Genomic DNA, 55966 nt, shown 5'->3' on the forward strand with positions numbered 1-55966 from the left:
CGCCCAAACGCGTAGGCCATGTCGAAAATGGCGGTTTGCTCCTCGCTCAGCGCAAAGTCCATGGCGCTCCCTCCCGTCGATGCCGAATTGAACGGTTGTTTATTTCTCAATCGTTACAGAAGTTTTGCAGGCACAGCAATGCTGAGCGTCAGATTTGATCTCTGGGTTCCGAAAACTGAGATACGCTCAGAGGTCGGCGTGGAACTCTTCGATCAGATGACGGACCACCGCTTGGCCCGGGTCCTCACCCCGAGCCACGGCTTCGGCATGGGCGCGGCGCTGGCGGGTGGCGGAGGTTCCGTTTTCGGCGATCTGCCGCAAGCGGGCCAGTTCGGTCATTGTGCCCAAAGCCTCGGTGTCCTCGGCCAGCATTCCCATCAACTCACCCATCAACTCGGACATCGGCTTGATGGAGCGATCTCCGTAGTCGATCAAGCCTTCGCCGACACCGTAGCGCTGCGCGCGCCAGCGGTTTTCGCCGATGAGGAACCTGTCATATTGCCGCCAACGCAGGTTGCGGGCTTTGAGACGGCACAGCATGCGTGTCAGGGCCTGGACCATGGCCGCAAGGGACAATGTGTGTTCCAGCCGGGGCTGCACATCCATGATACGAGTTTCAAGCGTCGGAAAACGATGTGACGGGCGCAAGTCCCACCAGATTTTCGAGGTGTCTTCGATAACGCCCAGTTCAACCAGTGCACCTGTGGTCCGTTCATATTCGGACCAACTGCCAAAATCCGGGGGCAGTCCGGTGCGGGGCAGGTTGTCGAAGACGGTCAGCCGATACGACGACAACCCGGTGTCTTCGCCGTTCCAGAACGGAGAGGACGCCGACAGCGCCAGAAGATGAGGCAGGAAATAGCAAAGCTGCGGCATCAGATCGGCGCGCAGCGCAGGGTCCTCGACACCGACATGGACATGCATGCCGCAGATCAGCATCCGGCGCGCGACCCCGCCCAGCGCGTGTTGCAGCGCATCATAGCGTTCCTTGCGCGTATGATGCTGATCTTTCCAGTTCGCAAACGGGTGGCAGGACACGGCGATGGGGCTCAGGTTGTACTCGGCCGCCCGCTTGGACACGCAGGAGCGCAGGCGCTTGAGATCTTCGCGCGCGCCGTTGATGGTCGTGTGTGGCCGCGTTCCAACTTCGATCTGACATTGCAGGAATTCGGGGCTGACCTGTCCTTCGAAATCGGCCTGACAGGCATCCATCAGGGCCTCGGGCGCCTCGGTCAGGTGCAGGCTGTCGCGATCGACCAGCAGATACTCTTCTTCGATGCCAAGCGTGAAATCCTGCTGCATGCGCGGACCTCTCCTTTAGGTATCGGATCAGTGAATACGGAAATCGTCGTTTTGCCAAGGGTTTGAGGTTCTGGTTCTTGCACAGGCCCGGCAAGCACAGGTAAGGAGCGACCACGGATTGTCACCAGATCGGAGCCTGACGTGAAACCCAGAAAATTTCCCAGGACCAATGCAATTCTGGATCGGTTCGGTGTGAAACTGGTCGACAAAGTGACCGAGCGGGACGAACGCGCCCGGCTCGAAGCATTCGAACGGGCCGGGGGGCTGACCCGCCCGGCCTATGCCCTGTCGCCGGGAATGGACGGGTTCGATATTGCTCAATTGACGGATGACTACAGCCGCTATGCGGATGCGCTGGCTGCGCTAAAGGACCCGGCACGTAACCAGACCGGATACCGTGTCGGGAACGGGTATTACGACAGCCCGGACGCCGACGCCTTGTATTTGATGGTTCGCCGGTTTCAACCCCGGCGCGTGATTGAGGTCGGGTGTGGCAACTCCACCCGTGTCACGCGACAGGCGGCTATCGATGGCGGTTTGGAAACCCGGATCACTGCAATCGACCCTTATCCCCGCGCCGATATCGCGCATGTCGTCGATCACTTTGAGCAGAAACGGCTGGAGGATGTCGACCCGTCGGTGTTCTCAGAGCTGGCATCGGGCGACATTCTGTTCATCGATTCCAGCCATGTTGTTCGGATGAGCAATGATGTGGCGCATCTGTTCTGTCGCATCATCCCGGCGCTGAAACCCGGTGTTGTGATCCACGTGCATGACGTCTTTCTGCCCTATGAGTATCCCAAGCGCTTCTTTTACGATTGTCCTGGCTGGGGTGAACAGTACATGCTGCATGCCCTGCTGCAATCCGGTTCCTATTCAATGCTTTGGCCCGGATACTACCTGCAGCAGGCCCGCCCGGACGCGGTAGAGGCGCTGCCGTTTCTCAAGGACGGACGCGCCCAGAGCATCTGGGTGCAGGTGAAGGAAGACTGATCCAAAGTGATCCGGGTTCCAAGAATGCCCGTACCCCTTTCCATAACAAGCTGGAGAGGAGATGACAGCCATGTTCCGTCGTACCTTTATGGGGGCCGCCGCCGCACTTGCATTTGCAATGCCACTGAAAGCGCAAGCCGCTGACATTGTCGATACCGCGGTATCTGCCGGATCGTTCAACACACTGGTCGCCGCCGTTCAGGCCGCTGGTCTGGTTGACACGCTGAAGAGCCCGGGCCCGTTCACCGTATTTGCCCCAACAGACGAAGCGTTTGCCGCGTTGCCCGAAGGCACGGTTGAAACGCTGTTGCTGCCGGAGAACAAGGATCAGTTGGTAGAAATCCTGACCTACCATGTTGTGCCCGCCAAGGTGATGGCCGGAGATATCGCCGGTAAGCGCGCCAAGGTTCTGACGGTTCAGGGCGACCGCCTGAGCGTGAACGCCAGAAATGGCGTCAAGGTCAACGGTGCCGAAGTTGTTCAGGCCGATATCGAGGCCAGCAACGGCGTGATCCATGTCATCGACGCGGTCATTATTCCGGAATAAGAGATACCGCTTCGCCAACGAAAAGCCCCGGTCCATCTGGCCGGGGCTTTGTCTTCAGACCAGACGCACCTGAGTGCCGATCTTGACCAGAGGATACAGTTCCTCGACATGCTGGTTGTAAAGACCGATGCATCCGGATGAGCTTTGACGGCCGATTTTTCTTGTGTCGTGGGTGCCATGCACCAGATAGGCAGGCCAGTCCAGATACATCGCGCGGGTGCCCAGCGGGTTGCCGGGATCGCCGCCTTCCATCCGGACGGGCAAGGATGGATCGCGTTCACGCATCGAGGCGGTGGGTGTCCAGCTTGGGTACTCGGTCTTGCGGACAACCTTTGTGTAACCCCGTTTGGTCAGTTCCTCGCTCATGGGAACCGAACTTGGATACAGCTTGTAGGTGCCGTCCGCGCCCCAGTAATGCACCGCGCGGCTGGTGATATCGGCCAGCAGGCAGCCGACACCCAACTCGTCGAAATGATCCTGCCAGTTCTGCTGGGAAAAGGATGATACGTTGCGCCGCACCGGCAATTGCGTACTGATCGCGTCTTCGGTCTGCGGGAAGGCATCCAGGCTTTGCGCGCGCACCAGTGTTGGTGCGGCCAGAACCGATGCCACGCCCAACAGGGCCGCGCGGCGATTGATGCGAGAATTGGACACGTGCGCCTCCTCAAAGACTGCTCGGATTTTTGCGCAATTTAAGTCGTGTTTTCGTCCGGAACCAGATGCGTTGTCTGAATTTTTCGTGAGTTTGGCATGAAACTTACATGCACCGCCTATTCAGGCAGCGATTCAGCCCGCATTTCTGCAAAAAACGGATACAGGCGCGGTGAACTCAAAAGGCCGCTCGTCAGAGCGGCCTTTGGTGTTCGCGTGACTATAACCTTAGTCCATGGCTTTAAAGTTGAACTCGCCGCCTTCCTTGATGCCCGACGGCCAGCGGGCCGTGACGGTCTTGGTACGGGTGTAGAACTTGAAGCTGTCCGGACCATGCTGGTTCAGGTCGCCGAACATGGATTTCTTCCAGCCACCAAAGGTGTGGTAGGCCAGCGGAACCGGGATCGGAACGTTGATGCCCACCATGCCGATATTCACCCGGCTGGCAAAATCGCGGGCGGTGTCACCGTCGCGGGTGAAAATCGCGGTGCCATTGCCATACTCGTGGTCCATGGCAAGCTTCAGCGCCTCTTCGTAGGATCCGGCACGGACGGTCGACAGGACCGGGCCAAAGATCTCCTGACGGTAGATGTCCATGGCCGGGGTCACGTGATCGAACAGGTGCGGACCGACAAAGAACCCGTCTTCATAGCCTTGCAGGCTAAAGTCGCGGTTGTCGACAACCAGCTTGGCGCCTTGCTCAATGCCCGAGTTGATCAGGCCGAGGATCCGTTCCTTGGCGGCACCGGTCACGACCGGACCCATGTCCACGTCGTCGCCAGCGGTATAGGGGCCGACCTTCAGTTTTTCGATCCGGGGCACCAGTTTTTCGATCAGCGCGTCTGCGGTCTCTTCCCCGACCGGGACGGCGACAGAAACGGCCATGCAACGCTCACCCGCCGCACCGAACCCGGCCCCGACCAAGGCGTCTGCTGCCTGATCCATGTCGGCATCGGGCATGACGATCATGTGGTTCTTGGCACCGCCAAAGCACTGCGCGCGTTTACCGTTCGCGGTTGCACGGGAATAGATGTATTGCGCGATCGGGGTCGACCCGACAAATGACACACCCTGAATGATGTCACTGTCAAGCAGTGTATCGACGGCTTCTTTATCGCCGTTGACGACCTGGAACACGCCCTTGGGCAGACCGGCCTCGACGAACAACTCCGCCAGCATCAGCGGCACGGATGGATCACGTTCCGACGGCTTCAGCACAACGGCGTTGCCGCAGGCAAGGGCAGGGCCCACGTGCCAGAGCGGCATCATGGCCGGAAAGTTGAACGGCATGATCGAGGCAACCACACCCAACGGCTGGCGCATCGAATACATGTCGATGCCCGGGCCCGCGCTGTCGGTGAACTCGCCTTTCAGCATCTGAGGCGCGCCAATGCAGTATTCGATCACTTCCAGCCCGCGCTGCAGGTCACCCTTGGCGTCCGGCAGAGTCTTGCCGTGCTCGCGGCTCAGCGCATCGGCCAGCTTGTCCATGTCGCGATTCATCAGGTGGACCATGGCCATCATGACACGCGCCCGCTTTTGCGGGTTGGTCGCACCCCATGCAGGTTGCGCAATTGCGGCCTGTTCAATGGCAGCGGTGGTCTCTGCCGCGCTGGCCATTGGGCATTTGTACTGAACTTCGCCAGTTGCCGGGTTGAACACATCGTCGAACCGGCCGGATGCACCAGCCACGTTTTCGCCGTTGATGAAGTGCGTCAGGTCTTGCATCGAACTCTCCTCCGGTAGGTTTGCGCGCAGAATAGGCTTGCAGAAATCCCACGAACAGAGGCAATCTCTCAAAAGAGCTTTGCAAAAATGCAAAAGGAACCAGATGAACCCGAATTGGGACGATATGCGGGTCTTTCTGGCCGTCGCACGCGAAGAAAGCCTGTCATCTGCAGGGCGCATCCTCAAGATCGACCCCGCTACTGTTGGACGACGCATCGCGCGACTGGAAACAACGTTGGACGCGTCGTTGTTTACCAAGTCGCAGCAAGGTTATGTGCTGACGGCTGCGGGCGAACGTTTGCTGGAGCATGGCCAGCAGGCCGAAGAAGCGATGCGCGCCGCCGCAGGGGTTGTGACCGGCTCGACCAAGTCATTGAGCGGCCAGATCAGAATCGGTGCTCCGGACGGTTGTGCAAACTATCTGCTGCCGCAAGTTTGTGCCACGATCAGCGACGCCAATCCGGACCTGGACATCCAGATTCTGGCATTGCCCCGGATCATCAACCTGTCCCGGCGCGAGGCGGACATGGCGATTACGGTCAGCGCGCCAACGGCGGGCAAGCTGTTGGTGAAAAAGATCAGTGATTACAAACTTCACATGGTGGCCTCTCAGGATTACCTGGATCGCAATGGCCCCATTCGGTCGGTGGCGGACCTGAACGCACACCGGCTGATCGGCTACATCCCGGACATGATCTTTGACCGTGAACTGGACTATCTGAACGATATTGGCATCGACCGCGTTCCGCTGGCCTCGAATTCGGTCTCGGTCCAATTGCGGCAGGTTTCGGCCGGAACAGGGGTGTGTGTGGCGCATGACTTTACGCTGCCATTTCATCCGAATCTGCAGAGAATCCTGACCGATCAGGTCAGCCTGACCCGCAGTCTTTATCTTGTCCGGCATCAGGGGGATCAACGCAACGAACGGCTGAATCGCTTTGCCGAGGCCCTGACTCGCGGCATCCGCGACGAGGTGGCGCGGCTGGAAGCCGCCGCCGAAACTTGACAGGTCAGGACAATCGCGCAACGCTTTGGAAAACAGTACGATAATCCGGAGGTTTTTTGATAAATGCTAGTTCAGGCCATTCTGAAATCCAAAGCGACAGACAGCGTGGTAACGGTCGGTCCTTCGGCGACGGTCGCAGAAGCCGCAAAAATACTTGCAGAAAAACGGATCGGTACGGTCATCGTCTCGGATGACGGAGGCGAGACGGCGGCTGGTATCCTGTCGGAACGCGACATCGTGCGTGAACTGGCGGCCAGTGGCAGTGGCTGCCTGACCCAGCCTGTCAGCGCGTACATGACCCGGGATATTGTCACCACCACACGGCAGGCAACGGTTCAGGACATCATGTCCCGCATGACCGAGGGACGCTTTCGCCATATGCCCATTGTCGAAGAAGGCAAGCTGGTCGGCATCGTGACCCTTGGGGACGTGGTCAAAGCACAACTGGCCGAACTGGCAATGGAAAAGGACGCTCTGCAAGGCATGATTATGGGTCACTGACGGCCCTGTCTTGTCACAAGGTCACTTGCACCCCCGGTAAACTTATGTTTGCTTGCGCAGAAATTTTGTTGCGCAGGAGGGCGTGATGCGGGTTGGATTGTACCCCGGAACCTTTGATCCGATCACCCTGGGTCACATCGACATTATCCGTCGCGCCGCAGCCCTGGTCGACAAACTGGTGATCGGCGTGGCCATCAATCGTGACAAAGGACCGCTGTTTTCGCTGGAAGAGCGCGTCGCGATGATCGAGGCGGAATGCGCCCACCTCACCCAGCAGACCGGGACCGAGATTGTCGCCCACCCTTTTGAGAACCTGCTGATCGACTGTGCCCGCGATGTCGGCGCCCAGATCATCGTGCGTGGTCTGCGGGCCGTCGCCGATTTCGAATACGAGTTTCAGATGGTCGGCATGAACCGGGCGCTGGACGATTCGATCGAAACGGTTTTCCTTATGGCCGAGGCGCGCCACCAGGCCATCGCCTCGAAACTGGTCAAGGAAATCGCCCGGCTGGACGGGGACGTGTCCAAATTTGTCACGCCCCTCGTCAATACGGCCCTGCGTGACAGGTTAGGATAGCGCGCCCATCGCGGCGGCTGTGTCCAGCATCCGGTTCGAGAAGCCCCATTCGTTGTCATACCAGGCCAGAACGCGCACAAGCGTGCCATCTGTGACCTTGGTTTCGGCCAGCGACACGGTCGAACTGTGTGCATCATGGTTGAAATCGATGGAAACGAGCGGGCGGCTTTCGGCAGCCAGAACGCCGGGCCTCTTTGCCGCAGCGTCAACAAACAGCGCGTTGACTTCATCCTCGGTGGTTGGGCGCGAGACTTCGGCCACCAGATCGACGACGGACACATTGGGCGTGGGCACCCGAATGGCCTGACCCGTCAGCTTGCCAGACAATTGCGGCAGAACCAGTCCAACGGCCGAGGCCGCTCCGGTTGTGGTCGGGATCATCGACAATGCCGCTGCGCGCGACAGGTAGGGGTCTTTGCCGACCGTGTCGTGAACCGGCTGGCTGGCCGTGTAGGCGTGGATGGTCGTCATGTTGCCGTGCAGAATGCCCAGACCGGCGTCCAGAGCGGCCGCGACGGGCGACAAGCAGTTCGTCGTGCAAGATGCGTTCGACACAACCCTGTCCTCTGCCGTCAGCTCGTGATCGTTGACGCCAAAGACCACCGTCTTGACCGCACCGTCCCCCCGGGCAGGGGCAGAGATCAGAACTTTTCCCGACCCGTTCTTGAAATGCCGCTCGGCCGCCTCGCGGGTGCGAAACACGCCGGTGCATTCCAGAACCACATCGACATCGGACCAGTTCAGCGCTTCCGGATCCCGCTCGCTGCTCAGGCGGATCGGACCCGCGCCGACATCCAGACCCGCATCGGAAAGGGTCACCGGGTTCGGGTACCGGCCATGCACGCTGTCAAACTCAAACAGATGCGCGTTCATCTCGGGTTTGCCCAGATCGTTGATGGCCACGATCTCAACATCGGTACGGCCCGATTCCACGACCGCCCGCAAAACGCCGCGCCCGATCCGTCCAAAGCCGTTGATTGCCAGTTTCAGTGTCATGTTGCGCTCCGTCTGAGTGGCCATCTGGCCGCGATGGGAATGTAGTTAGCGCTAACAAGATCAGATGAGCGAAAATGTCAAGCAAAACATCCGTCAGCGCCAGAAAGCCAGCCAGTCCAGAAAAGCGTAGAGCTTCTTGCTCAGGAACAATAAATGTTCGGTTCCATACACCGCATAATCCAGCATGAATCCGCCGAGAATGAATATCCCAAGCCAGATGGCGATTTGGTTTGTCATCATGTCTCCGAACGAAAACGCCCGCCCAGATAACCTGAGCGGGCGTTAAGGTACAAGCAATGTGCGAAGGGTCAGTTAAGACGCCCCATGGCCACGGCCACATCGGCCATGCGCACCGAAAAGCCCCACTCGTTGTCATACCAGGCCAGAACGCGGACCATACGGTTGTCGACCACGCGGGTCTGGTCCGGCGCGAAGATCGAGCTTTCTTCGGTGTGGTTGAAATCGGTCGAGACCAGCGGCGCGGGTTCAAAGCCCAGAACGCGCTGCATCGGACCTTTGGCAGCCTCTTCCACGATGGCGTTGACCTCTTCGACGGTGACATCGCGCGCGGCGCGGAACGACAGATCAACGGCCGACACGTTTGGGGTGGGCACACGGATTGCCGACCCATCCAGACGGCCTTTGAGGTTCGGCAAAACCTCTCCCAACGCCGCAGCGGCACCGGTTGTGGTCGGGATCATCGACATCGCGGCAGCGCGCGCGCGATAGAGATCGCTGTGACGCCGATCCAGGGTTGGTTGGTCGCCGGTATAGGCATGGATCGTGGTCATGATACCATGTTCGATGCCGATGCCTTCATCCAGAACCTTGGCAAGCGGAGCAAGGCAATTCGTGGTGCAGGACCCGTTGGACACCATCCGGTCCTCGGAGACGAGGCTGTTGTGGTTCACGCCGAAAACGATGGTCTTGTCCACGTTCGTGCCGGGGGCCGACAGCAGAACCCGTTGCGCGCCGCGATCAAGGTGTGTCTTGGCCTTCAGTCCGTCATTGAACTTGCCGGTGCATTCCAGAACGACGTCGCAGCCGTCCCAGTCCAGCTCGTTCATGTCGTAGGTCGAGAACATCTCCATCGGGCCGCGGCCCAGATCCATGGTTTTGCCGTTGATTGAAACGTCACGGGGAAAGCGGCCGTGAATACTGTCGTACTTGAGCAAATGCGCAGAGGTTTCCAATGGTCCGGTTGCGTTGACCTTGATCACTTCAATGTCGTTTCGGGCTGACGCCGCAATGTGCGAAAGGGTACAGCGGCCAATGCGGCCAAAACCATTGATACCGACCTTTATGGTCATATGACGTCTCCGACTGCGCTTGCTTTGGGGGCCATATAGCGGCGAAAACGGAATCAAAAAAGGGCAAAAATGACATATTTTTAAGGTGTTAGCGCAAACCTGAGCCGATTGCGCTAACGCTTGCGCTATACGTCGGATCAGGTAGGGTCCGGATGCGACGGATGATAAGAGAGGACGCGTGATGAGTGGTCTTTTGGCCCTTTTGGACGATGTTGCCGGAATCGCCAAGGTCGCGGCTGCGTCGGTAGATGATGTGGTTGCGGCAGCGGGCAAGGCGGGGGCCAAAACAGCCGGCGTGATCATCGACGATGCGGCCGTCACCCCGAAATACGTTCAGGGGTTTGCACCGGCGCGGGAACTGCCGATCATCTGGCGCATCGCGCGCGGTTCACTGTTCAACAAACTTGTGTTGTTGCTGCCCGTTGCTTTGCTGTTGGCCAATTTTGCGCCATGGCTGATAACACCGCTGTTGATGATCGGGGGATCGTATCTGTGTTTCGAGGGGGCGGAAAAGATATTTCACGTGCTGTTTCCGCACGGCAGCCATGTGATCGAAGAAGACTTGAAGAACCCAGATCCCGGCCATCTGGAAGAACAGAAGGTCAGGGGGGCCATCAAGACCGATTTCATCCTGTCCGCGGAAATCATGACCATTGCTCTGGCGGCCATCGAAGCCCCGAACCTGTGGATGCAGGCCGCTACCCTGGCGGTTGTCGGAATCGGCGTGACGCTGGCCGTCTATGGCTCGGTCGGTCTGATCGTCAAAATGGATGATGTCGGGTTGTATCTGGCCAAGAACGCCCCAACACCCGTTGGCCGCGGCGTGGGTCGCGGCCTGGTCAAGGGCATGCCCGGTGTGATGAAGCTTTTGTCCATCATCGGAACCGCCGCAATGCTCTGGGTCGGCGGCTCGATCGTCATTCACGGTCTGGAGGTGCTGGGCTTCGGCTGGTTGGGCCATCACATCCACGATTGGGCCTATGCCATCGGACATTCGGTTTCGGAACAATGGGTTGGCGCGGTCGAATGGATATCCAAGGCGACGCTGGATGGCGTGTTTGGCCTTGCTTATGGTCTGGCGCTGATTCCGTTGGCAACGAAGGTGATCTCGCCCGCCATCGACGCGGTGGCGGGACGCGCAGACAAGCACTGAGCCCAAACGCTTTGGTGACGTGAGGTCGTCTCGGACCTCGCGAGAGTGTTGGGGTAAGCATTGCTGCAGCAACTTCCATTTGGAACCATCATGTCTTCACTCAGCTTGTCAGAAGTTTTGAACACCGCGGAACAGTTTGGGGATCGACTGCGCTTTCAAGTGCCGCGGAATTGGATGCAGGGACGCACGACGTTTGGTGGCTTTTCATCGGCGCTGATGCTGTCAGCAACTCGCACGCAACATCCTGACTTGCCGCCGTTGCGGTCTGCTTTGATCAACTTCACCGCGCCTATCGGGGCGCCAGCGACCATCGAAACGGAACTGTTGCGCAAAGGGCGTAACGTGACGACGATCAACGCCCGCGCCGAGGTCGAAGGTCGCGTAGCAGCCGTTGGAACCTTCAGCTTTGGCGTGGCACAGGACAGTCACGTGTCCTTTTCCTGCGCTGCCAAACCGTCGGGTGAACCCGAAACGACGGGCTACTATTTTCCACCGGACCTCCCCAAGCCGCCAATCGCCTTTCTGGAAAACTTCGACGTGCGCCTTGTGGAGGGTGCGCGACCCATATCAGGGGCAGAACGGGGTTACCTGCGTGTCTGGGCGCGGCACAACGATCCACACATGTGGGACAGCATCGAGGGTTTGATCTCGATTGCGGATTTGCCACCACCTGCGATTTATCCGACCCTGAAAATGCCGGGGCCGAATTCGTCGATGAACTGGATTTTCAATGTGTTGACCGAGACTGTCAAAACGCGGGACGGCTGGTGGTTGTTGGAACATCAACTGACCGCCGGGCATGATGGCTACAGCTCGCAGGTCATGCGGGTCTGGAACACCGACGGTGACCTTGTCGTTGACGGAATGCAGTCCGTGATCATTTTTGTCTGATAAAAAAAGCCCCGGTGAAATCCGGGGCTTTTCGGTTGGAAAGACGCAGGCCTTAGCCTAGCAGGTCTTTGACCTTGGCAACAGTTGCCTCAGCGGTAATACCGAAATGCTTGTACAGTTCACCTGCGGGCGCGGATGCACCAAAGCTCGACATGCCGATGAAACCTGCTTTGGACTCACGCCCTCGCTCGCCCAGAAGCCAACGATCCCAACCACCGGCGCGGACAGCGGCTTCGATGCCGACCCGAACGGCACCGCCGGGCAGGACGCGCTTGCGGTAGGTTTCATCCTGCTCGGCGAACAACTCCATGCAGGGCATCGAGACGACGCGGGTGCCGATACCCTCGGCCTCCAGCATCGTCTTGGCCTCCATCGCCAGCGACACCTCAGAGCCGGTCGCAATCAGGATGGCCTGACGTTTGCCTTGGGCTTCGGCCAGAACATACGCACCCTGCGCGGTCAGGTTTTTGGCCTTGTGCTGGGTGCGCACGGTCGGCACGCCCTGACGGGTCAGCGACAGCACAGAGGGGCTGTCCTTGAAGGTCAGTGCAAGTTCCCAGGCCTCTGCCGTCTCAACCGTGTCGGCGGGACGGAATACGTAAGTGTTTGGCGTCGCCCGCGAAATAGCCAGGTGCTCAACCGGCTGGTGGGTCGGGCCGTCCTCACCCAGACCGATGGAGTCATGGGTCATGACAAAGACGCTTGGGATTTTCATCAGCGCCGCCAGACGCATCGAGGGGCGCGCATAGTCGGTGAAGGCCATGAACGTCCCGCCATACGGGCGGATGCCGCCGTGCAGGGCCATACCGTTCATCGCTGCGGCCATACCGTGTTCGCGGATGCCGTAGTGAATGTAGCGACCCTTGCGGTTTTCCGGCAGAAACACGCCCAGATCGGCTGTCTTGGTATTGTTCGACCCGGTCAGGTCGGCCGAGCCACCCACGGTCTCAGGCATGATGGGATTTACGACGCTCAATACTTTTTCCGAAGATGCGCGGGTCGCCATCTTGGGTTGATCTTCCGAGATTTGCTTTTTCAGAGACCGTATTGCCCCGGCAAGTTTTTTTGGAGTTTCAAAGGCATAAGCGCGTTTGAACTCGGCCTGCTTACGCTCGGACAGCTGTGCGAACCGCTCTTCCCAGGCTGCGCGTTCGGCGGCGCCACGAGACCCGATGGCTTCCCATGCAGATTTCACGCTTGCGGGGACTTCGAATGAGGCATGCGGCCAGTCATACGCCTTTTTCGCGGCCTGCAGTTGGTCCTGATCCGTCAGCGCGCCATGCCCTTTTGAGGTATCCTGCGCGGCATGACCCAGAGCGATATGGCTTTCGCAGGCGATCATGGTTGGTTTGTTCGACTTTTTCGCTTGTACGATGGCGGCGTCGATAGCCTTGGGATCGTGACCGTCAATCTCGATCACGTGCCAGCCCGAAGCCGCAAAGCGGCGCACCTGATCGGTGCGATCGGCCATATCGACGGTGCCGTCGATGGTGATGTTGTTGTTGTCCCAGAACACGATCAGCTTGCTCAGCTCATGGCGACCGGCGAGGGTGAGGGCCTCCTGGCTGACACCCTCCATCAGGCAGCCATCGCCCGCGATGACATAGGTGTAGTGGTCGACAACCTTCTTACCGTAATGCGCGCGCTGGATTTCCTCGGCCATCGCAAAGCCAACGGCGTTTGAAATGCCTTGTCCCAGCGGACCGGTGGTGGTCTCGACACCATCGATCAGGAAGTTTTCGGGGTGACCCGCCGTTTTGGCGCCCAACTGACGGAAGTTCTTGATCTCTTCCAATGTGACATCTGCGTGGCCGGTCAGATACAGCAGCGAGTAAACCAGCATCGAGCCATGGCCTGCGGACAGAATGAACCGGTCGCGGTCCGGCCAGTCCGGATTGGACGCGTCAAATTTCAGGTGCTTTTCAAACAGCACTGTGGCCACGTCCGCCATGCCCATGGGCATACCGGAATGGCCGGAGTTGGCGGCGGCGACAGCGTCGAGGGTCAGGGTGCGGATGGCCGCAGCTTTGTCCCAGTGTTCGGGGTTGGCATTGCGCAGCGCAGTCAGGTCCACGGGTGCAGTTCCTTTGGGTTACGGGCAGATGGAGCGCTGAATATCATCCACCCCTCAAAGTGCAAGCGGAACCGCGCGGGACCCGTTCAGACAGCTTGAAGAGCGCGCTCCAAGTGGTTGAAACCTAAGAGTGGGTATTTTCTGTCACATTCCGTTAGACTGGCCACAGGCACGGTTTGTCTTTGATTCGGACGACCGACAACAGAACGATCCTTGATAAAGAGGTGACAGGGGCATGAGCCAGATCGAGGAACTACAGCATCGCATAATCGCAGCGATGGAACGCATCGGTACCGGCGTCGAAACTTTGCACAAAGCAGGGGGTGGCGGCGGTCAGGACGGTGGCCTGCAGGACGCGTTGGAGGATGAGCGCGTTGCAAATGCCCAACTTCAAGAGCGGTTGAAGTCCCTGAAAGAACGGCATGAACAGGAAGTCGATGCGTTGCGCGCTGATCTGGACAACTTGCGTTCCGGGGCCGGCGGTAATGACGACACACAAACGCTGCGCGAGCAACTGACCGAAGCAACCGAAAAGCTGGCCGCGGTCGAAGCGGCCCGGGCCGAATTGGCAGAGGCGAAAGCCGCATTGGAAAACCGCGAGGAGCTGGATGCGCTGAAGACCGAGAACGAAACGCTGCGAAGCGATCTTGAGACCCGCGTTGACCCGGCACCGCTGCACGACGAAATCGATCAGCTCAAGCGCCTGCTGACCAGGGCGCAGGATATCGAGGCGGAAAATGGCCGGTTGCGTTCAGAGCTGGCCGACAGCGAAAAGGTCGGTGATCTGAATGCCGAACTTGAGATGTTGCGGGCTGAACGGACCAGCCACGGTGCCGCGATGTCGCGTCTGGATGACGATCTGCAACGAATGCGCAAGGCGAACGAAGAGCTGCGCCTCTCAATGGACGAGCTGCGGGCTGCGGCGCAAGAGGGTGTAGCGGACGCGGAACTGCTGAACCGTGCCACCATCGCCGAGCTTGAAGCGACCCGCGCCGCTCAGGCAACAGACGCAGCCGAAGCGCATGCAGTGCTGGCACGGCTGGAGCCGTTGTTGTCTCAGGCGAAACTGACAGAAGGCGAGGTGGAGTGATGCCCGAATTGACCATTCATATCGGCGGGCGCGGCTTTGATGTCTCGTGCCAGAACGGCGAAGAGACCTTTCTGCAGGCGGCCGCCAAGATGCTGGACGACGAGGCGCAGGTTTTGTCCGATCAGATTGGTCGGATGCCTGAATCGCGGATGCTGCTGATGGCTGGCCTCATGCTGGCCGACAAAACGGCGGCAACGGATGACAAAGTACAACTGCTCGAAGCCAAGCTGGCCGAGGCCGAGGCAGAGCTGAAATCCCTGCGCAACGCGCCACCCCCAGAACCGGAACGGGTCGAGGTTGCAGTGGTTCCGCCTTCGGTCACCGATACCCTGGCCGAACTGGCCGCGCGGGCCGAAGCCCTCGCTGCGGTTGTTGAGGAGAAGTCTGCGACATGAAAACACTCTTTGGTGCGGCCTGCGGGGCACTGATGACACTTGCCGCGTCAGCGGCAGTGGCCGAGATCGACATCCTCTCGGTGACCTTCACCTGCGAAACAGGCGCGTCGGTCCCCGTCACCTATTTCAATGCATCCGATGGCTCTGGTGCCGCAGCGATGGTCGTCGACAAAAGGCTGGTCCCGATGCGCCAGACCGAAAGCGGGTCTGGCATTCGGTATGAATCCGTTGGCACAGGAGGCATGTATATTCTGCGCTCAAAAGGCTGGGACGCCAGTATAAGCTATCTGCCGAGCGGCAGCGCGGATGAGCAGGTCATCTATCAGGAGTGCACCAGCCGTTAAGAGGTGATCAGGCGTTTGCCTCGCGGATTTTGTCAGCGGCCTCTTTGTTATAGCCGACGCTGGCTTCGTCAAACAATGTGTCGAGCTCGCCGGACAGCGTCATCTCGGTGATGATATCGCAACCGCCGACAAACTCGCCTTTGACATAAAGCTGCGGCACGGTTGGCCAGTCGGAATAGTCCTTGATGCCCTGACGGACCTCTTCATCGGCAAGCACGTTCACGTCGGCATAGTCGACGCCCATATAGTTCAGCACACCGGCCACACGGGACGAGAACCCGCACTGCGGCATCTCCTTGGTACCTTTCATGTACAGCACCACGTCATTGGCTTTGACGGTTTCATCGATCTGGGTTTTCACGTCGGTCATTTCGCGTTTCCTTTGCTCTTCGGCATCATCGCTTTGGCGTATTCTTGTGGGTTTTGGGGGATGTGGGTCTGCGCCGAACTGATGGCACCGTCATGTGTATTGTAGGATGAATGGAGAAGGTGCTTTCCTCGCCCCGGCAGCGATCCTTTTCCATATCTGCGGTTTGACCTTGACGTGCTCCACGCTACAAGCGCGATCAACACAACAAAGACAGACACCGCAATCAAGATTACGATCGCATGCTCCATGTCACTCTGGCACCTTGGTGGTCAGGGCGAGGGCGTGCAACTCACCATCCGGCCCGTCCATTTTCCCTTTCAAGGCTGCATAGACAGCGCGCTGTTGCTGCACCCGGTTCTTGCCGCGAAAGCTTTCGTCCACGACCATGGCGGACATATGCACGCCATCGCTGCCGCCAACCTGAATTTCCGCATTCGGAAAGCTCTCGCGCAGCAGGGTTTCGATCTGGTGGGCGCTCATCGGCATGTAGGTTACTCCTGAAGGTCTTTCCCCAGATGTAGAGCGCCCGGTGGGAGCGCGCAAGATGTGGGTTGCGTACAAACTCTGACGTCGGTCTCTGACCGAGCCTGCGCAAGGTTCATCTTGTATCACAGGGACTAAACGACGTGATATCAGGCCACTGCGGCTGCAAAACTGCTGCGGAACGTCTCGGCCAATTCGGCAAGCGGCGCTTCGGACCCACCGATCTTGACCGTGTCACCTGTGAAGCGACCGACCGAAACCAGCGACACCCCGGCCTGACCGGCGGCGATCATCAGGGCTTCGGCCTGATCAAAGTTGCAGGCGACAAGGTAGCGGCCCTGATCTTCGCCAAACAGCACCTCGGTGGGGGCGTCCTCCAGGTGGATGCCAACGCCGGCTGCTTCGGCCAGTTCAAAGGCCGCCAGGGCAAGCCCGCCGTCACCCAAGTCGGTGCACGCCTTGATCATCCCGCGATTGGCGCGGATGAACTCTCCGTTGCGTTTTTCTGCGTCCAGATCGACATGCGGCGCGTCACCGTCCTCGCGGTTGAAAACTTCGGCCAGCAAGGCGGATTGGCCCAGATGGCCTTCGGTTTCACCAATGACCAGGGCGACATGACCTTCGCGCACCTCGTTGCCGATGATGTCATCGCTGTGCGTCAGCAGGCCAACCGCGCCGATGGTGGGTGTGGGCAGGATCGCCTGACCGTCGGTTTCGTTGTAGAGCGAGACGTTGCCGGACACGATGGGCATGTCCAGCGCCGCGACGGCAGCCCCGATGCCTTTGATGGCACCGACGAACTGGCCCATGATGTTGGGCTTTTCCGGGTTGCCGAAATTCAGGTTGTCCGTCGTGGCCAAAGGCGTTGCGCCAACGGCCGTCAGGTTACGGTAGGCTTCGGCCACGGCCTGCTTGCCGCCTTCTTCCGGATTTGCACGCACATAGCGGGGCGTCACGTCCGACGTGAAGGCCAGCACCTTGTCGGTGCCATGCACGCGAACCATGCCAGCCCCCAGACCCGGTGTTCGCGCGCTGTCGGCCATGACCATTGTGTCATATTGCTCGTACACCCACTGCTTGCCCGCGTAGTTGGGGCAAGAGAGCAGGGCGCGCAGACCATCAATCGGGTCGATCTGCGGGACGTCGGTCAGGTCTTCGGCCTCGGGTGTCGGCTCCCACGGGCGATCATATTCAGGCGCCGTCGAGGACAGTTTGGACAGAACCAGATCGGCTTTGACTTCGCCGTTGTGCATAATGAGGAAGCGGTCTTCGGCGATGGTTTCGCCGACGATGGCGAAATCCAGATCCCATTTCTCGAACACGGCGCGGGCCTCGGCCTCAAGTTCGGGCTTGAGGACCATCAACATCCGTTCCTGAGACTCGGACAGCATCATCTCATAGGCCGTCATATTCTCTTCACGCTGGGGTACGTTTTCCAGATCAAGGCGAACGCCCAGACCGCCCTTGTCGCCCATCTCAACGGCGGAACAGGTCAGGCCTGCCGCGCCCATGTCCTGAATTGAGATCACTGCGCCGGTTTGCATCAGCTCCAGCGTCGCCTCCATCAGGCGCTTTTCGGTGAAGGGATCGCCGACCTGAACGGTGGGGCGCTTTTCTTCGATCGTGTCATCGAATTCGGCCGAGGCCATGGTTGCGCCACCGACGCCGTCGCGTCCGGTCTTGGCGCCCAAGTAAACGACGGGCATACCAACACCCGAAGCGGCCGAGTAGAAGATTTTGTCGCTGTCCGCGAGCCCTGCCGCGAATGCGTTGACGAGGCAGTTGCCGTTATAGGCCGGGTGGAACCGCACTTCGCCGCCCACACATGGCACGCCAAAGCAGTTGCCGTAGCCGCCAATGCCCTCGACCACGCCATTGACCAGCTGGCGGGTCTTGTGGTGGCCGGGTTCCCCGAACGACAGCGCATTCATCGACGCGATGGGGCGTGCGCCCATTGTGAAAACATCGCGCAGGATGCCGCCAACACCCGTTGCCGCCCCCTGATAGGGTTCGATATAGGACGGGTGATTGTGGCTTTCCATTTTGAAAACAACGGCTTGCCCGTCACCGATATCCACAACGCCCGCGTTTTCGCCGGGGCCGCAGATGACCTGCGGGCCCGAGGTGGGCAGGGTGCGCAGCCATTTCTTGGAGGATTTGTACGAGCAATGCTCGTTCCACATCGCCGAAAAAATACCCAGCTCGGTGAAACTTGGTTCGCGTCCGATAATCTCGAGGATCATGTCGTACTCCTCGGGATTCAACCCGTGAGCGGCAATCAGATCCGGTGTGATGGCTGGCTCTTGCATCCTGTATTCATCCCCGAGATGGCAATCGTTTGCGCCTTTTAGGGGAAGGGGCCGCCGGGGGAAAGGGCAAAGGCGGATTGTCTGATTTGTATGGCTTTGGCAGGTGCCATCTTCCAACTTGTACAAAACAAAAAGGGACGCCCGTAGGCATCCCCTTGCTGAGTTCTGCAGCCCGGCAGGCGGCGCAATTACTTCTGCTGTTCCTGCTGTTGTTGGGCTTGTTGGGCGACCGCGTCGCCTGCGGCGGCAGCAACGGTCGTCTTCTGTTCCTCGGTCAGGTTTTCGGCTTCATCCAGCCCGGGTATCGCGACGCGCACCTCGCGACGGGCAAAGTCGATGCCGTTTTCCTTGAAGGACGTCTTGACGCGGTTGAAGATCTCTTTGCGCAGGGTGAACTGCTTGCCCGGCTTGGCCATGAATTTGCCACGGATAATCATGCCCACGTCATCGAAGTCGAACACGCCCTGAGACTTGAACGGCTGAAGGAACCCGTCCTTGTGGGTTTCATCCTCCATCATCTCGGCACCGATTTTCTTGAAGATCTTCTTGACCTTGTTCGGGTCGGTGTCGAAGGGCACGGTGAACTTGAGTTTCATGATGACCCAGTCGCGGCTGTAATTGGTCAGCTTCTGTATTTCACCGTAAGGGATCGTGTGAACCGGACCACGGTGATGGCGCAATTGCATGGATCGGATCGAGATTTTCTCGACCGTCCCGGTGGTGCCGCCGACATCAACATATTCGCCCACGCGGAACGCATCATCGATCAGGAAGAAGATGCCGCCGACGATGTCCGAAACCAGCTTTTGCGCGCCAAACCCGATGGCCAGACCCAGGATACCGGCACCGGCCAGAAGCGGCGTGATATCGAGGCCCAATGCCCCCAGAGCGAGCAGCACAAAAATGACGGCAATCGCGGCCTGAGCCGTCACCCGCAGCAGGGGCAGAACGGTGGCCAGACGCGAACCGCCCGAGCCTCCGCCTTCGCCAGCTTCTTCATCGGGGCTTTGCTCTGCCGCCGTCTGTTCCTTGGCAAGGCGCCGGTTGATCCAGAGCGATACGGCTTCGTTGATGATGTAGCCGATTGCGATGATGATGAAGAACTGGATGACCTTGCTGCCGGATTCCGATCCGCCGCCTGCGATCTCCTGAAGATCCAGATCCCACGCATTTGCGATCATCAGAATGACCAGTATGCCTGCCAGAACGCGGCCGATCCGGATATAGCTGCGTTTGGTGGACTTGTAGGCCTGTTCGGCGACGGGCCCGTCACCCATCATCGGGGGTTGCAAATGGCGCACCAGACCCCGGATCAGTGTATCCAAGGCAGGTGCGATCAGCAGCCAGAACATCGTGATGAAGTGAGCGCCGTGAGCCAAAACGGCAAACACAGCCGGATTCTGCTGCGCAGCCAGGTATTCAACCAACAGCCAGGTGCCCGCCGAAACGCCAATCGCGAGATAGGGGTACAGCCGGGCAACCTCTTCGTCGAACCTGGTGCGGTCGGGATCGGACCCGCGCATCATGTCCGACAGGCCATCGCGCGCTGTCCAAGCGATGACACCGATATAGATGTGAATGGCCGTGTTCAGCCAGAATCCCAGACGGGATTCACCCGGCGGCACGCCGTTGAGGAAGTTGAAATCCAGGATAAACATCGTGAAGCCGATCAGCAGGAACAAACCGATCAGGTTGCGATGCAGGTATTTTGCCCAGTGATCGTCGACATTGACCAGACGCAGGTTGGTCTGGTTCGGGGCCAGGATAAACCGCGAGATTGCAGCGCCCAGTCGCGGGAACCAGATCAGGTAAAACACAAACGGCGCGGCCTGTGATATCTGCTGTTCGTCCAGCAGTTGCCGCCCGACAAAGACCAGCGTGTAATAGAAGACCAATAGCCCCAGAAACTCGCCACAGAACCGTTTGAACAGATAGGTCACCGCACCGCGCAGATTGGTGGAGGAATCGCCGTCGACCACCCGGATCCAGCGACGGGTCCACAATCCGACGATTTTTTCGGCAGCATATCCAACGGCCAGAGCCAAAATGGTGAAGCCAAACAGCGTCATCAGCCCGTTCGCGCCAAATGTGTTGCCGAAATTGGTGAATGCCTCGACCTGAGCGGAGACAAGCACCGGAATTTTACGGATCACGTCCACCCAGGACGCCGCCATGCTGCTGACGGTTTCGGAGATTGTCTGGATCAACCCTTTTCTGGCGGCCGTAGTCTCAGCCGTTTGGGCGGCGACGGCATCCAGACGCTCCAGCAAAATGGAGCGGACCTGATCGTCGGACATGCGCGCGACGAGGTCATCCACCTGTTCCGGTGTCAGGTCATCAGGAATGGTGACGGTGGCTGCGGATTCCGACGTGCCGGGGACCTGGGCATGTATTGGTCCGGACAACAGCAGCACTGAAATCAACGCCATAAGCAGGCGGAGGGGATGGAACATCTGTTTTGTCCTCGATCGCAATTATTCGTTTTTCTCGGGATCATAGGCGCGAAGGTGTTTTTTTCCCAGAAGTTTCACCGGCTTGGTCGCGTGGGCGTGGCAAAACAGCAAAAAAAAAGGCCGAGCACGAAGCTCGGCCGTAGTCCAACAGGGAGGTATGAAGATGATGAGCGTTTCAGCATCACCGCCTTCGCATGCTCATTTAGGCGTCGGTTTGTGTACGTTCAAGAATTATAAGCCTGCCCATCGGTCATGTCCGATATGCGACTGGTGCATAGCTACAGTTTTCCCATCTGTTTCAACTGTTTGCGTTGAGCGATGATCTCGTCTTGAACAAAGTCCCGGAAGGCCGCAACGCGTTTGGATTGGCGCAATTCCTCGGGGAAGGCCAAGTAGACCGGGACATCGGCGCTTTCGATATCCGACAGAATGGGTACGAGATGCGGAAAGTCCTGGGTGACGTAGTCCGGCAGCACACCGATGCCCAAATTGTGCAAAACGCCCTGCAACACCCCGAAATAGTTGTTCACAGTCAAGAACGAGACAGGATTGTACGTCATCAGGTGGCGTACCATCGCGGCACTGGCCCCGACCTGAGGGGCGGCGGGCGTCTGGCAGATCAGCCGGTGGTTCTTGATTTCCTCGATCGATTTCAACATGCCGCCGTGGGTCTCGATATAGTCCTGCGTCGCATAAAGCTGCATTTTGACCGTCATCAGCCGCTTGCGGACCAGATCGGCCTGGCTTGGCTCCTTCATCCGGATGGCAACGTCGGCCTCACGCATCGGCAGGTCGAGAACCCGCTCTTCCAGCATGAGGTCAACATTCAGGTCTGGGTATTGTTCGTAGAGCTTGGGCAGGCGCGGGGCCAGCCACAAGGTGCCAAAGCCAAAGGTCGTGGTGACGCGCAGGACCCCAAAGACCTCTTCCTCGCTGTCGCGAATGCGGGCTGCGGCGGCGTCCAGACGTTTTGACATCGCCGAAGTTGCGTCGAACAGCAGCTCACCCTGTTCGGTCAGGATCAGACCGCGGGCATGACGGTGAAACAGGGTCGCGTCGAGTGATTCTTCCAGCGCGCGGATCTGGCGGCTGACCGCGGATTGAGACAGATTCAGCTTGTCACCCGCGTGAGTCAGGCTGCCGGCATCCGCAACCGCGTGAAATATTCTAAGCTTGTCCCAATCCATCGCCGCAACTTTCGTTATCCTCGGGATGGCCTATATGAAATAGGTAACAAGTTCTACATTCAAACGGTGAAATCGTTACGATTCAGGGCATAAAGCCTATACAGGTCAGAATTTATGACCTAAAATGCCTGCAGATGAAGCACACTGATCTGACGAGGGGAGGCGTCCGATGAGTCAGCCACAGATATCGCTAAACGACCGGTTCGATCTTACCAAAAACCCCGTTCTTCTGAACGGCACCCAGGCTTTGGTGCGGTTGATGCTGATGCAAAAGGCGCGCGACCGTCAGGCGGGGTTGAATACGGCCGGGTTGGTGACCGGGTATCGCGGATCTCCCTTGGGCGCGGTGGATTTGCAGATGACCCGCGCGCAAAAGCAGCTGGCGGAAAGCGACGTTACCTTTCAATACGGGTTGAACGAGGATCTGGCGGCAACGGCGCTCTGGGGCAGCCAGCAGGCCGGGCTGCGCGGGGATGGCCGCTTCGATGGTGTGTTTGGCCTGTGGTACGGCAAGGGGCCGGGTGTGGACCGGTCCGGCGATGTGATGCGTCACGCCAATATGGCGGGCACCGCACAACATGGCGGCGTGCTGATGGCCATGGGCGACGACCATACCGGCGAAAGCTCGACCGTTCTGCATCAGTCCGAATGGTCGCTGGTCGATATGTATATGCCGGTTGTCAGCCCGGCGGGCGTGCAGGAGATCCTCGACTATGGCATCTACGGGTTTGCGCTCAGCCGGTTTGCCGGGGTTTGGGTCGGCCTGAAGACAATGAAGGACACGATCGAGGTGACCTCGGTCGTGGATGGCAGCCCCGACCGTGTGCGGCTGATCAAACCAGAGTTCGACATGCCGGAGGGCGGACTGAACATTCGTCTCGGCGACACGCCCCACCTGCAAGAGACGCGGATCATCGATTACAAGCGCTTTGCGGCCGAAACCTTCTCGCGGGCCAACAAACTCGACAAAAGGGTCTGGGGTAAACCGGGCGCCAAGATCGGGCTGGTTGCAGCCGGCAAGAACTGGCTGGATCTGACCCATGCGCTGTCACTGTTGAACATCGACGAAGCCGAGGCCGAGCGGTTGGGGATCACCACCTACAAAGTGGGCCAGACCTTCCCGTTGGATATGACGGGTTTTCACGATTGGGCCGAAGGCCTCGATCTGATCGTGATCGTCGAAGAAAAACGCAAACTGATCGAGGTACAGGTCAAAGAGGCGATCTTTGACGACCGGCGGGGGCGTCGTGTCTATGGCTGGTACAAGGGCGGGGCGGGCACGCTGCACCGGGAGGAGTTGTTTCCGACGCGCGGTGCGCTCGATCCGATCATGATCGCCGAAAAGCTGGGCGGTATCCTGATCGAAGAAGGCCGGGAAACCGACGGCGTGCGCGCCGGGCTGGCCAAACTGTCCGAGGCACGCCGGGCCGACAACGCGCAGGAAATCGCGACTCGCTTGCCGTATTTCTGCTCGGGCTGCCCGCATAACAGTTCGACCAAACTGCCGGATGGCAGCCGCGCCTATGCCGGGATTGGCTGTCACTACATGGTCCAATGGATGGATCGCGAGACCACCGGGTTCACCCAGATGGGGGGCGAGGGCGCAAACTGGATTGGGGAGGAACCGTTTTCCACCACCAACCATGTCTTCCAGAACCTTGGGGACGGGACGTACAATCACTCGGGCGTTCAGGCGATCCGCGCGGCGTTGGCCGCCGGGACCAACATCACCTTCAAAATCCTGTTCAACGATGCGGTTGCCATGACCGGCGGACAGGAAAACGAAGGCGGCCTGACCGCCGAGCGAATTGTGAATGAAGTCAAGGCGATGGGCGTGAAAGACGTCGCGCTTGTCTATGACGAGAAGGAAGACGTGAACTTCAAGGGCTTGCCGCCCAGCGTCGAGACCTATGAGCGTGCGGACCTGATGAAAGTTCAGGAAAAGTATCGCGAGATCGAGGGCACCTCGGTCATTGTCTATGTTCAGACCTGTGCGGCTGAAAAGCGTCGTCGCCGCAAGCGCGGAACCTTCCCCGACCCCGACAAGCGGGTGTTCATCAACACCGACATCTGTGAGGGCTGTGGCGATTGCGGGGTGCAGTCGAACTGCGTGTCCATCGTGCCCAAGGAAACCGAACTGGGCCGCAAACGGGCCATTGACCAATCCAGTTGCAACAAGGACTTCTCGTGCCTCAACGGGTTCTGCCCCTCGTTCGTGACGCTGGAAGGCGCGCAGATCCGCAAGGAAGCGACCACCGAGATCGACCTGCCGGACCTGCCATTGCCAGTGCTGCCGGACATCAAGGGCACGCATAACGTGGTGATCACCGGGGTTGGCGGCACCGGCGTCGTGACCCTTGGGGCCGTTCTGGCACAGGCTGCACAGATCGACGGCAAGGGTGCCGGCATGATGGAGATGGCCGGATTGGCACAAAAGGGCGGGGCGGTGCATATCCACTGCCGACTGGCCGACACACCCGAGGATATCAGCGCCATTCGCGTGGCAACCGGCGAAGCCCATGCGCTAATCGGCGGCGATCTGGTGGTGTCTGCAGGGGCCAAAACCCTTGGTTTGACCCGCACCGGCCAGACCGGAGCGGTCGTGAACAACCATGAAACGGTTACGGGCGACTTCACCCGCGACACCGAGTTCCGCATTCCCAGCGATCAGCTGGAACTGGCGCTGCAGGCCCGGCTGAAAGACGGTGTGTCCCTGTTTGACGCAACCGAACTTGCACGGGCCGTGATGGGAGATTCGATCTATTCCAACATGATGGTCTTCGGCGGGGCCTGGCAGCGCGGGCTGTTGCCAGTCAGTCACGAGGCCATTCATCAGGCCATCGAGTTGAACGGCACGGCGATTGAGCGCAACAAACGCGCGTTTGACATTGGCCGCTGGGCAGTTCTGCACCCTGAGGAGGTGCAATCCATATTGTCGCCTTCTGTCGCCGAGATGCCGAAAACGCTGGATCAGGTGATCGAATTCCGGGCACAGCATCTGACGGAATACCAAGGCCCCCGTCTGGCCAAACGGTATCGTAAACTGGTGGACTCGGTCGACGATGCCGCGGTTCGCGAGGCGATCGCCAAAGGGTATCACAAGCTGTTGTCTTACAAGGATGAGTACGAAGTCGCGCGCCTGCTGCTGAGCAGTCGCGACAAAGCGGCAGCGGAGTTCGACGGCGATTTCAAAATGACCTTCCACCTGGCCCCACCGATCTTTGGCGGCGAAGGCAGCAATGGACGTCCGCGCAAACGGGCCTTTGGCGAGTGGATGCTGGGCCCGTTGAAGCTACTGGCGAAACTGAAGGCCTTGCGGGGCACACCGCTGGACATCTTTGGCTATTCGTCCGAACGGCGCATGGAACGGTCTCTGATCAAGCAATACGAAAAGGACATGAAAGAGGTTTTGCCGCGGTTGTCGCAGGGCACTCAGGATGCGATTGCGGCACTGGCGCGGTTGCCGCTGGATATCCGCGGCTTTGGTCCGGTCCTGCTGGAAAACGAGGCAAAAGCGGCCAAACGGCGCGAGGAATTGCTGGCCACGATCCGCAGTGGCGGGCCCGAATTGCAGGCCGCTGCCGAGTGATCCGTCACAAGCGCGTCACGATAGCTAGGCAAAACTGTTACCTGTAGCTATCTTCTCGGCAGCAAACCGGAGTAACCAATGCCCTCGCGCCGCCACGTCGTTCGTGACATTTCCTATGCCTATTCCGCCGAAACCAAGGGCGGGCAGATGGTCATCAAGCTGATGGAAAACACGACCGGACGGATGCGGCTGATCAGGCGCGCGAACGGATACGAGGCAGAGGTTGCCAAAGGGCGTGACTTCTGGTCCGTGATGGTTGATCGCTATGGGCTGACGCTGGATGTCGTTGGCGGGTCATTGGACAATATCCCGACGGACGGCCCGCTGATCCTGATCGCCAATCATCCCTACGGTATTCTCGACGGGCTGATGATGGGGCACATGCTGTCCGAGACTCGGGGCGATTTTCGCATTCTGGCCAACCGGGTGTTCCGCAAGGCCGAAGACCTGAATCGCATCATTCTGCCGATCTCGTTCGATGACACGAAAGAGGCGATGAAGCAGAACCTCGAAACCCGAAGAACGGCCCTGAACTATCTAGGTGAGGGCGGTGCAATCGGCATTTTTCCGGGCGGCACAGTCAGCACTGCGGCCAAGCCCTTCTCGTACCCCATGGATCCGGGCTGGCGCGGTTTTACGGCGCGGATGGTCGCGAAGTCCGATGCAACCGTGGTTCCGGTCTTCTTTGATGGCCATACCTCGCGCCTCTTCCAGATCGCCAGCCATCTGCACAACACGCTTAGGATGGGGCTGCTGATCAAGGAATTCAAAAAACGCGTCGATACTCCGGTCAAGATCGTGATCGGCGAACCGATTGGGCGTGATGTTTTGGACCCGCTGGGCAAGGATACGCGCAAGATGATGGATTTCCTGCGCAAAGCCACGTATGAGCTGTCTCCGAAGCCGTTGAAGTCCTATGACTACGGCTATGAATTCGAGGAACGGCATCGCGCCTGAAGGGGCAAATGGCAGTAGGCATCTTTGATTCCGGTTTGGGCGGTCTGACCGTCCTCAACGCCGCGCAGAAACGCCTGCCGGACGTTGATTTCCTGTATTTTGCGGACAGTGCGCATGCACCCTATGGCGTGCGCGATGCCCAGGATATATACCAGCTGACCCGTGCGGCCGTGCACGATCTTTGGGATCGCGGCTGCAACCTGGTGATTCTGGCCTGCAACACCGCCAGCGCCGCAGCCCTGCGCCGGATGCAGGAGGCGGGCGTGCCCGAGGGCAAACGTGTCCTCGGTGTCTTCGTGCCGCTGATCGAGGCCCTGACCGAGCGGCAATGGGGGGACAATTCCCCCCCGCGCGAGGTCGAGGTGCAGCATGTGGCGCTGTTTGCGACGCCAGCCACGGTCTCCAGCCGAGCGTTTCAGCGGGAACTGGCCTTTCGCGCCATCGGTGTGGATGTCGAAGCGCAGGCCTGCGGCGGCGTTGTGGATGCCATCGAAGACGGCGATATGATCCTGGCCGAAGCGTTGGTGCGGTCCCATGTGGATGCGCTGAAACGCAAGATGCCCGAGCCTCAGGCCGCCGTTTTGGGATGCACCCATTACCCGCTTATGGCGGAGACGTTTCAAAAGGCATTGGGCCCGGATGTTCAGGTGTACAGCCAGGGTGATCTGGTGGCTGAAAGCCTGGCAGATTACCTGCAACGGCACCCCAATATGCTGGGGGATGGCGCTGGCGGTTTTGTGACCACTGGCAAACCGAACTTCGTCAGCGACCGGGCGACACAGTTCCTCCGACGACAAATCGCATTCGAGGCGGCCTGACTTCGGTCAAGGATGCCGCCCTTCACTTTCCCTAAATCGAAGACCGTCACATCGGCGGTCGTGATATGTGACACACTATGAGACGAGAGGTCTGACATGACCCATAAAATCGCAATCCTCGGCGCCTCCGGCTATACCGGCGCGGAACTGGTGCGGCTGATCGCCGAGCACCCGAACATGGACATCGCCGCTTTGGCTGCTGAACGCAAAGCAGGCCTGTCGATGGCTCAGGTCTTCCCGCATCTGCGCCATATGGACCTGCCGGACCTGTGCAAAATCTCCGAGATCGATTTCTCGCAGATTGATCTGTGCTTTTGCGCCTTGCCGCACAAGACCAGCCAGGCGGTCATTCGCGATCTGCCAAAATCCCTGAAGATCATTGATTTATCGGCTGATTTCCGGCTGAGCGACCCGGAGGAATACGAAAAGTGGTATGGGAATCCCCATACTGCCCTCGACCAGCAGGAAGAGGCCGTCTATGGGCTGACCGAGTTCTATAGGGACGAGATCCGCGCCGCGCGTCTTGTGGCTGGCACCGGCTGCAATGCGGCCTCGGGCCAATATGTGTTGCGGCCCCTGATTTCGGCCGGTGTCATAGATCTGGATGACATCGTTCTGGACCTGAAATGTGCCGTGTCCGGGGCAGGGCGGTCGCTCAAGGAAAACCTGCTGCACGCGGAGTTGAGCGAGGGCGCCAATGCCTATTCAGTCGGCGGCGCGCATCGGCATTTGGGCGAGTTCGATCAGGAGTTCTCGAAACTGGCCGGTCGCACGGTGCATGTACAGTTCACGCCGCATCTGATCCCCGCCAACCGGGGCATTCTGGCGACGACATATGTGAAGGGCGACCCGCAGAGCATCTATGAAACGCTCGGCAAAGCCTATGAGAGCGAGCCGTTTGTCGAACTGCTGCCGATGGGAGAAACCCCCTCGACCCATCATGTACGTGGCTCGAATTTCTGCCATATTGGGGTTGTCGCCGACCGGATCGAACGCCGCGCCATTGTGGTCGCGGCACTGGATAACCTGACAAAAGGTAGCAGTGGGCAGGCCTTGCAGAACGCCAACCTGATGTTAGGTGAAGCTGAAACCACGGGGCTGATGATGGCCCCCTTGTTCCCATGAGGAAGTCATGAAATCGCTCAAGAAACGCCGTCGCGTCCAAATCATCCTGGTGGCCTTTGTCGCCCTCGCGGTGTCGACGGCCTTGATCGGATATGGCATGCGCGACGGCATCAACTTTTTCCGATCCCCCAGTCAGGTGATTGCCGAACCGCCTGTGGAGACCGAAGTCTTCCGCATTGGCGGCTTGGTCGAAGAAGGCTCCATCGTGCGCGGTCAGGGTGAAACCGTGCGGTTTGTGGTGACCGATGGCGGCGAAAGCGTGCCGGTGGCGTTTACCGGCGTCCTGCCCGATCTGTTTTCAGAAAATCAGGGCATGGTCGGCACCGGCAGCTATGTGAACGGTGTCTTTCAAGCTACGGAAATTCTTGCGAAACACGACGAAACCTACATGCCGAAAGAGGTCATGGACGCGCTCAAGGAACAGGGCGTCTACAAGGAGCCGGGCGAAAGCTGAACTTGAAGCGGCCGAAGTTTCAGGGCGTTGCGTGCAACAGGCAGGCAGCGCCCTGTTTCGTTTTATGGTTTTAAAGGTTTTGCGGAATCGATTGCTGCACCAGGTTTTGGAGGTGTCATGCAAACGGTTCGGCAGATTGCCAGGGAAATAGTCGCGCGCGAAGGCGGATTCGTGGACGACCCGGATGATCCGGGCGGGGCCACCAAGTACGGCGTCACTATTCACACAATGCGCAGGCTGGGGCTGGATTTGACCGCTGACGGTATCGTCGATCACGCGGATGTTCGCGCACTCAGTCGTCGACAAGCCGTTGATATCTTTATCAAATACTATTTCGAGCAACCCCGTGTCGCGGATTTGCCCGAGGCGCTGCAGCCTTCGGTGTTCGACATGCAGGTGAATGCCGGGGCTCAAGCGGTAAAAATCCTTCAGAGACTGTTGCGCGATATGGGCTGCGACGTTGCGGTGGATGGTTTGATCGGGCCGCAAACGACACAGGCCTGCAAACGAGCGGCGCATCCGGACCCTGTCGCGCTCCGGGATGCCTATGGCGTGGCGCGGCGCAACTACTATTTCCGGCTTGCGGATCGCAGGCCCGCCTCGCGAAAATATGCCCGCACCCGCGCCGGAGGTAAGGGTGGGTGGATACGCCGGGCCGAAGAGTTTCTGTCGCCCCGGTACCACCTGAGTGACGCCGATTTCAACAGGAGGGTTGCAGGATGGGACTGATCTCGGGCGTGTTGGCTTTGCTGTTTGGCGGTGGTCGCAATGTCGTGCGGGAAACCGCTGAAATCTTTCGGGAAAACTCCGAATCTGGTGCAGGACGAGCTGCGGCAGCTCAGGGTCAGGCCATGACCCAATTCGGCGCCGAGTTTCAGGTGGCGCGCAAGGGCTGGTTCGACCGTTTCATTGATGGCCTGAACCGTCTGCCACGCCCCTCCTTGGCGCTGGGGACGCTGGGTTTGTTTGTGGCCGCGATGGTGGATCCGTTGTGGTTTGCGTCGCGCATGCAGGGGATTGCCCTGGTGCCCGAACCGCTGTGGTGGCTGCTGGGCGTCATCGTGTCGTTTTACTTCGGCGCCCGCCATCAGGCCAAGGTACAGGACCTGCAACGCGAGATCACGGCCACGATGGCCCGCACCCCTGCCGTGATGGCCAATCTGAAGGCGCTGCAGAAAATGCGCAGCGACAGCCCTGGCGCAGCGGATCCGGGTCCGGACGCCCAGCTTTCCACGGAGGTGGCAGGCGCAGACCACAACCCGGCGCTGGAGGACTGGAAACGGTTGAGGTCCGCCTGAACCGCGACACTATGTGCCCAAGAAACAGGCGAAAGTTATTGGCGCTCGATCCGCAGGCAGAGTATATCTCGGTGCATGATTACAGAGCTAGGTCACTTCGCGCTAATTCTCGCCTTTTTTGTCGCCATCGTCCAAAGCGTGGTGCCTCTGATCGGGGCATCGAAACGCTGGTCCGGATGGATGCTGTTTGCTGAACCGGCGGCGATTTCACAATTCCTGCTGACCGCGTTTTCCTTTGGCGCTTTGGTCTGGGCGTTCACCACGTCCGACTTTTCGCTGCGGATCGTGGTTGAGAACAGCCATTCGGCAAAGCCGATGATTTACAAGATCAGCGGCACCTGGGGCAATCACGAAGGCTCCATGCTGCTATGGGTTCTGATTCTGACCCTGTTCGGCGCGATGGCCGCGTTTTTCGGCGGTGGCCTGCCACCCACGCTCAAGGCACGTGTTCTGGCGGTGCAATCCGCTGTTGCCGTTGCGTTTTTTGCGTTTATCCTGTTCACCTCCAACCCGTTTGACAGGCTGGCCATTGCCCCCTTTGACGGGCGCGATCTGAACCCGTTGCTGCAGGACCCCGGTTTGGCCTTTCATCCGCCGTTCCTGTATCTCGGTTATGTCGGTCTGAGCATGACCTTCAGCTTTGCGGTCGCCGCGCTGATCGAGGGGCGGGTGGATGCGGCCTGGGGGCGCTGGGTGCGCCCATGGACTCTGGCGGCCTGGGTCTTTCTGACCATCGGTATCGCGCTTGGGTCATGGTGGGCCTATTACGAGCTTGGCTGGGGTGGTTTCTGGTTCTGGGACCCGGTCGAGAACGCCTCGTTTATGCCATGGCTTCTGGCGGCGGCGCTGTTGCATTCCGCCATCGTGGTGGAAAAGCGCGAGGCGCTGAAAAGCTGGACCATCCTGCTGGCCATCATCGCTTTCGGGTTTTCGCTGATCGGCACATTCATCGTGCGGTCCGGCCTGCTGACCTCGGTACACGCCTTTGCAACCGATCCGGAACGCGGGGTGTTCATCCTGTTGATTCTGGTTGTGTTCATTGGTGGCGCGCTGACCCTGTTTGCTGCCCGTGCGCAGGCGATGGAGGCCAAGGGCGTGTTTGGCATGGTCAGCCGCGAGAGCGCGCTGGTTGTGAACAATGTCCTCCTGGCTGTGAGTTGTTTTGTGGTGTTCGTCGGCACCATGTGGCCGATGGTGGCCGAGATGGCATTTGACCGGAAATTGTCGGTTGGCGCGCCGTTTTTCAACGCCGCGTTCACGCCCTTCATGGTCTTGCTGGGGTTGGCTCTGCCGATCGGAGCGATGTTGCCGTGGAAAAGAGGGCGGATTGGCAAGGCCGCATGGTCGCTGCGCTATGCTTTTGTTCTGGCACTGGCGCTGGCGCTGTTGGTCTGGGCCATGCAAACCGGACGCAGCACGCTGGGACCGATTGGCCTGTTTCTGGGGGCCTGGGTCACGTTTGGCGCGCTGATCGATTTGTGGAGCCGGACGGGTCGCGATGGCAGCTTCAAACGGCTGCTGCGCCTGCCTGGCGCTGACTGGGGCAAGGCCGTGGCCCATACCGGGCTGGGGGTTACCATGTTTGCGGTGGCTGGACTGACCGCGTGGGAGGTTGAGGATATTCGGGTTGCACAACCCGGTCAGCCCTTTGACGTGGGTCAGTTCACACTGACGCTGGAGGATGTCCGCCAGGTCCAGGGGCCGAACTATATCTCGACCATGGCAGATGTACTGGTTCAGCAAGACGGGCGGACCATCGGTACGCTGCACCCGGAAAAGCGGAATTATCCCGTGGCGCAGATGCCCACGACCGAGGCGGCCATCGACTATCGCGTCTTCCGCGATCTCTATATCGTGATCGGAGATCAGCAACAGGACGGAGGCTGGGTGATGCGGACCTATATCAAACCGTTTGCCAACTGGATCTGGGCAGGGTGCATCCTGATGTCGCTCGGCGGCGTCCTCAGCCTGTGCGACCGCCGGTTCCGGGTTGCTGCCGGTGCCCGCAAGACCCCGGTTGGCGGAGTGCCCGCAGAATGAGGCGCCTTGCCCTGATCCTTGCCTTGCTGGCCTCGCCACTGATGGCGGTGCAACCCGACGAAGTGCTGGAGGACCCGGCGCTGGAACAGCGCGCGCGGGATCTGAGCACCGGGCTGCGCTGCCTGGTCTGTCGCAACGAAAGCATCGATGAAAGCAATGCCGATCTGGCCCGCGACCTGCGCCTGTTACTGCGGGAACGGCTGGTGGCAGGCGATACGGATGAAGAGGCCATCACCTTTATCGTTGACAGATATGGCGAATACGTCCTGCTGAGACCGACCATCACGGGGTCAAATCTGGTGCTGTGGCTGGCTGGTCCAATGATGCTGTTGATCGCGGCGGGTGTCGGGTGGAACTTTCTGCGTAACCGGGCAAAGGTGCATGAAACCGGTGCCACGGACTCCCTCAGCCAGGACGAGCAGGAGCGCCTGAAGCGAATTCTTGAAGACTGACGCGTGGTTCCACTTTCCCTTGCCGGGCATTTGAGTCAGGGTCGCGAAAACGCCGCGCGAGGGAGGTTCTTCATGGAATACGAAACGGTCCTGTTGGATATTGCGGATGATCTGGCGGTACTGACGTTGAACCGCCCGGACAAGATGAACGCGCTGACCACGCAGATGCGCGCCGAGATCACCCATGCGATGAAACACGCCGCCCGCAACGCGCGCTGCATTGTGTTGACCGGGTCCGGTCCGGCCTTTTGCTCGGGTCAGGATCTGGGGGATGCGTCCAGCACCGGCAAGATCGACCTGGAGCGGTCGTTGCGAGACGAATACGAACCCATGCTCGAGACTATCCATGACAGCCCGGTTCCGACCATTGCCGCCGTCAACGGACCCGCAGCCGGGGCAGGGGCCAATCTTGCGCTGTGCGCAGATATCGTGATTGCGACCGAAAGCGCCTATTTCCTGCAGGCCTTTGCCCGGATCGGGCTGGTGCCCGACGCTGGTGGCACGTGGTTCATGCCGCGCCAGATGGGGTTTGCCAAGGCGATGGGGGCGGCCCTGTTTGCCGACAAGATCAGCGCCCGGCAGGCGGACGATTGGGGCCTGATCTGGGAAGCCGTGGCCGACGATGCCTTTGAGGCGCAGTGGCGCAAACGGGCTGAGTATCTGGCCAAGGGGCCAACTGCTGCCTTTGGCGCCATCAAGCAGGCCATCCGTGGCACCTATGAAAAGACGCTGCCGCAACAACTGGCAGCCGAGGCGCACCTGCAAGGGGAATGCGGCCGGTCGCGTGACTTTGCGGAAGGCGTCGTAGCGTTTCTGGAAAAACGCCCTCCGAATTTCGAAGGACGCTGATCGGGTTCAGGCGCGGCGGCGGCGACGTGTGCGCCGTTCCGGCGCGGCATTGTCGCCTGTGCCATCCGATGCCGAGGAAAACGGCCCCAGCGCATCCGTGATCTGATCCAGCGTGGGACGGTCCGCCCGTGGCGTGCTGTCGAGCGCGGCGCGCATTTTCTCCAGATGTGCCGGCATCGTGCCGCAGCATCCGCCAACGATCGTGGCACCCGCATCCCGGGCCATGACCGCGTATTGTGCCATCAGATCCGGTGTGCCGTCATAGTGAATATGGCCATCCACATATTTCGGAATGCCCGCGTTACCTTTGGAAATCAAAGGCCGTTCCGTGCCTTGCGCGGCAAATCCCAGAACCGTGCGCAGGATGTCCGACGCGCCGGTGCCGCAGTTTGCACCGAAGGCAATCGGCGGATTGGGCAGGGTTTCAACCAGCAGCACCAAGTCCGCCGAGGTCACGCCCATCATGGTGCGCCCGGCGGTGTCAAAGCTCATCGTGCCGCACCAAGGCATATCCGCCAGTGCAAACGCCTCGGCGGCGGCGCGAAACTCTTCCGGCGCGCTGATGGTTTCCACCCAAAGAACGTCGGCCCCGCCTTCCTTGAGGGCCTCGGCCTGTTCATGAAACATCTCGACGGCCTCGGAATGCGACAGGCTGCCGACCGGCTCCATGATCTCGCCCGTTGGCCCCACTGAACCGGCCACAACCACGGGACGTCCGGCCTTGTCCGCAACCTCGCGGCCAAGCTCAGCGCCGATCCGGTTCAATTCGCCCACGCGGTTCTGCGCGTCGTGCAGCTTCAGCCGCGCCGCCGTGCCACCGAATGTGTTGGTAAGAAACAGATCGCTGCCCGCGTCCACCGAACCACTGTAAAGCGCGCGGATTTTGTCGGGGGCGTCCACATTCCACAACTCGGGTGCGTCGCCCGATTGCAGGCCCATGTTGAACAGGTTGGTTCCCGTCGCGCCGTCCGCCAGAATGGCGTCTGCGGTGCCCAGAAGTTTGCTCAGCGCATTTGTCATTGGGATAATCCGAAAATAGGCGCAAAACGCCGTTCAAAATAGAGACGCCCCGTGTCTCATGACCAGGGCGCCAATTCAATTTCATAAAACTCATGAAGATCATGAGGTATGCAGCAGTGAGTTAGTCAGTCTCGCTCAGAACCTGAGCTTTGGCTTCGGGCATCAGCTCGGCCATCTTGGCGCGGATCTCGTCATCCGTGGACAGATTGCCCAAATCCCCGGAAACCTTGCGCACGACATCCTCATGCCCGGCTTCTTCGAAATCAGCAATAACGACGGTTTTGGCATAGTCTTCCGCGTCCGCGCCGGTCTTGCCCAGTTTCTCGGCGGCCCACAGGCCCAGCAGCTTGTTTCGGCGGGCCTGCGCCTTGAACTGCATCTCTTCATCATGGGCGAATTTGGCCTCAAAAGCGCTTTCGCGTTCGTCGAATGTGGTCATCGTGTTGGGACCCCTTGGAGTAACAAGTTCTTTCCTGATGATATGACCATAGCGGAGGCCGGGTGCAAGGCATTTGCGCTGCGTCAAACCCTCCCGGCTGCATGAACTTGCGGGAAAGGGGGGCTTGGACTATGAGGACGCCAACGTGAGGGGACTCAATCCTTCGCAGTACTGTGGAAAGGTCGCTTATGGCGCGTCGCAAGAAAATCTACGAAGGCAAGGCCAAGATTCTGTACGAAGGCCCGGAACCGGGCACCATCGTGCAGTATTTCAAGGATGACGCCACCGCATTCAATGCGGAAAAGAAGGATGTGATCGACGGCAAGGGCGTGCTGAACAATCGCCTGAGCGAGTTTTTCATGACTGGGCTCAACCAGATCGGCGTTCCGACCCATTTTATTCGGCGTTTGAACATGCGCGAACAGCTGGTGCGCAATTGCGAGATCATTCCGCTGGAAATCATCGTACGCAACTATGCCGCCGGAACGCTGTCCAAGCGGTTGGGCATCGCCGAGGGGACACAGCTGCCTCGTCCGATCATCGAATATTGCTACAAGGATGACGCGCTGGGTGATCCTCTGGTTTCGGAAGAACATATCGCCGCCTTTGGCTGGGCCAGCCAGCAGGACATGGACGATATCCTCAGTCTTGCGCTGCGGGTGAATGATTTCATGAGCGGTGTCATGTTGGCTGTGGGCATTCGTCTGATCGATTTCAAAATCGAAATCGGTCGCGTGTTCGAAGGCGATTTTCAGCGCCTGATCGTCGCGGATGAAATCAGCCCGGACAGCTGCCGCCTTTGGGATATCGAGACCGGGCAGAAACTGGACAAGGACGTGTTCCGCCGGGATCTGGGCAATCTGGCCGACGCCTACTCGGAAGTGGCGCGCCGACTGGGTGTTCTGCCCAAAACCAATGTAACCAAGCCGACGCTTATCAACTGATCTGCGGATGGGAACAACTTGGATCAAAACGCCGTCTCGCAAGGGGCGGCGTTTTTAAGTTTGCGCGGCCGGACAGAACTGTGATCTAAAACAGGCAGGCGATCATCGCTCAATCCGGTTTGCTATCAAGGTGATACACGTCATGGCCGAGTTGTTTGATCAGGCAGTTTTCCTGAAATTCATGGCGGCCATTCTGGCGATCTTCAATCCGCTCTATAACATTCCGATCTTTCTGGGCATGACCAGGGGCTGCACAAAGCCCGAACGGCGGCGCGTCGCAATGATCGTCATGACATCGGTCACGGTCATCGCCCTGATCGCTGTTGTCATCGGAGAGGAAATTCTGGCCATCTTCGGTATCGACGTTCCGTCGTTCCGGATTGCCGGGGGGATCATCATTTTTGGTATTGGAATGGCAATGCTGAACGCCGAGGATCGCCCACCCGGCGATCAGGCGGCTGTTGCGGACGGACACGAGCGCAAGCTCAACTTTGCGGTTGTGCCCCTGGCGATTCCGCTGACCATCGGTCCCGGAACCATTGCCATTACAATCGTCTTTTCTCATCAGCTTTCGGACGGGGCTGAAATTGTGACGTTGGGATCGGCGGTTCTGATTGCGTGCGCCATCGTGGGGGTCGGCCTATTCTTTGCCGACCAGATCTCTCGGTTTCTGGGCGAGACCATGATCAACGTCCTGACCCGGATCATGGCGATATTGCTGGTGGCCGTTGCCGTGGAAATGGTTCTGACCGGAACGTTCAATGCCATCGATACGCACTATCCCGGTCTGGTGTCTGGCGGCGGGGGCTGAACCGGCCTCAAGAAGGGTTGTCCAATCAATTCAGGCGCGGTATCCCCCGCGCAACGCAATGGGTCCGATGCAGGCCCGCAGGTGGAGTTTCCAAGATGAAGGCACGGGTACATGTGATGCTCAAAAACGGGGTGCTGGACCCGCAGGGCGAGGCGGTCCGGCACGCGTTGGGCGCCATGGGCTTCGACAAGGTCGAAGGTGTGCGGCAGGGCAAGGTCATCGACCTGGAGCTGGCCGAGGGCGCGACCGAAGCGGACGTGACCGAAATGTGCGAAAAGCTGTTGGCCAACACGGTCATCGAACGTTACGAAATCGAACTGGTCTGAGGAATACACCAGATCTGACCTAGGAGGGTCCGCCATGCGCGCAGCCGTCATCGTCTTTCCCGGTTCCAATTGTGACCGCGACCTTGCCGTCGCCTTTGAGCAGGCCGGATTTGAGGTGGACATGGTCTGGCACAAGGACGCAGCGTTGCCGCGCGGCGTGGATATCGTCGGGGTACCGGGCGGGTTCTCATACGGTGACTACCTGCGTTGCGGCGCGATCGCTGCCCAATCGCCGATCTGCAAGGCCGTCGTCGAACATACCGAGCGCGGCGGTTATGCTCTGGGCGTCTGCAACGGCTTCCAGATTTTGACCGAAACCGGGGTTCTTCCCGGCGCGCTGCTGCGCAATGCCGGTCTCAAATACATCTGCCGGACGGTTGGTTTGAAGGTTGAGACCAGCAACAGCGCATTTACCGAGGGTTACAATGCAGGAGATGTGATCGGAATACCGATTGCCCATCATGACGGAAACTATTTTGCGGATGACGAAACATTGTCGACGCTGCAGGATCAGGACCGGATCGCGTTCACCTATACCGAGAATCCAAACGGCTCGGTCGGGGACATCGCCGGTATCCTGTCCGAAAACCGCCGGGTTCTCGGGATGATGCCTCATCCGGAGCGGGCCGCCGACGAAGGGCATGGCGGGACCGACGGGGTGGCACTGTTCCGCGCATTATCCGGGGTTCTGACGCCCGCGTGACTTGAGGTCGAGGCCCCGCAGGCGTAACTTCTGGAAATGAGTTCCGACGTTCGCTCAGGCTGGTCCAAGCTGACAACACCGTTTCGTGGCGCACCATTGGGATGGCGTCTGCGTTTGGCTGTGATCCTCCTGCTGATTGCAACGGTCGTGACCGTCTGGACAACCAATCGTCTGCTGACGGACCGATTTACCGAATCCACCCGCAATCGGGCCGAGTTACGCCTGGCGTTGTATTCCGGAAACCTGCTGAGCGAGTTGCGCCGCAATGCAATCGTCCCACAATTGCTGGCGCGCGATCCAACGCTGATCGCGGCGTTGCGGTCCAGCGATTACTCGCTGTCCACGCAGCGGTTGATATCCTTTGTCGAAGAAATCGGCGCGGCGTCGCTGATGCTGCTGGACCGGGACGGGCGGTCTGTTGCCGCCACCGACCGCAACAGGCTGGGCGAGGCGCACCGGAATTCGCCTTACTTCGTGGATGCCGTCCGGTCGAATTCAACGATCTTTTCCGTCATCCCAAGGGAATCCGGTGGGTACAGCTTTGTCTATTCCCGCCGCATCGACACGGGATCGGGCATCCTGGGCGTTATCGTTGTCGAAGTGGATCTGCAGAAGTTTGAACGGGCCTGGGCCGGGATTTCGGATGCGGTGATGGTCGTGGACAGCACCGGAACCATCATCTTGTCGACTGAACCGCAATGGCGCGGCGTGGATGAAAACGAGGCGATGCTGCGCCAGCCGCCGCAAAGCGCGATTCAGCGCGCCATCCGGGCCACCACCGATTGGACGGCGCTGCCGCCGGACGCCTATCTGCAGGGTGAGGCCGTGATGCGGATGGAAACGCGGATTCCGTTCCGGGGCTGGCAGATGACGTCCTTCACCACATATGCGTCGATCCGGGAACGGGTGAACAGCGTGCTGGCGCTGGAAATCATGGGATTTGCGATTCTTCTGGCGCTGGCCTTCTACGCCCTCAGCCGCCGGGCGACCCTGCGGATGACCTTGTTCCAGCGTGAGTCGGCAGAGCTTCGCGCATTGAACTCCAGGCTACAGCGGGAAATTGCTGAGCGGGAACGAGTTGAAAAGACGCTGGATTTGGCCGAGCAAACCCTTGCGCAAAGCTCGAAACTCGCGGCTTTGGGCGAGATGTCCGCCGCCGTCAGTCACGAACTCAATCAACCGCTGGCTGCAATGAAGACCTATCTGGCCGGCGCGCGGCTTTTGCTGCGCCGAAACCGGCCCGAAGAGGCCTTGGCCAGCTTTGGCCGCATCGACGGTCTGATCGAGCGGATGGGCGCGATCACGCGGCAGCTCAAGTCTTATGCCCGCAAGGGTGCAGACGCGTTTTCGCCAGTAAATCTTGGCGAAGCGCTGGCCTCGGCTCTGGCGATGATGGAGCCGCAATTGCGTCAGCGTCATGTCAAGATCACGCAGATCCTGCCGGAACAGCCGGTAATGGTAATGGGGGACCGGATGCGGATCGAGCAGGTGATGGTCAACCTCTTGCGTAATGCGCTGGACGCCACCAAGTCTGTTGCTGAGCCGGATGTTGAAATCATACTGGCAGCGGGTGACACGGCCGTGTTGACGGTGCGCGACAACGGGCATGGAATTGAAGACATCGAGAACCTGTTCGAGCCGTTCTACACCACCAAGCAGCCCGGCGACGGGGTCGGGCTGGGGCTTGCCATCTCGTCCGGGATCGTGAACGACCATGGCGGACGGCTGACCGCGCGCAACGCCCAACACGGCGGCGCGGTGTTCGAGATGCAACTGCCGATACTGGGAAGCGACGGCCTTGAGGCCGCTGAATAACGAGGAAGTACTATGGCACAAGCCATGAAAATCGCCATCGTGGACGACGAACAGGACATGCGCCAGTCGATCAGTCAATGGCTGGCACTGTCCGGATACGATACCGAAACCTTTGGCAGCGCAGAAGATGCGTTGAAGGTTCTGGGGCCGGATTATCCGGGGATTGTAATCTCGGACATCAAGATGCCCGGCATGGATGGCATCCAGCTTCTGAAAAAGCTGATGGGCGCAGACAGCACCTTGCCGGTGATCATGATCACCGGCCACGGCGACGTGCCCATGGCGGTCGAGGCGATGCGGGTCGGGGCGTTTGATTTTCTGGAAAAACCGTTCAACCCGGATCGGATGTCGGAACTGGCCAAACGCGCCAGCAATGCACGGCGCCTGACCCTCGACAACCGCGCCCTGCGGCGCGAATTGTCCGGCGGCACCCAGATCATGAACAAGCTGATCGGGGCCAGCCCGGTGATGGAGCGGTTGCGGGAAGATATCCTCGATCTGGGACAGGCCGATGGCCATGTGCTGATCGACGGAGAGACGGGCACCGGCAAGACGCTGGTGGCCCACGCGCTGCACGCTGTTGGCAGCAGGGCCGGTAAAAAGTTCGTTCTGGTGTCCTGTGCCGCGCTGGAAGAGGAGGCGCTGTCGAAACGCCTGTTCGGACCGATGATGCCGGAAGACGCGCAGTTGCCCGCGATCGAAGAAGCGCGCGGCGGAACGCTGGTGCTGGAAGATGTCGAGGCGCTGAGCGACACGTTGCAGGCACGCCTGCTGAGCGTGATGAACGAGCAGGGGACCCCGGCGGAAACCCGGATTGTCGCCATCTCCAATCTGCAGGAAGCGGGCAAGACCAGCGAGGACGTTCTGCGCCCCGACCTGTTTTACCGCCTGGCCGCTCTGCGCATCACGATGCCGCCGCTGCGACAGCGGGGCGAGGATATCCTGACGCTGTTCACGCGCCTGAGCGAGCAGTTTGCCGAGGAATACGGCTGCGAGGCGCCGCAGGTGAGCGCCCAGGAAGCCGCGCAACTGCTGCAGGCGCCCTGGCCGGGCAATGTGCGCCAGCTGATCAACATCGCCGAACGTGCCGTGCTGCAATCCCGGCGGGGATCCGGCACCATCGCGTCGCTGCTGATGTCGGATCACGAAGAAATGCAGCCGGTGATGACGACCGAAGGCAAGCCGCTCAAGGAATATGTCGAGGCGTTTGAACGGATGCTGATCGACAACACGATGCGCCGCCACAAGGGCTCGATCGCGTCCGTCATGGACGAGTTGTGCCTGCCGCGCCGGACGCTGAACGAGAAAATGGCCAAATACGGCCTGCAGCGGTCGGACTATTTGTGACGGTTCAAGGGGGCTCTGCCCCCGCCGCGCCTTTTGCGCGTCTCCCCCGAGGTATTTTTAGCCAGATGAAGAGATCCCGGTGGCCCGGAATGGGGACCGGTGCAGTTTGACCATTGTCTTTTCCACAGGACTGCTTTTATTGTGTCCGAACGGGCCGGGCTTTATGTGCCCTTAAGTCCCGAATCTTTGAGTTTCGCTGCAGTACCGCAGGTGATGATGTGTTCGTCACGGTACAGCAGACCGATTGTGCCCCGAACGGGGCAGTTGAATGCCTGAGCCCGGAACGCCCGGGTGAAAGGAATAAATGGGCAGGCGGCGCTCAGTCGCGCCTGTCGGAGAAGAACCGCGATGACGCGCGCGCAACGTTTGATTGACCGGACAGGGGGCCACAGCGCCAGACCCTGCCCAGCGCCGTCCGATATCGCCCAGACAAGACACCACCCCAAAAGCGCCTGTCCGCCCGGACGGGTCAGGACAACGCGTTTGGCGCGGTGCACCAAGGACACATGGCTAAGAAAATGCTTATCGATGCCACCCACGCGGAGGAAACCCGCGTTGTGGTGGTTGACGGAAACAAGGTCGAGGAGTTCGACTTTGAATCCGAAAACAAACGCCAGCTTGCTGGCAACATCTATCTCGCAAAAGTAACCCGGGTCGAGCCGTCGCTGCAGGCGGCCTTTGTCGATTACGGCGGGAACCGGCACGGGTTTCTGGCGTTTTCCGAAATTCATCCGGATTATTACCAGATCCCCGTCGCCGACCGTGAGGCGCTGATGGAGGAAGAGCGCGCCTATGCCGAGGCGATGCGCGCCCGCGATGAGGCCGAAGAGGCCAAGCCCAAGAAACGCCGGTCGCGGTCGCGGACCAAGGCTGCGGATGTGAAATCCGACGACGCCATTGAGTCGATCGAGGTGACCTCGGAACCGACCGGCATGGAGACCATTGATCTCGAAGACGGGAACGAGGTCGCAGATGGAGGTGTGCCGGAAGGCACGTCGCCGGTGGAACTGGTGGCCGACACTCCTGTCGAAGAGCCCGCTGAAGAGGCCGAAGAGGCCGCCGCTGAGGCACCTGAAGAAGAGACAACGGCCGCCGCCGAAGATCAGGGCGGCGAGGACACCACCGACGCGCCGGACACCGATACCACAGATCAGCAGACCGCTGCGGCCGAGGACGCCGATGCCTCCGAGGCCGAATCCGACGCAACAGAGGCGCAGGAAAACGCCGCTGAGACAGAGCGGCCGGAAGACGATAAAGCGGAGGCTGAGGAAGCCGACGCACGCTCGGACGCGGCTGAAAAAGACGATACGATTGAATCGGTTGCCGATGAGGATGACAGCGAGGACATCCGTCCGCCGCGCAAACCGCGCCCGCGCCGGTACAAGATCCAGGAAGTCATCAAGGTCCGTCAGGTCCTGCTGGTGCAGGTGGTCAAGGAAGAACGCGGCAACAAGGGTGCCGCGCTGACGACCTATCTGTCGCTGGCCGGTCGTTACTGCGTTCTGATGCCGAACACAGCCCGAGGCGGCGGGATCAGCCGCAAGATCACCAACGCGCCGGATCGCAAAAAACTCAAGGAAATCGCGGCGGAGATCGACGTGCCGACCGGCGCGGGCCTGATCATCCGCACCGCTGGCGCGAAACGGACCAAATCCGAGATCAAGCGCGACTATGAGTATCTGCAGCGAATGTGGGAGCAGATTCGCGAACTGACCCTGCAATCCATCGCGCCCGCCAAAATCTACGAAGAAGGAGACCTGATCAAACGGTCGATCCGCGATCTCTATAACCGCGATATCGACGAAGTTCTGGTCGAAGGCGAAGGCGGGTACCGTATCGCCAAGGACTTTATGAAGATGATCATGCCGTCCCACGCGAAAAACGTGAAACGGTACGAGGATGCGCTGCCTTTGTTCGCCCGCTATCAGGTGGAAAGCTATCTGGCCGGCATGTTCAACCCGACGGTTCAGTTGAAATCCGGCGGGTACATCGTGATCGGCGTGACCGAAGCGCTGGTGGCCATTGACGTGAACTCGGGCCGGGCCACCAAGGAAGGCTCGATCGAGGACACTGCGCTCAAGACCAACCTTGAAGCGGCGGAAGAGGTGGCGCGGCAGTTGCGGCTGCGGGACCTCGCCGGTCTGATCGTGATCGACTTTATCGATATGGACGAGCGCAAGAACAACTCGGCCGTCGAAAAGCGTATGAAAGACAAGCTCAAGACCGACCGGGCCCGCATCCAGATGGGTCGGATCTCGGGCTTTGGTCTGATGGAGATGAGCCGTCAGCGTCTGCGCCCGGGTATGCTCGAGGCGACGACCCAGCCGTGCCCGGCTTGTCATGGAACGGGCCTCATCCGGTCGGACGACAACATGGCGCTGACGATTCTGCGCCAGATCGAAGAGGAGGGCACCCGTCGCCGGTCGCGCGAGGTATTGGTGCGCTGCCCCGTCAGCATCGCCAATTTCCTGATGAATCAGAAGCGCGAGCATATCGCCCAGATCGAATCGCGCTATGGACTGTCGGTGCGGATCGAGGGAGACGTGCATCTTGTCAGCCCCGATTTCTCGATGGAGAAATTCAAGACCGCCAGCCGGATCGTGCCCGAGGCCACCGCGCCGGTCGTTTCGGTCGACGCGTCCCTGATGGATATGGTTGAGATCGCCGACGAAGAAGACGACACCGAAGACACGGTTCAGTCTGAAGAAGAGGCAAAGCCCAAGCGGAAACGCCGGCGGCGGCGGCGGAAGAAAAATGGCGGGTCTGCCGATGCGCAGGACGCGGCGACGGATGCCGAGGACACACCGGCCGAGGAGGGTGAGGCTGCGTCCGCAGAGCCTTCGGAAGACGCGCCGGCCGATGAGGCACCTGAAGCTGAGCAACCAGCCAAGCCAAAGAAACGTCGCGCACCGCGTCGCAGGAAGAAAGACGCTGACGCGGTTGCGACGGACGCGGACCCACAGGTCACGGAGTCAGCCGCTGATATCGCAGAAGAGGCAACGCAACCTGAGCCTGACGTCGCCGCCGAACCAGCGGAAGAGGCGCCTGAACCCTCAGGTACGCCCGAGCCTGCAGAAACTGTTGAGGCCGCCGAACCAGCGCCGGAGGTGACGCCCGAACCCGAAGCGGAACCAACCCCCACCGAGCCTGTACTGGAAGTCGTGGCACAGGAGCCGGAACAGCCCAGCGAACCGCCGAAACCCAAACGACGCGGCTGGTGGTCACTGGGCCAGTGAACGCAGCCGAACAGGAAAAGGCGGGGTAAAACCCCGCCTTAGGCTGCCGATTAACTCCGTCCTTTTGGTTGTGTGTCGACCGTTCAACCAACTGCCACGAATGTCAGAGAGGAGCGTTGCTGTTCATGTGGGCAAGTTTTGTCTGTAGCGGTTTCACGCGGGCGGGATCTCGCAGGCAGGCGCACAGACGGCTAAGGAGCGGCTTGGCGTCTGCAAGGGATCGGTCGGGTTTTTCTTTCTGGGCCTCAGGTTCAAGACGGCAAAGGAGACCGTGAGGTAAACATTGATCAGGCTTTGCGTAGCAGTCTCGTTGTTTGGATCGTCAATACTGTTCGGGATTGCCTATTACGAAGAATATTTCAAATGGCGCGACTGCTTCAACGCGTTGGGCAGATGTTTCAATCCAGAGACAGGTATCGTTCTTCTAGAGCAATCAGGTGAAGTTTTGTTCGCCATGACAGCGCTGACTTTCGCAGCGTCAGTATACAATTTCTGGACGTTCTGGACTCGCCGCCGACACTCTAAAACCTGAGCAAAATTTCAAGTTGGACGAGGTGTCGGGTGTGGAATGCGGCAAACCTCTGCCGGGAGCTGGGCGTGCGTCATTGGCACGCCTTTTTTCATATCGCGCGAGGCTACGCCGATTTTTCGATCAGGTAGATCTGGCGCCCTTCGACCTCTTCCTGCGACAACAGGCGGTGCCCGCTTTCGGCGCAAAAGTGCGGCACGTCGATGATGGCCGCAGGATCGTCGGCCAGAACGCGTAAAACGGACCCGGCAGGCATGGATTTCAGACGTTTGCGCGCCTTGAGGACCGGCAAGGGGCACAGCAGGCCCAAGGCGTCCAGGGTTTCGGTCGGGTTTGACATAAGGCTCAGATATTTCCACTTTGGCATGGTGTCCAGCGCGCAACCACGAGGATGTGACCGATTGGCCCCGTGACGAAGGCGCGCGCATACCATATGTGCTGATCTATGTTCGGAATTGATATCATCGACGCAGGTCTGTTGCCTGCCATGTTCATCGCCATGATCGGCGGGTTGATCAGCTTTCTGTCGCCTTGTGTGCTGCCGATCGTGCCGCCTTATCTGGCGTATATGAGTGGCGTCACGATCCACGAGATGCAGGATGAGGCCCGCGCGCGGCGCAAGGCGACCCTGTCGGCGCTATTCTTTGTATTGGGCCTGTCGACCGTATTCCTGCTACTTGGGTTCACCGCCTCGGCCTTTGGGGCGTTTGTGCTGCAGAACCAGGTGCTGTTTGCCAAGATTTCCGGCGCGGTGGTTATCGTCTTTGGTCTGCATTTCCTGAACGTTTTCCGCATTCCGCTGCTGGATCGCGAAGCGCGTGTCGAAACCGGTGATTCCGGCGGTTCGGTGTTTGGCGCCTACATTCTGGGTCTGGCCTTTGCCTTTGGCTGGACGCCCTGTATCGGCCCGCAACTGGGCGCGATCCTGTCGCTGGCCGCCTCCGAGGCATCGGTGGCGCGCGGCACGCTGTTGTTAGGCGTCTATGCCGCCGGGCTGGGCATTCCGTTCCTGCTCGCAGCCATGTTCCTGAACCGATCGATGACCGTGATGAACCGGATCAAGCCCTATATGGGCACGATCGAAAAGGTGATGGGTGGTCTGTTGCTGTTCGTCGGCATTATGCTCATCACCGGGCTTTTCACCGAATTCAGCTGGTGGTTGCTGGAAACCTTCCCGGCACTGGCCGTTCTGGGCTGATCGGCCAAACCATCTTACCTTGGCCGCAATGCTGCGTTAACCTGCGCGGCAGTAGGTAAGACGATGAGCAGTCAGACAAATCAGCCTCGGGTGCGCAAACGCCGGGTGTTCTATATCCCCGGCTACGACCCGATTCATCCGCGGCGGTACCGGGAACTGTACCGGAGCGAGGCCGCCAAACAGGCCGACATCTCCGACTACGACATCTCAATCTCTGCCAAACCGGGCAAGGGACCGTTTGGCTGGCACGTCAGCTCCTGTCAGGACGGCGAAGATGTGCAGGCGGTCGTCGAGGTTCTGGTCTGGTCCGACATCGTGCGCGACAGCATGTCCGCCTCGATCCCCGCGACTTACCTGCAACTGGCGCGAACGGCGTGGACCTACATGTCCACAGGCACGTTGCGCCGGTTGATGCGCTTGCGCAAAGGCCCGGTGATTGCCGCCTTGTATCCTGTGGGCATGCTTGTGCTGCAATTGGCCTTGGCGATCGGCGTCGCCACGGGGCTTGCAGTTCTGGTCTGGTCTTTTGCGGGCTGGTGGGGCGTTCTGCCGGGGCTGGCCGTGGGGTATGCGATGCTGCGCTGGTTTCGCAGAATCGACAATCGTCTGTTTGCTTACTACCTGATGCACGACTACGCCTATTCAGCGCGGCTGAAGGGGGAAACGTCAGCCGAATTACAGGCCCGGCTCGACACGTTTACGGACCTGATCGCCACTGCGCTGGACACGGACGCAGAGGAAGTTCTGCTGGTCGGGCACAGCTCGGGCGCGCATCTCGGAGTGTCTGTCTTGGCCGATCTGATCCGGGCCGGTCGTGTTCCGCATGACGGGCCGGTTCTGTCCTTCCTGACACTGGGACAGGTCGTTCCCATGGTCTCTTTTCTGCCCGAGGCGCACCAGTTGCGGGCAGACCTGCAGTATCTGTCAACGCAGCAGTGTGTGACCTGGGTGGACGTTTCGGCACCGGGCGATGGCTGTGCCTTTGCCCTGTGTGATCCGGTTGCCGTCAGTGGCGTTGCCGGGCCCAACAAACGCTGGCCGCTGGTGTTGTCCGCCGCGTTCACCAAGACCTTGTCACCTGAACGCTGGGACGAGTTGCGCTGGCAGTTCCTCAGGCTGCATTTCCAATACCTGTGCGCCTTTGACCGTCCGGGATCCTACGATTACTTCCGGATCACGGCAGGCCCCCAGACGCTGGGACAGAGGTTCCGGGACCGCGCGCCGTCGCAAACCCGGATCGAACATGCGGTGTCCAAATACAGCTCGGTCCACGCATGATCCCACCCAAACCAACCCCGCGCCCGGACAGAGTTTCGCTTTGGCGGTATCTCAGGCTGTTCCGGCAGGACCTGTTATCGGCGCAACCGCAACGCCTGTACCACGCGTGGATGGCCGAGTTCCGGACACCGTTCTTCCGGTCTTACCTGATCAATCAGCCGGACCTGGTTGATACGGTTCTGAAAAAACGACCTGGCGATTTTCCCAAATCGGCGCGGATCAGCGAGGGTTTACGGCCCTTGCTGGGCAACTCGGTTTTTTTGACCAACGGGCAAACCTGGAAACGCCAGCGGCGGATCATCGACCCGGCCTTTGCAGGCGGTCGGTTGAAGGACACGTTTCCGGCCATGCTGTCGGCGGCACAGGCCTGCGTGGATCGCTTGCATGCGCGCGCCGGGACAGAGGTTGAATGTGAACAGATCACTTCCCATGCCGCGGCTGACGTTATCTTTCGCACCCTGTTCTCGGTGCCCATCGAGAACGCAATCGCGGCACAGGTATTTGAGAAATTCCGAGCCTATCAGCGCGAGCAACCGCTGCTGAATCTGGCGGCCTTTGTCCCATTACCAGGCTGGGTGCCTCGCTTTTTCTCACGAAAAACGCGAAAAACGGCGCGTGAGATACGGGATCTGATAGGGCGCCTGACCGCCGAGCGGGCCGCTGCAATTGCGGCTGGCCAAGCGCCGGATGATCTGGCGACCAAGATCATGACAACACCCGATCCGGAAACGGGTCAGTGTTTCGACGCGGATGAAATGATCGACCAGGTCGCGATCTTTTTTCTGGCCGGGCACGAAACCAGTGCATCCGCGCTGGCGTGGACGCTGTATCTGATGGCGCTGTATCCGGAGTGGCAGGAGAAAGTGGCCGCCGAAGCGCAGATGCTGCAGACCCCGACTTTTGCCGACATGTCCCGGTTGCGGATCAGTCGCGACGTGTTTCGCGAGGCGTTGCGCCTTTATCCGCCGGTGCCGGCGATGGTGCGCCAAACGGCTTGCCCGGAACGGTTTCGGGAGCGTGACATTCCAAAAGACGCCCAGATCGTGATCAGCCCATGGCACCTGCACCGGCAGGACCGGCTGTGGGAAAAGCCGGATGAGTTTGACCCAACCCGTTGGGCCACTGAGAACGGCAAGGCCTGCCAGCGCGACGCCTACATCCCGTTTTCGGCAGGCCCGCGGGTCTGCACCGGGGCAGGGTTCGCGATGGTCGAAGGACCGCTGTTGCTGTCGATGCTGCTGCGTCACTTCAAATTCGAAACAATCCAAGGCAAAACGCCGGTTCCCGTCGCCCATCTGACGGTCCGATCCAAAGACGGCATATGGTTGCGGCTGGTTGAGCGCTAACAATCTACCATCCCCACGCGCCGTGCTGTATGCGGGTGAGGAAATCGGAATCAATATTGAATGGGAATGCATTATGTCCAGAGCAGAACAGCGCAAACAGATGACCAACGGCGCCGGATTCATTGCAGCACTGGATCAAAGCGGCGGCTCCACTCCCAAAGCCCTGGCGCTCTATGGTGTGCAGGCGTCGGATTACGGGTCGGACGAGGAAATGTTCGGCGAAATCCAGAACATGCGCGCCCGGATCATTCTGGCGGATGATTTCACCAAGGACAAAGTGATCGGTGCCATCCTGTTTGAACGGACGCTGGGCGAGGAAATCGAAGGCAAAAAAGTCGCCGATTACCTCTGGTCCGTCAAAGGCATTGTGCCGTTTCTCAAGATCGACAAGGGGCTTGAGGAGCAGGCTAACGGCGTTCAGATGATGAAGCCGATTCCCGGACTGGGCGAGACATTGTCCGAGGCCGATGGGGTGTTCGGGACCAAGGAACGCTCGGTCATTCACGAGGCCGACGCAGAGGGCATTGCCGCTGTCGTTGCGCAACAATTTGACGTGGCCCGCGAGGTGACGGATGCGGGCATGGTTCCCATCGTCGAACCCGAGGTAAATATCCATTCCGAAACCAAGGCCGAAGCCGAAAGCATTCTGAGATCAGAGCTTCTGAAGAACCTTGATCAACTGGACGAGGGGCAGGAGGTCATGCTGAAGCTGACCCTGCCAAGCCAGCCCAACCTGTATGACGACGTCGCCGATCATCCGCGCGTGTTGCGCGTTGTGGCCCTGTCGGGCGGGTATTCGACCGAAGAAGCCTGCGACCTGTTGGATCAGAATGCCAAAATGATCGCCTCGTTCTCGCGGGCCTTGACCGAAGGGCTGTCCAAGCAACAGTCCGAAGCCGAGTTCAACGCGGCCCTGGGTGGCAATATCGACAAGATCTTTCGCGCGTCTGTCTGATCCACATCGCGTCGCACGGCGTTTACATCATTCAGGTTTTACAAAATCGCGGCGCAGTTGCGCCGCCTTTTCCCGCATGATGCATCCCGGTGCGTGGTCGTTGACCAACCCCATGGCCTGCATGAAGGCAAAAACCGTCGTGGGACCGACAAATTTCCAGCCCCGTTTCTTGAGGTCTTTCGACATCGCAACCGATTCCAGCGAGGTTGAGGCGCTCTGCGGGGCCGGAGGCGTTTCGGCCTCATAGCGCCAGACATACGCCGCCAGCGATCCCTCATCCGCAATCAGCTCCTGCGCCCGACGGGCGTTGTTGATCACCGCTTCGATCTTGCCACGATGACGAATGATGCCCGCATCCTGCAGCAGACGCTCGACATCCCCCTGAGAAAACGCCGCCATCTTGTTGAAATTAAACCCATCAAAGGCTTTGCGGAAGTTTTCACGCTTGGATAGAATTGTCCGCCAGCTCAGCCCTGACTGAAAGCTCTCAAGGCACAGTTTCTCGAACAATCTCTGGTCATCGGCGACCGGGTAGCCCCATTCCTTATCGTGGTAGTCAAAGAACTCAGGTGCGGCCTGACACCATGCGCACCGGGGGTGCCCGTCTGGGCCTGAAACGGTTTTGCTCATCAATGTACCCTTTTTGTTCTTTTTAACCTACACGGTAACGAACCGGGTTAGCAAGATGTCACTTTGCGTTCCGATACCACTTCAGAACAAACACCCGGATGGCCGACGCCAGACCGGTTTCGGGGTCGCGGGAAACATCAATTTCGGCGGCTAGGACGTTGATTGGCATATCTTTTTCTTTTGCAATATCGCGGAAGGCTACCCAGAACTCATCCTCCAGCGATACCGAGGTGCGATGGCCCTTGAGTGTCAGGGACCGTTTGACGGGCCGACCACTCATTTGTCGATCTCGTGCCCATCCAGATCGCGGCGCTGTTTCGTCTGGCTCAGCTTGGTTGCCTGTTGTTCTGCCTTGGTTCGACCGAACTGAACTGCGTTCTGATCCGCGCGGGCCTTTTTCTCGGCCCGCGCCTTGTCCTTGCGATACCGGTTCAGGTTGACCGGCTTTGCCATCAGTCTTTGGGACCGATCATATGTTCAGGACGCACAACCGCATCAAAGGTTTCTTCGTCGACAAAACCCAGAGCAATAGCCTCTTCCTTGAGCGTGGTGCCGTTCTTATGCGCGGTCTTGGCCACCTTGGTCGCGTTGTCATAGCCGATAGTGGGGGCCAGCGCGGTCACCAGCATGAGCGATTCCTTCATCAGCTTGTCGATCCGCGGCTCATTGGCCTGAATGCCCATCAGCATACGCTCGGTAAAGCTGTCGGCGGCATCTCCCAACAGCTGGATCGATTGCAACAGATTATAGGACATCATCGGGTTGTAGACATTCAGCTGGAAATGCCCCTGAGACCCGGCGAACTTGATCGCAGCATCATTGCCCATCACATGGGCGGCCACCTGGGTAATGGCTTCGGCCTGCGTCGGGTTCACCTTTCCGGGCATGATCGACGATCCGGGTTCGTTTTCGGGCAGAACCAGTTCGCCCAGACCCGAGCGCGGGCCGGACCCCAGGAATCTGATATCGTTGGCGATTTTGTAACAGGACCCCGCAATCGTCGCCAGCGCACCGGACAGGAACACCATCGCGTCGTGGGCGGCCAGAGCCTCGAATTTGTTGGGTGCGGTGACAAAGGGGAGGCCGGTGATTTCGGCCATATTGGCCGCCACGGCCTCATCCCAACCGCCATGCGTGTTCAGACCTGTGCCGACAGCGGTGCCACCCTGTGCCAGTTCGTAGATGCCGGGCATGGCGGACTCGACCCGCGCGATGCCCTGACGGATCTGATGGGCGTAGCCGCCGAACTCCTGCCCCAGCGTCAGGGGCGTTGCGTCCTGTGTATGGGTTCGGCCAATCTTGATGATGTCACCGAATTCCCGGGCTTTCTGCTCCAGCCCAGACGCCAGTTTCTCCAGCCCCGGCAGCAGAACGTCGCGCACCGACATCGCGGTGGCGATGTGCATCGCGGTCGGGAATGTGTCGTTCGAGGACTGACCCATGTTGCAGTGGTCGTTGGGATGCACCGGATCCTTTGAACCGATCACACCGCCCAGAAGTTCGATGGCGCGGTTTGCGATGACCTCGTTGGCATTCATATTCGACTGGGTTCCGGACCCGGTCTGCCAAACGACCAGAGGGAAATTATCGTCCAGTTTGCCGTCGATCACATCCCCGGCGGCCTCAACAATCGCGTCCGCAATCCGCGCGTCCAGCTTGCCGATTGCCTTGTTCTCGATCGCGCAGGCCTTCTTGATCACGCCCAGAGCCCGCACGATCGCCACAGGCTGCTTTTCCCAGCCGATTGGGAAATTCATGATCGAACGCTGCGTCTGCGCGCCCCAGTATTTGTCGGCGGGAACCTCCAGCGGGCCAAAGCTGTCGGATTCGGTGCGGGTCTGAGACATCTGTCACTCCGTCTTGTATGCAATCGTATGCCGTTTAACCGCAGCGGTACTGAAGTGCAATCGGCCAGTTGCGCGCACCATAAACGCAAGGTCCTCAAAGGTATAGCGCAGGGGTGCGTCATTTTTCTTGCCTCAGTCGGGTGTTGGACCATTGTGTGCTTGGTCCGCACGGCTACAATGAAGAGGCTGCGGTTGTGGAGGCATCAATGCACGTATTCGGTCGAATAACCCGTTTGAGACTACCCATATTTGCAGCAGGTCTCGCGGCGCTTGTGTCACTGCTGAGCGTTTCTGCGCGCGCCACTGAAATCGCGCCCTTTGTGGGCGACTATGTCGGGTCGGCAAATCTGGTTGATGTGGATGGCACAACCACTCCGAGGGACATGAGCGTTTCGATCCAGGAGATTGACAGAGGCTTTAATGTCAGTTGGAAAACAACGACATATAAACTGGACGGTCGTGTAAAAGAACAGAAATTCTCAATCGACTTCCAGCCATCGGATCGCCCGGACGTGTATTCAGCGGCCATGAAACGAAATGTTTTCGGGCATGAAGTTCCCCTGAACCCGATGAAAGGCGAACCCTTTGTCTGGGGCCGCATCGAAGGCCCAACCCTGACGGTGTTTTCCCTGTTCATCAGCGAAAATGGCGGCTACGAGCTGCAACAATACGACCGGACCCTCACCGATGGCGGGTTGAACCTGTCCTTTTCGCGGTTCATCAACGGCGAAAAATCCCGATCTGTTGAGACGTTTCTCAGGAAAAAATGACGCCTGCACCGTGCAGGGCGCTATTTGCGAAAACTGTCCAGGGACACAACGTCCGCATCATGCTGTTCTTCCGCCTCTTCGACTTCGATTGACTCTTCGACAATGTGATCGTCGTCCTGTTCGTCCTCTGGGCTTTCGAACCGCAGGCCAAACTCGACAGACGGGTCAACAAAGGTCTTGATGGCCACGTAAGGTATGTACAGAGTTTCGGGCGCGTCGCCGAAATTCAGCGTGATGGCAAAACCCGCATCGCCAACCTCAAGACTTTCGAACCAGTGCTGCATGACGATCGTCATCTCTTCGGGATAGCGTTCCCGCAGCCAGTCGGCCAGTTCAACACCATCCTCACGTGTGTCGAAGGTGATGAAGAAGTGATGCGCGCCGGGCAGCCCGGTTTCGGAAATACCGGTCAGGACGGTTTTGATCAGCCCGCGCATGGCGGTGTGCATCAGGTTTCCATAGTCGATGTCTTGCGACATGTGTCATCCTCGAAAGTGGTGGCCTTCAGCATAAGGGTTTTGTGCGGAAACGAAAGGGCACGAATCGCCTGATTGATCAGATAAAATGCGCGACCATTCCGGCGGCGGCCATCAGGGCCAGAACCGACGCCATCCCCATTTTGAAGCGGAAAATCAACACAGCCGCCGCGAGTGTCAGGACAAGGGCCGTGACATCAAGCGTGCCGAGGTCCGGGACTGGGAGGCTTGCAAAGCCCAATGTTGCCTGCGGGACAGAGCCAAAAAGAACATTCAGCCCGAACCACACGGATAGGTTGAGAATCACGCCAACAACGGCGGCGGTGATCCCGTGCAGAGCCGCCGACAGGCGCGGGCGGGTGGCAAGCCGGTCCAGATAGGGGGCCGACAGAAAAATCCACAAGAAACACGGAACAAATGTGGCCCAGAGCGCGACCGCACCTGCCGCCAGCGCCATTGTGACCCCGCCGGTCATCTGACCGGTCAGCATGGCGACGAATTGAGTAACCAGAATCAGGGGCCCCGGCGTTGTTTCCGCAAGGCCCAAGGCGTCGATCATCTGGTTGGTGCTGATCCACTGGTATTGATCCACAACGGTCTGAGTCATGTAGGCGAGAACGGCATAGGCTCCGCCAAAGGTGACAACCGCCAGACGTGCGAAAAACCAGCCCAGATCGCTAAGCAGCGTCTGACCGGTCACGCTGAGCAGAATCAACGGACCCAGCCAAAGCGTCAGCCAGACAGCGGCCGTTCGGAACGGGCGCGCTATAGTTGCGGCTGAAGGGGCTGCGTCGCCGGAGGCAGCGCCCGTGAATGTGATGTATCCCCATATCGCAGCCGTTAGAATGATCAGGGGAAACGGCAGGTTCAACAGAAAGATCGCAAGAAAACCCAGCCCCGCGATCACACGGTGCTCGACATCCGTCAAAGCCCTGCGCGACAAATTCAAAAGCGCCTGCAGGACGATCACGATCACCGTCGCCTTGACCCCCAGAAACGCGGCCTGAACCAAGGGCAGATCACCAAAGGCGGCATAAAGCAGGACCAGCACAGCGATCACCAGCGCGCCCGGCAGCACGAAAAGTCCACCCGCGATCAGGCCTCCGGTCACGCCTCGCAGGCGCCACCCGGCATAGGTCGCCAATTGCATGGCCTCCGGACCCGGCAGCAACATGCAGAGGGACAAAGCACGCAGATAGGTTTGCTCTTCCAGCCAGGGGCGGCGCTCGACAAGCTCCTGATGCATAAGCGAGATCTGGGCGGCTGGCCCGCCAAAGGACAACAGTCCGATCCTGCCGAACACCCGGATCAGATCCTTGACTGTCGGCGTCATGATTTGCGGTCCGTCGGCCAGTCGTGACCCTCGTTGGCTCCATCGCGCGCCCAGCGATACAGGGCGTCATAGAGATGCAGCCCGGCTTCGAGGTTGTCGTGATCATCACGGTACTGGCGCGACAGGCCAACCGAGACGGCCAGCAACCCGGCAGCCTCGGGCGCCAGGTCATGTCGGTTTGTATCCGCTGCCCGAATGACCGTGGCCAACCGGTCCAACGCGGGGGATTGCAAACTGAACTCCTCCAACATGGTGTCAAAGGTGCATCTGTCTCCGCGGTGGCTCCAGAATGTGTTTTCAATGTCGAACGGGACTGCTCCGAACCTGTCGGCGACGCTTTCGACCTCCGCTGGCGCCACGAACAGAAATTTGGCCTTTGGGTCCACGAATCTCCGGATCAGCCAGGGGCAGGCGATCCGGTCGATCTTGGGGCGGTGGCGCGTCACCCAGAGTGTGTGGCCGGACACAGGCGCGGGCAGGGCGGATACGGGAATACGCAGGCTCTCGGGCAACTCCCGCCACGCGTACATCCCACCTTCCAGATACTCGGCTGCGTGCCCTTCGCTGCGCAGCCATGAGACGAGACCCTGGCTCAGTTTCTTGCCTTTCTGGCAAATAATGACGCTGGGACGATCTGTCAGCAACCTTAGAAGCCCATCAATGTCGTCGGCGGGATGACGAATGGACCCCGGGATCAGATAGGGATCGGCCTCAAAATCCGGGTCCAGACACACGTCAATCAGGGCCGGGGCCTGCGGTGTGCCGATTAAACGCAAGAGTTGTCGTGGGGTAATAGAGGTTGGCGACGCCATGGCATGTTTCCTCGCAATCTCGGATACATGCGAAACTTGGGCAGTTGCCTCACGGGGTGTCCGCAATGTTACCCCATGGCACTTGCTACCGCGCAAGCGCCTTGGGGGTCAAGAATGGTTTGCACCCGATCAGGCCCAGTCGAGCCTTTGCCCGGTCATGCAGACCGGCAACGTGTCCTGCGGAAACTGTCCCAGCTGTTCGAACAGTG

The 55966-nt window shown here is 59.5% G+C and carries 57 protein-coding genes (2 of these 57 cut by a window edge); 32 read left to right on the plus strand and 25 right to left on the minus strand.

Annotated features, from left to right (window positions below; translation table 11 throughout):
* Both ACR3E0_RS10625 and ACR3E0_RS10630 read right to left on the minus strand, forming a co-directional pair.
* Positions 1 to 62, minus strand: partial view of an acyl-CoA dehydrogenase family protein gene (locus ACR3E0_RS10625; RefSeq protein WP_480478740.1) — the beginning only. It extends 1081 nt beyond the left edge of the window; the window shows 62 of its 1143 coding nt (coding positions 1-62); its start codon is at positions 60 to 62; the stop codon falls past the left edge of the window.
* A gap of 124 nt (positions 63 to 186) precedes the next feature.
* Complete coding sequence (locus tag ACR3E0_RS10630; RefSeq protein ID WP_480478741.1) at positions 187 to 1302, minus strand: carboxylate-amine ligase; 1116 nt, start codon at positions 1300 to 1302, stop codon at positions 187 to 189.
* A gap of 141 nt (positions 1303 to 1443) precedes the next feature.
* On the opposite strand from ACR3E0_RS10630, the gene ACR3E0_RS10635 reads away from it, so the two are divergent.
* Positions 1444 to 2295 carry a class I SAM-dependent methyltransferase gene (locus ACR3E0_RS10635; protein ID WP_480478742.1) on the plus strand — a complete coding sequence of 284 codons (852 nt, stop codon included), beginning with the start codon at positions 1444 to 1446 and terminating at the stop codon, positions 2293 to 2295.
* 70 nt (positions 2296 to 2365) lie between these two features.
* Positions 2366 to 2842: a fasciclin domain-containing protein gene (locus ACR3E0_RS10640; protein WP_480478743.1), complete on the plus strand. Its 477-nt coding sequence runs from the start codon at positions 2366 to 2368 to the stop codon at positions 2840 to 2842.
* A gap of 54 nt (positions 2843 to 2896) precedes the next feature.
* On the opposite strand, the gene ACR3E0_RS10645 is transcribed toward ACR3E0_RS10640, so the two are convergent.
* Together ACR3E0_RS10645 and ACR3E0_RS10650 are read right to left on the minus strand one after the other, a co-directional pair.
* Positions 2897 to 3496, minus strand: a complete 600-nt coding sequence (locus ACR3E0_RS10645; protein ID WP_480478744.1) for a L,D-transpeptidase — start codon at positions 3494 to 3496, stop codon at positions 2897 to 2899.
* Positions 3497 to 3721: 225 nt separating this feature from the next.
* Entirely contained in the window at positions 3722 to 5221 is a 1500-nt protein-coding gene (locus ACR3E0_RS10650) for a CoA-acylating methylmalonate-semialdehyde dehydrogenase (protein WP_480478745.1), read from the minus strand.
* A gap of 103 nt (positions 5222 to 5324) precedes the next feature.
* Between ACR3E0_RS10650 and ACR3E0_RS10655 the strand changes: the two genes are divergently transcribed.
* From ACR3E0_RS10655 to coaD, 3 genes are all read left to right on the plus strand, one after another.
* The gene (locus ACR3E0_RS10655; RefSeq protein WP_480478746.1) at positions 5325 to 6227 is read left to right on the plus strand and encodes a LysR family transcriptional regulator; all 903 of its coding nucleotides are present in this window, start codon (positions 5325 to 5327) and stop codon (positions 6225 to 6227) included.
* 63 nt (positions 6228 to 6290) lie between these two features.
* Entirely contained in the window at positions 6291 to 6728 is a 438-nt protein-coding gene (locus ACR3E0_RS10660; protein WP_480478747.1) for a CBS domain-containing protein, read from the plus strand.
* Positions 6729 to 6813: 85 nt separating this feature from the next.
* On the plus strand, positions 6814 to 7305 hold the full coding sequence (gene coaD / locus ACR3E0_RS10665) for a pantetheine-phosphate adenylyltransferase (protein ID WP_480478748.1): 492 nt from the start codon (positions 6814 to 6816) through the stop codon (positions 7303 to 7305).
* Here coaD and gap (ACR3E0_RS10670) read toward each other — a convergent pair.
* The 3 genes from gap (ACR3E0_RS10670) to gap (ACR3E0_RS10680) all read right to left on the minus strand — a co-directional run bounded on the left by gap (ACR3E0_RS10670) (position 7297) and on the right by gap (ACR3E0_RS10680) (position 9611).
* Positions 7297 to 8301, minus strand: a complete 1005-nt coding sequence (gap, locus tag ACR3E0_RS10670; RefSeq protein ID WP_480478749.1) for a type I glyceraldehyde-3-phosphate dehydrogenase — start codon at positions 8299 to 8301, stop codon at positions 7297 to 7299. The two genes, coaD and gap (ACR3E0_RS10670), sit on opposite strands and share 9 nt — an antisense overlap.
* A gap of 93 nt (positions 8302 to 8394) precedes the next feature.
* Positions 8395 to 8538, minus strand: coding sequence for a hypothetical protein (locus ACR3E0_RS10675; protein WP_480478750.1), 144 nt, complete (start codon positions 8536 to 8538; stop codon positions 8395 to 8397).
* A 71-nt stretch (positions 8539 to 8609) separates the two neighbouring features.
* Positions 8610 to 9611 (minus strand): type I glyceraldehyde-3-phosphate dehydrogenase, encoded by a 1002-nt coding sequence (gap, locus tag ACR3E0_RS10680; protein ID WP_480478751.1) that lies wholly within the window; start codon positions 9609 to 9611, stop codon positions 8610 to 8612.
* 181 nt (positions 9612 to 9792) lie between these two features.
* Between gap (ACR3E0_RS10680) and ACR3E0_RS10685 the strand changes: the two genes are divergently transcribed.
* Positions 9793 to 10764 carry a DUF808 domain-containing protein gene (locus ACR3E0_RS10685; RefSeq protein WP_480478752.1) on the plus strand — a complete coding sequence of 324 codons (972 nt, stop codon included), beginning with the start codon at positions 9793 to 9795 and terminating at the stop codon, positions 10762 to 10764.
* Between the two features lie 90 nt (positions 10765 to 10854).
* Complete coding sequence (locus tag ACR3E0_RS10690; protein WP_480478753.1) at positions 10855 to 11655, plus strand: thioesterase family protein; 801 nt, start codon at positions 10855 to 10857, stop codon at positions 11653 to 11655.
* Between the two features lie 52 nt (positions 11656 to 11707).
* Here the strand turns inward: ACR3E0_RS10690 and tkt are convergent, their stop codons facing one another.
* The gene (gene tkt / locus ACR3E0_RS10695; RefSeq protein ID WP_480478754.1) at positions 11708 to 13729 is read right to left on the minus strand and encodes a transketolase; all 2022 of its coding nucleotides are present in this window, start codon (positions 13727 to 13729) and stop codon (positions 11708 to 11710) included.
* Between the two features lie 235 nt (positions 13730 to 13964).
* On the opposite strand from tkt, the gene ACR3E0_RS10700 reads away from it, so the two are divergent.
* The 3 genes from ACR3E0_RS10700 to ACR3E0_RS10710 are packed head-to-tail and all read left to right on the plus strand — an operon-like array spanning position 13965 to position 15558.
* Complete coding sequence (locus ACR3E0_RS10700) at positions 13965 to 14819, plus strand: hypothetical protein (RefSeq protein ID WP_480478755.1); 855 nt, start codon at positions 13965 to 13967, stop codon at positions 14817 to 14819.
* Positions 14819 to 15214 (plus strand): cell division protein ZapA, encoded by a 396-nt coding sequence (locus ACR3E0_RS10705; protein ID WP_480478756.1) that lies wholly within the window; start codon positions 14819 to 14821, stop codon positions 15212 to 15214. The genes ACR3E0_RS10700 and ACR3E0_RS10705 overlap by 1 nt, the downstream gene beginning before the upstream one ends.
* The gene (locus ACR3E0_RS10710; protein WP_480478757.1) at positions 15211 to 15558 is read left to right on the plus strand and encodes an MliC family protein; all 348 of its coding nucleotides are present in this window, start codon (positions 15211 to 15213) and stop codon (positions 15556 to 15558) included. Before ACR3E0_RS10705 ends, ACR3E0_RS10710 begins: the two co-directional genes overlap by 4 nt.
* A gap of 7 nt (positions 15559 to 15565) precedes the next feature.
* On the opposite strand, the gene grxD is transcribed toward ACR3E0_RS10710, so the two are convergent.
* From grxD to ACR3E0_RS10735, 5 genes are all read right to left on the minus strand, one after another.
* Entirely contained in the window at positions 15566 to 15928 is a 363-nt protein-coding gene (grxD, locus tag ACR3E0_RS10715) for a Grx4 family monothiol glutaredoxin (protein ID WP_480478758.1), read from the minus strand.
* 249 nt (positions 15929 to 16177) lie between these two features.
* The gene (locus ACR3E0_RS10720; RefSeq protein WP_480478759.1) at positions 16178 to 16414 is read right to left on the minus strand and encodes a BolA/IbaG family iron-sulfur metabolism protein; all 237 of its coding nucleotides are present in this window, start codon (positions 16412 to 16414) and stop codon (positions 16178 to 16180) included.
* 146 nt (positions 16415 to 16560) lie between these two features.
* Positions 16561 to 18720 (minus strand): phosphoribosylformylglycinamidine synthase subunit PurL, encoded by a 2160-nt coding sequence (purL, locus tag ACR3E0_RS10725; RefSeq protein WP_480478760.1) that lies wholly within the window; start codon positions 18718 to 18720, stop codon positions 16561 to 16563.
* Between the two features lie 188 nt (positions 18721 to 18908).
* Positions 18909 to 21173 carry a mechanosensitive ion channel domain-containing protein gene (locus tag ACR3E0_RS10730; RefSeq protein WP_480478761.1) on the minus strand — a complete coding sequence of 755 codons (2265 nt, stop codon included), beginning with the start codon at positions 21171 to 21173 and terminating at the stop codon, positions 18909 to 18911.
* Between the two features lie 278 nt (positions 21174 to 21451).
* Positions 21452 to 22360, minus strand: a complete 909-nt coding sequence (locus tag ACR3E0_RS10735) for a LysR family transcriptional regulator (RefSeq protein ID WP_480478762.1) — start codon at positions 22358 to 22360, stop codon at positions 21452 to 21454.
* Between the two features lie 169 nt (positions 22361 to 22529).
* Between ACR3E0_RS10735 and ACR3E0_RS10740 the strand changes: the two genes are divergently transcribed.
* From ACR3E0_RS10740 to ACR3E0_RS10785, 10 genes are all read left to right on the plus strand, one after another.
* Positions 22530 to 25949, plus strand: a complete 3420-nt coding sequence (locus ACR3E0_RS10740) for an indolepyruvate ferredoxin oxidoreductase family protein (RefSeq protein ID WP_480478763.1) — start codon at positions 22530 to 22532, stop codon at positions 25947 to 25949.
* Between the two features lie 78 nt (positions 25950 to 26027).
* Entirely contained in the window at positions 26028 to 26906 is an 879-nt protein-coding gene (locus ACR3E0_RS10745) for a lysophospholipid acyltransferase family protein (RefSeq protein ID WP_480478764.1), read from the plus strand.
* A gap of 8 nt (positions 26907 to 26914) precedes the next feature.
* Positions 26915 to 27724, plus strand: a complete 810-nt coding sequence (locus ACR3E0_RS10750; RefSeq protein ID WP_480478765.1) for a glutamate racemase — start codon at positions 26915 to 26917, stop codon at positions 27722 to 27724.
* 96 nt (positions 27725 to 27820) lie between these two features.
* A complete protein-coding gene (argC, locus tag ACR3E0_RS10755) occupies positions 27821 to 28849 on the plus strand; it encodes an N-acetyl-gamma-glutamyl-phosphate reductase (protein WP_480478766.1) in 1029 nt (342 codons plus the stop codon).
* Between the two features lie 7 nt (positions 28850 to 28856).
* On the plus strand, positions 28857 to 29303 hold the full coding sequence (gene ccmE / locus ACR3E0_RS10760) for a cytochrome c maturation protein CcmE (protein ID WP_480478767.1): 447 nt from the start codon (positions 28857 to 28859) through the stop codon (positions 29301 to 29303).
* Positions 29304 to 29420: 117 nt separating this feature from the next.
* A complete protein-coding gene (locus ACR3E0_RS10765) occupies positions 29421 to 30032 on the plus strand; it encodes a holin-associated N-acetylmuramidase (RefSeq protein WP_480478768.1) in 612 nt (203 codons plus the stop codon).
* The gene (locus tag ACR3E0_RS10770) at positions 30023 to 30601 is read left to right on the plus strand and encodes a holin family protein (protein WP_480478769.1); all 579 of its coding nucleotides are present in this window, start codon (positions 30023 to 30025) and stop codon (positions 30599 to 30601) included. Before ACR3E0_RS10765 ends, ACR3E0_RS10770 begins: the two co-directional genes overlap by 10 nt.
* A gap of 75 nt (positions 30602 to 30676) precedes the next feature.
* Positions 30677 to 32641, plus strand: a complete 1965-nt coding sequence (locus ACR3E0_RS10775; protein ID WP_480478770.1) for a heme lyase CcmF/NrfE family subunit — start codon at positions 30677 to 30679, stop codon at positions 32639 to 32641.
* Positions 32638 to 33093, plus strand: coding sequence for a cytochrome c-type biogenesis protein (locus ACR3E0_RS10780; protein ID WP_480478771.1), 456 nt, complete (start codon positions 32638 to 32640; stop codon positions 33091 to 33093). The genes ACR3E0_RS10775 and ACR3E0_RS10780 overlap by 4 nt, the downstream gene beginning before the upstream one ends.
* A 72-nt stretch (positions 33094 to 33165) precedes the next feature.
* Positions 33166 to 33942: an enoyl-CoA hydratase-related protein gene (locus tag ACR3E0_RS10785; protein WP_480478772.1), complete on the plus strand. Its 777-nt coding sequence runs from the start codon at positions 33166 to 33168 to the stop codon at positions 33940 to 33942.
* A gap of 6 nt (positions 33943 to 33948) precedes the next feature.
* Here the strand turns inward: ACR3E0_RS10785 and bmt are convergent, their stop codons facing one another.
* Together bmt and ACR3E0_RS10795 are read right to left on the minus strand one after the other, a co-directional pair.
* Positions 33949 to 34962, minus strand: a complete 1014-nt coding sequence (bmt, locus tag ACR3E0_RS10790; RefSeq protein ID WP_480478773.1) for a betaine--homocysteine S-methyltransferase — start codon at positions 34960 to 34962, stop codon at positions 33949 to 33951.
* Positions 34963 to 35083: 121 nt separating this feature from the next.
* On the minus strand, positions 35084 to 35401 hold the full coding sequence (locus tag ACR3E0_RS10795; RefSeq protein ID WP_480478774.1) for a DUF1476 domain-containing protein: 318 nt from the start codon (positions 35399 to 35401) through the stop codon (positions 35084 to 35086).
* Between the two features lie 188 nt (positions 35402 to 35589).
* On the opposite strand from ACR3E0_RS10795, the gene purC reads away from it, so the two are divergent.
* The 6 genes from purC to ACR3E0_RS10825 all read left to right on the plus strand — a co-directional run bounded on the left by purC (position 35590) and on the right by ACR3E0_RS10825 (position 41347).
* The gene (gene purC / locus ACR3E0_RS10800; protein ID WP_480478775.1) at positions 35590 to 36345 is read left to right on the plus strand and encodes a phosphoribosylaminoimidazolesuccinocarboxamide synthase; all 756 of its coding nucleotides are present in this window, start codon (positions 35590 to 35592) and stop codon (positions 36343 to 36345) included.
* Positions 36346 to 36487: 142 nt separating this feature from the next.
* Complete coding sequence (locus tag ACR3E0_RS10805) at positions 36488 to 37156, plus strand: MarC family protein (protein WP_480478776.1); 669 nt, start codon at positions 36488 to 36490, stop codon at positions 37154 to 37156.
* Between the two features lie 95 nt (positions 37157 to 37251).
* Positions 37252 to 37482 (plus strand): phosphoribosylformylglycinamidine synthase subunit PurS, encoded by a 231-nt coding sequence (purS, locus tag ACR3E0_RS10810; protein ID WP_170430345.1) that lies wholly within the window; start codon positions 37252 to 37254, stop codon positions 37480 to 37482.
* A 34-nt stretch (positions 37483 to 37516) separates the two neighbouring features.
* Entirely contained in the window at positions 37517 to 38185 is a 669-nt protein-coding gene (purQ, locus tag ACR3E0_RS10815; RefSeq protein ID WP_480478777.1) for a phosphoribosylformylglycinamidine synthase subunit PurQ, read from the plus strand.
* Positions 38186 to 38221: 36 nt separating this feature from the next.
* Positions 38222 to 40000, plus strand: coding sequence for a sensor histidine kinase (locus ACR3E0_RS10820; RefSeq protein ID WP_480478778.1), 1779 nt, complete (start codon positions 38222 to 38224; stop codon positions 39998 to 40000).
* 12 nt (positions 40001 to 40012) lie between these two features.
* Positions 40013 to 41347: a sigma-54-dependent transcriptional regulator gene (locus tag ACR3E0_RS10825; protein ID WP_480478779.1), complete on the plus strand. Its 1335-nt coding sequence runs from the start codon at positions 40013 to 40015 to the stop codon at positions 41345 to 41347.
* Between the two features lie 161 nt (positions 41348 to 41508).
* On the opposite strand, the gene ACR3E0_RS10830 is transcribed toward ACR3E0_RS10825, so the two are convergent.
* A complete protein-coding gene (locus tag ACR3E0_RS10830) occupies positions 41509 to 41886 on the minus strand; it encodes a hypothetical protein (protein WP_480481106.1) in 378 nt (125 codons plus the stop codon).
* On the opposite strand from ACR3E0_RS10830, the gene ACR3E0_RS10835 reads away from it, so the two are divergent.
* Positions 41854 to 44583: an Rne/Rng family ribonuclease gene (locus tag ACR3E0_RS10835; protein ID WP_480478780.1), complete on the plus strand. Its 2730-nt coding sequence runs from the start codon at positions 41854 to 41856 to the stop codon at positions 44581 to 44583. The genes ACR3E0_RS10830 and ACR3E0_RS10835 overlap by 33 nt on opposite strands.
* Before the next feature lie 635 nt (positions 44584 to 45218).
* On the opposite strand, the gene ACR3E0_RS10840 is transcribed toward ACR3E0_RS10835, so the two are convergent.
* A complete protein-coding gene (locus tag ACR3E0_RS10840) occupies positions 45219 to 45452 on the minus strand; it encodes a sulfurtransferase TusA family protein (protein WP_480481019.1) in 234 nt (77 codons plus the stop codon).
* Between the two features lie 105 nt (positions 45453 to 45557).
* Here ACR3E0_RS10840 and ACR3E0_RS10845 point away from each other — a divergent pair, with 105 nt between their 5' ends.
* The 4 genes from ACR3E0_RS10845 to ACR3E0_RS10860 all read left to right on the plus strand — a co-directional run bounded on the left by ACR3E0_RS10845 (position 45558) and on the right by ACR3E0_RS10860 (position 49889).
* Positions 45558 to 46310 carry a cytochrome c biogenesis CcdA family protein gene (locus ACR3E0_RS10845; protein ID WP_480478781.1) on the plus strand — a complete coding sequence of 251 codons (753 nt, stop codon included), beginning with the start codon at positions 45558 to 45560 and terminating at the stop codon, positions 46308 to 46310.
* A 63-nt stretch (positions 46311 to 46373) separates the two neighbouring features.
* Positions 46374 to 47588: a hypothetical protein gene (locus ACR3E0_RS10850; protein ID WP_480478782.1), complete on the plus strand. Its 1215-nt coding sequence runs from the start codon at positions 46374 to 46376 to the stop codon at positions 47586 to 47588.
* Positions 47585 to 48934 (plus strand): cytochrome P450, encoded by a 1350-nt coding sequence (locus ACR3E0_RS10855; protein WP_480478783.1) that lies wholly within the window; start codon positions 47585 to 47587, stop codon positions 48932 to 48934. The genes ACR3E0_RS10850 and ACR3E0_RS10855 overlap by 4 nt, the downstream gene beginning before the upstream one ends.
* Positions 48935 to 49007: 73 nt before the next feature.
* Positions 49008 to 49889 carry a fructose bisphosphate aldolase gene (locus tag ACR3E0_RS10860; protein ID WP_480478784.1) on the plus strand — a complete coding sequence of 294 codons (882 nt, stop codon included), beginning with the start codon at positions 49008 to 49010 and terminating at the stop codon, positions 49887 to 49889.
* Positions 49890 to 49916: 27 nt separating this feature from the next.
* Here ACR3E0_RS10860 and ACR3E0_RS10865 read toward each other — a convergent pair whose 3' ends face one another.
* From ACR3E0_RS10865 to fumC, 4 genes are read right to left on the minus strand one after another with little or no spacing between them, the layout of a single operon-like run.
* The gene (locus ACR3E0_RS10865; RefSeq protein ID WP_480478785.1) at positions 49917 to 50519 is read right to left on the minus strand and encodes a DNA-3-methyladenine glycosylase I; all 603 of its coding nucleotides are present in this window, start codon (positions 50517 to 50519) and stop codon (positions 49917 to 49919) included.
* Between the two features lie 58 nt (positions 50520 to 50577).
* Positions 50578 to 50799 (minus strand): ribbon-helix-helix domain-containing protein, encoded by a 222-nt coding sequence (locus ACR3E0_RS10870; protein WP_480478786.1) that lies wholly within the window; start codon positions 50797 to 50799, stop codon positions 50578 to 50580.
* Positions 50796 to 50972 (minus strand): DUF4169 family protein, encoded by a 177-nt coding sequence (locus ACR3E0_RS10875; protein WP_480478787.1) that lies wholly within the window; start codon positions 50970 to 50972, stop codon positions 50796 to 50798. Before ACR3E0_RS10875 ends, ACR3E0_RS10870 begins: the two co-directional genes overlap by 4 nt.
* Positions 50972 to 52366, minus strand: a complete 1395-nt coding sequence (fumC, locus tag ACR3E0_RS10880; protein ID WP_480478788.1) for a class II fumarate hydratase — start codon at positions 52364 to 52366, stop codon at positions 50972 to 50974. The genes ACR3E0_RS10875 and fumC overlap by 1 nt, the downstream gene beginning before the upstream one ends.
* Before the next feature lie 206 nt (positions 52367 to 52572).
* Between fumC and ACR3E0_RS10885 the strand changes: the two genes are divergently transcribed.
* Positions 52573 to 53136: a hypothetical protein gene (locus ACR3E0_RS10885; RefSeq protein WP_480478789.1), complete on the plus strand. Its 564-nt coding sequence runs from the start codon at positions 52573 to 52575 to the stop codon at positions 53134 to 53136.
* A gap of 20 nt (positions 53137 to 53156) precedes the next feature.
* On the opposite strand, the gene ACR3E0_RS10890 is transcribed toward ACR3E0_RS10885, so the two are convergent.
* The 4 genes from ACR3E0_RS10890 to ACR3E0_RS10905 form a co-directional block, all read right to left on the minus strand.
* Positions 53157 to 53615: an SspB family protein gene (locus ACR3E0_RS10890; protein WP_480478790.1), complete on the minus strand. Its 459-nt coding sequence runs from the start codon at positions 53613 to 53615 to the stop codon at positions 53157 to 53159.
* A 76-nt stretch (positions 53616 to 53691) separates the two neighbouring features.
* The gene (chrA, locus tag ACR3E0_RS10895; protein ID WP_480478791.1) at positions 53692 to 54945 is read right to left on the minus strand and encodes a chromate efflux transporter; all 1254 of its coding nucleotides are present in this window, start codon (positions 54943 to 54945) and stop codon (positions 53692 to 53694) included.
* The gene (locus ACR3E0_RS10900; RefSeq protein WP_480478792.1) at positions 54942 to 55757 is read right to left on the minus strand and encodes a chromate resistance protein ChrB domain-containing protein; all 816 of its coding nucleotides are present in this window, start codon (positions 55755 to 55757) and stop codon (positions 54942 to 54944) included. The genes chrA and ACR3E0_RS10900 overlap by 4 nt, the downstream gene beginning before the upstream one ends.
* 129 nt (positions 55758 to 55886) lie before the next feature.
* A protein-coding gene (locus ACR3E0_RS10905) for an ester cyclase (RefSeq protein ID WP_480478793.1) crosses the window boundary here: on the minus strand, positions 55887 to 55966 show its final stretch. 352 nt of this gene lie beyond the right edge of the window; only the last 80 of its 432 coding nucleotides appear in the window; its start codon lies beyond the right edge, outside the window; the stop codon is at positions 55887 to 55889.

It is taken from the genome of Ruegeria sp. AJ12, assembly GCF_056536245.1.

Bases quoted from the DNA above. Each gene is read 5' to 3' on its own strand.
- ACR3E0_RS10630 (WP_480478741.1), bottom strand. From the start codon at position 1,302: ATGCAGCAGGATTTCACGCTTGGCATCGAAGAAGAGTATCTGCTGGTC.
- ACR3E0_RS10640 (WP_480478743.1), top strand. From the start codon at position 2,366: ATGTTCCGTCGTACCTTTATGGGGGCCGCCGCCGCACTTGCATTTGCA.
- ACR3E0_RS10650 (WP_480478745.1), bottom strand. From the start codon at position 5,221: ATGCAAGACCTGACGCACTTCATCAACGGCGAAAACGTGGCTGGTGCA.
- ACR3E0_RS10655 (WP_480478746.1), top strand. From the start codon at position 5,325: ATGAACCCGAATTGGGACGATATGCGGGTCTTTCTGGCCGTCGCACGC.
- ACR3E0_RS10660 (WP_480478747.1), top strand. From the start codon at position 6,291: ATGCTAGTTCAGGCCATTCTGAAATCCAAAGCGACAGACAGCGTGGTA.
- coaD (WP_480478748.1), top strand. From the start codon at position 6,814: ATGCGGGTTGGATTGTACCCCGGAACCTTTGATCCGATCACCCTGGGT.
- gap (WP_480478749.1), bottom strand. From the start codon at position 8,301: ATGACACTGAAACTGGCAATCAACGGCTTTGGACGGATCGGGCGCGGC.
- ACR3E0_RS10675 (WP_480478750.1), bottom strand. From the start codon at position 8,538: ATGACAAACCAAATCGCCATCTGGCTTGGGATATTCATTCTCGGCGGA.
- gap (WP_480478751.1), bottom strand. From the start codon at position 9,611: ATGACCATAAAGGTCGGTATCAATGGTTTTGGCCGCATTGGCCGCTGT.
- ACR3E0_RS10685 (WP_480478752.1), top strand. From the start codon at position 9,793: ATGAGTGGTCTTTTGGCCCTTTTGGACGATGTTGCCGGAATCGCCAAG.
- ACR3E0_RS10690 (WP_480478753.1), top strand. From the start codon at position 10,855: ATGTCTTCACTCAGCTTGTCAGAAGTTTTGAACACCGCGGAACAGTTT.
- ACR3E0_RS10700 (WP_480478755.1), top strand. From the start codon at position 13,965: ATGAGCCAGATCGAGGAACTACAGCATCGCATAATCGCAGCGATGGAA.
- ACR3E0_RS10705 (WP_480478756.1), top strand. From the start codon at position 14,819: ATGCCCGAATTGACCATTCATATCGGCGGGCGCGGCTTTGATGTCTCG.
- ACR3E0_RS10710 (WP_480478757.1), top strand. From the start codon at position 15,211: ATGAAAACACTCTTTGGTGCGGCCTGCGGGGCACTGATGACACTTGCC.
- grxD (WP_480478758.1), bottom strand. From the start codon at position 15,928: ATGACCGACGTGAAAACCCAGATCGATGAAACCGTCAAAGCCAATGAC.
- ACR3E0_RS10720 (WP_480478759.1), bottom strand. From the start codon at position 16,414: ATGCCGATGAGCGCCCACCAGATCGAAACCCTGCTGCGCGAGAGCTTT.
- purL (WP_480478760.1), bottom strand. From the start codon at position 18,720: ATGCAAGAGCCAGCCATCACACCGGATCTGATTGCCGCTCACGGGTTG.
- ACR3E0_RS10730 (WP_480478761.1), bottom strand. From the start codon at position 21,173: ATGTTCCATCCCCTCCGCCTGCTTATGGCGTTGATTTCAGTGCTGCTG.
- ACR3E0_RS10735 (WP_480478762.1), bottom strand. From the start codon at position 22,360: ATGGATTGGGACAAGCTTAGAATATTTCACGCGGTTGCGGATGCCGGC.
- ACR3E0_RS10740 (WP_480478763.1), top strand. From the start codon at position 22,530: ATGAGTCAGCCACAGATATCGCTAAACGACCGGTTCGATCTTACCAAA.
- ACR3E0_RS10745 (WP_480478764.1), top strand. From the start codon at position 26,028: ATGCCCTCGCGCCGCCACGTCGTTCGTGACATTTCCTATGCCTATTCC.
- ACR3E0_RS10750 (WP_480478765.1), top strand. From the start codon at position 26,915: ATGGCAGTAGGCATCTTTGATTCCGGTTTGGGCGGTCTGACCGTCCTC.
- argC (WP_480478766.1), top strand. From the start codon at position 27,821: ATGACCCATAAAATCGCAATCCTCGGCGCCTCCGGCTATACCGGCGCG.
- ccmE (WP_480478767.1), top strand. From the start codon at position 28,857: ATGAAATCGCTCAAGAAACGCCGTCGCGTCCAAATCATCCTGGTGGCC.
- ACR3E0_RS10765 (WP_480478768.1), top strand. From the start codon at position 29,421: ATGCAAACGGTTCGGCAGATTGCCAGGGAAATAGTCGCGCGCGAAGGC.
- ACR3E0_RS10770 (WP_480478769.1), top strand. From the start codon at position 30,023: ATGGGACTGATCTCGGGCGTGTTGGCTTTGCTGTTTGGCGGTGGTCGC.
- ACR3E0_RS10775 (WP_480478770.1), top strand. From the start codon at position 30,677: ATGATTACAGAGCTAGGTCACTTCGCGCTAATTCTCGCCTTTTTTGTC.
- ACR3E0_RS10780 (WP_480478771.1), top strand. From the start codon at position 32,638: ATGAGGCGCCTTGCCCTGATCCTTGCCTTGCTGGCCTCGCCACTGATG.
- ACR3E0_RS10785 (WP_480478772.1), top strand. From the start codon at position 33,166: ATGGAATACGAAACGGTCCTGTTGGATATTGCGGATGATCTGGCGGTA.
- bmt (WP_480478773.1), bottom strand. From the start codon at position 34,962: ATGACAAATGCGCTGAGCAAACTTCTGGGCACCGCAGACGCCATTCTG.
- ACR3E0_RS10795 (WP_480478774.1), bottom strand. From the start codon at position 35,401: ATGACCACATTCGACGAACGCGAAAGCGCTTTTGAGGCCAAATTCGCC.
- purC (WP_480478775.1), top strand. From the start codon at position 35,590: ATGGCGCGTCGCAAGAAAATCTACGAAGGCAAGGCCAAGATTCTGTAC.
- ACR3E0_RS10805 (WP_480478776.1), top strand. From the start codon at position 36,488: ATGGCCGAGTTGTTTGATCAGGCAGTTTTCCTGAAATTCATGGCGGCC.
- purS (WP_170430345.1), top strand. From the start codon at position 37,252: ATGAAGGCACGGGTACATGTGATGCTCAAAAACGGGGTGCTGGACCCG.
- purQ (WP_480478777.1), top strand. From the start codon at position 37,517: ATGCGCGCAGCCGTCATCGTCTTTCCCGGTTCCAATTGTGACCGCGAC.
- ACR3E0_RS10820 (WP_480478778.1), top strand. From the start codon at position 38,222: ATGAGTTCCGACGTTCGCTCAGGCTGGTCCAAGCTGACAACACCGTTT.
- ACR3E0_RS10825 (WP_480478779.1), top strand. From the start codon at position 40,013: ATGGCACAAGCCATGAAAATCGCCATCGTGGACGACGAACAGGACATG.
- ACR3E0_RS10835 (WP_480478780.1), top strand. From the start codon at position 41,854: ATGGCTAAGAAAATGCTTATCGATGCCACCCACGCGGAGGAAACCCGC.
- ACR3E0_RS10840 (WP_480481019.1), bottom strand. From the start codon at position 45,452: ATGTCAAACCCGACCGAAACCCTGGACGCCTTGGGCCTGCTGTGCCCC.
- ACR3E0_RS10845 (WP_480478781.1), top strand. From the start codon at position 45,558: ATGTTCGGAATTGATATCATCGACGCAGGTCTGTTGCCTGCCATGTTC.
- ACR3E0_RS10850 (WP_480478782.1), top strand. From the start codon at position 46,374: ATGAGCAGTCAGACAAATCAGCCTCGGGTGCGCAAACGCCGGGTGTTC.
- ACR3E0_RS10855 (WP_480478783.1), top strand. From the start codon at position 47,585: ATGATCCCACCCAAACCAACCCCGCGCCCGGACAGAGTTTCGCTTTGG.
- ACR3E0_RS10860 (WP_480478784.1), top strand. From the start codon at position 49,008: ATGTCCAGAGCAGAACAGCGCAAACAGATGACCAACGGCGCCGGATTC.
- ACR3E0_RS10865 (WP_480478785.1), bottom strand. From the start codon at position 50,519: ATGAGCAAAACCGTTTCAGGCCCAGACGGGCACCCCCGGTGCGCATGG.
- ACR3E0_RS10870 (WP_480478786.1), bottom strand. From the start codon at position 50,799: ATGAGTGGTCGGCCCGTCAAACGGTCCCTGACACTCAAGGGCCATCGC.
- ACR3E0_RS10875 (WP_480478787.1), bottom strand. From the start codon at position 50,972: ATGGCAAAGCCGGTCAACCTGAACCGGTATCGCAAGGACAAGGCGCGG.
- fumC (WP_480478788.1), bottom strand. From the start codon at position 52,366: ATGTCTCAGACCCGCACCGAATCCGACAGCTTTGGCCCGCTGGAGGTT.
- ACR3E0_RS10885 (WP_480478789.1), top strand. From the start codon at position 52,573: ATGCACGTATTCGGTCGAATAACCCGTTTGAGACTACCCATATTTGCA.
- ACR3E0_RS10890 (WP_480478790.1), bottom strand. From the start codon at position 53,615: ATGTCGCAAGACATCGACTATGGAAACCTGATGCACACCGCCATGCGC.
- chrA (WP_480478791.1), bottom strand. From the start codon at position 54,945: ATGACGCCGACAGTCAAGGATCTGATCCGGGTGTTCGGCAGGATCGGA.
- ACR3E0_RS10900 (WP_480478792.1), bottom strand. From the start codon at position 55,757: ATGGCGTCGCCAACCTCTATTACCCCACGACAACTCTTGCGTTTAATC.